The sequence below is a fragment of the Nonlabens sp. genome (assembly GCF_039941875.1).
Taxonomy (GTDB): Bacteria; Bacteroidota; Bacteroidia; order Flavobacteriales; family Flavobacteriaceae; genus Nonlabens.
Map to the genome: position 1 here is coordinate 115,344 of NZ_JBDVDQ010000003.1, position 57,671 is coordinate 173,014.

Annotated in this window: 53 protein-coding genes (2 of these 53 cut by a window edge); 23 read left to right on the forward strand and 30 right to left on the reverse strand. The window is 35.2% G+C overall.

Annotation, left to right across the window (positions count from 1 at the left end; genetic code table 11):
* The 7 genes from alr to ABJF08_RS00955 form a co-directional block, all read left to right on the forward strand.
* Positions 1-489: the 3' portion of an alanine racemase gene (alr, locus tag ABJF08_RS00925; RefSeq protein ID WP_348114172.1), read on the forward strand. The gene continues 621 nt to the left of window position 1, outside the view; the window shows 489 of its 1,110 coding nt (coding positions 622-1,110); its start codon lies off the left edge, out of view; it ends in the stop codon at positions 487-489.
* A gap of 122 nt (positions 490-611) precedes the next feature.
* Positions 612-1,022: a large conductance mechanosensitive channel protein MscL gene (gene mscL, locus ABJF08_RS00930; protein ID WP_348114173.1), complete on the forward strand. Its 411-nt coding sequence runs from the start codon at positions 612-614 to the stop codon at positions 1,020-1,022.
* Positions 1,023-1,210: 188 nt separating this feature from the next.
* Positions 1,211-2,200 (forward strand): aspartate-semialdehyde dehydrogenase, encoded by a 990-nt coding sequence (locus ABJF08_RS00935; protein WP_348114174.1) that lies wholly within the window; start codon positions 1,211-1,213, stop codon positions 2,198-2,200.
* 65 nt (positions 2,201-2,265) lie between these two features.
* Positions 2,266-3,570, forward strand: a complete 1,305-nt coding sequence (locus ABJF08_RS00940; protein ID WP_348114175.1) for a T9SS type A sorting domain-containing protein — start codon at positions 2,266-2,268, stop codon at positions 3,568-3,570.
* Between the two features lie 2 nt (positions 3,571-3,572).
* Positions 3,573-5,735 (forward strand): prolyl oligopeptidase family serine peptidase, encoded by a 2,163-nt coding sequence (locus ABJF08_RS00945; RefSeq protein ID WP_348114176.1) that lies wholly within the window; start codon positions 3,573-3,575, stop codon positions 5,733-5,735.
* A gap of 136 nt (positions 5,736-5,871) precedes the next feature.
* A complete protein-coding gene (locus ABJF08_RS00950; protein WP_348114177.1) occupies positions 5,872-6,822 on the forward strand; it encodes an ABC transporter ATP-binding protein in 951 nt (316 codons plus the stop codon).
* Positions 6,823-6,933: 111 nt separating this feature from the next.
* Positions 6,934-7,407, forward strand: coding sequence for an LEA type 2 family protein (locus ABJF08_RS00955; RefSeq protein ID WP_348114178.1), 474 nt, complete (start codon positions 6,934-6,936; stop codon positions 7,405-7,407).
* On the opposite strand, the gene truB is transcribed toward ABJF08_RS00955, so the two are convergent.
* Positions 7,404-8,111, reverse strand: a complete 708-nt coding sequence (gene truB, locus ABJF08_RS00960; protein ID WP_348114179.1) for a tRNA pseudouridine(55) synthase TruB — start codon at positions 8,109-8,111, stop codon at positions 7,404-7,406. The two genes, ABJF08_RS00955 and truB, sit on opposite strands and share 4 nt — an antisense overlap.
* Before the next feature lie 85 nt (positions 8,112-8,196).
* Here truB and ABJF08_RS00965 point away from each other — a divergent pair, with 85 nt between their 5' ends.
* Positions 8,197-8,955 (forward strand): hypothetical protein, encoded by a 759-nt coding sequence (locus tag ABJF08_RS00965; protein WP_348114180.1) that lies wholly within the window; start codon positions 8,197-8,199, stop codon positions 8,953-8,955.
* A gap of 33 nt (positions 8,956-8,988) precedes the next feature.
* Here ABJF08_RS00965 and ABJF08_RS00970 read toward each other — a convergent pair whose 3' ends face one another.
* The 13 genes from ABJF08_RS00970 to ABJF08_RS01030 all read right to left on the reverse strand — a co-directional run bounded on the left by ABJF08_RS00970 (position 8,989) and on the right by ABJF08_RS01030 (position 18,815).
* Positions 8,989-9,705, reverse strand: coding sequence for a molecular chaperone DjiA (locus tag ABJF08_RS00970; RefSeq protein ID WP_348114181.1), 717 nt, complete (start codon positions 9,703-9,705; stop codon positions 8,989-8,991).
* A gap of 108 nt (positions 9,706-9,813) precedes the next feature.
* Complete coding sequence (locus tag ABJF08_RS00975; protein ID WP_348114182.1) at positions 9,814-10,326, reverse strand: DUF2480 family protein; 513 nt, start codon at positions 10,324-10,326, stop codon at positions 9,814-9,816.
* A gap of 1 nt (position 10,327) precedes the next feature.
* Positions 10,328-10,648 (reverse strand): iron-sulfur cluster assembly protein, encoded by a 321-nt coding sequence (locus ABJF08_RS00980; protein ID WP_104514142.1) that lies wholly within the window; start codon positions 10,646-10,648, stop codon positions 10,328-10,330.
* Position 10,649: 1 nt separating this feature from the next.
* Positions 10,650-11,075, reverse strand: a complete 426-nt coding sequence (locus ABJF08_RS00985) for a SufE family protein (protein ID WP_348114183.1) — start codon at positions 11,073-11,075, stop codon at positions 10,650-10,652.
* Positions 11,075-11,479, reverse strand: coding sequence for an META domain-containing protein (locus ABJF08_RS00990; RefSeq protein ID WP_348114184.1), 405 nt, complete (start codon positions 11,477-11,479; stop codon positions 11,075-11,077). The genes ABJF08_RS00985 and ABJF08_RS00990 overlap by 1 nt, the downstream gene beginning before the upstream one ends.
* A 27-nt stretch (positions 11,480-11,506) precedes the next feature.
* Complete coding sequence (locus ABJF08_RS00995) at positions 11,507-12,754, reverse strand: cysteine desulfurase (RefSeq protein ID WP_348114185.1); 1,248 nt, start codon at positions 12,752-12,754, stop codon at positions 11,507-11,509.
* A 141-nt stretch (positions 12,755-12,895) separates the two neighbouring features.
* Positions 12,896-13,666 carry a hypothetical protein gene (locus tag ABJF08_RS01000; protein ID WP_348114186.1) on the reverse strand — a complete coding sequence of 257 codons (771 nt, stop codon included), beginning with the start codon at positions 13,664-13,666 and terminating at the stop codon, positions 12,896-12,898.
* On the reverse strand, positions 13,653-14,354 hold the full coding sequence (locus ABJF08_RS01005) for a hypothetical protein (protein ID WP_348114187.1): 702 nt from the start codon (positions 14,352-14,354) through the stop codon (positions 13,653-13,655). The genes ABJF08_RS01000 and ABJF08_RS01005 overlap by 14 nt, the downstream gene beginning before the upstream one ends.
* Positions 14,355-14,376: 22 nt before the next feature.
* A complete protein-coding gene (gene sufD / locus ABJF08_RS01010; RefSeq protein WP_348114188.1) occupies positions 14,377-15,690 on the reverse strand; it encodes a Fe-S cluster assembly protein SufD in 1,314 nt (437 codons plus the stop codon).
* Between the two features lie 73 nt (positions 15,691-15,763).
* Complete coding sequence (gene sufC / locus ABJF08_RS01015; protein ID WP_348114189.1) at positions 15,764-16,516, reverse strand: Fe-S cluster assembly ATPase SufC; 753 nt, start codon at positions 16,514-16,516, stop codon at positions 15,764-15,766.
* Between the two features lie 5 nt (positions 16,517-16,521).
* Positions 16,522-16,959 carry a component of SufBCD complex gene (locus ABJF08_RS01020; protein WP_348114190.1) on the reverse strand — a complete coding sequence of 146 codons (438 nt, stop codon included), beginning with the start codon at positions 16,957-16,959 and terminating at the stop codon, positions 16,522-16,524.
* Positions 16,960-16,987: 28 nt separating this feature from the next.
* Positions 16,988-18,436 carry a Fe-S cluster assembly protein SufB gene (gene sufB / locus ABJF08_RS01025; protein WP_348114191.1) on the reverse strand — a complete coding sequence of 483 codons (1,449 nt, stop codon included), beginning with the start codon at positions 18,434-18,436 and terminating at the stop codon, positions 16,988-16,990.
* 49 nt (positions 18,437-18,485) lie between these two features.
* Positions 18,486-18,815 carry an iron-sulfur cluster assembly accessory protein gene (locus tag ABJF08_RS01030; RefSeq protein ID WP_104514713.1) on the reverse strand — a complete coding sequence of 110 codons (330 nt, stop codon included), beginning with the start codon at positions 18,813-18,815 and terminating at the stop codon, positions 18,486-18,488.
* A 169-nt stretch (positions 18,816-18,984) separates the two neighbouring features.
* Between ABJF08_RS01030 and thiL the strand changes: the two genes are divergently transcribed.
* Complete coding sequence (gene thiL / locus ABJF08_RS01035) at positions 18,985-20,028, forward strand: thiamine-phosphate kinase (protein WP_348114192.1); 1,044 nt, start codon at positions 18,985-18,987, stop codon at positions 20,026-20,028.
* Here thiL and ABJF08_RS01040 read toward each other — a convergent pair.
* Both ABJF08_RS01040 and ABJF08_RS01045 read right to left on the reverse strand, forming a co-directional pair.
* Positions 20,019-20,264 carry a hypothetical protein gene (locus ABJF08_RS01040; protein ID WP_348114193.1) on the reverse strand — a complete coding sequence of 82 codons (246 nt, stop codon included), beginning with the start codon at positions 20,262-20,264 and terminating at the stop codon, positions 20,019-20,021. The two genes, thiL and ABJF08_RS01040, sit on opposite strands and share 10 nt — an antisense overlap.
* Positions 20,265-20,355: 91 nt before the next feature.
* Positions 20,356-21,111: an alpha/beta hydrolase gene (locus ABJF08_RS01045; protein ID WP_348114194.1), complete on the reverse strand. Its 756-nt coding sequence runs from the start codon at positions 21,109-21,111 to the stop codon at positions 20,356-20,358.
* Between the two features lie 93 nt (positions 21,112-21,204).
* Here ABJF08_RS01045 and ABJF08_RS01050 point away from each other — a divergent pair, with 93 nt between their 5' ends.
* The 7 genes from ABJF08_RS01050 (at position 21,205) to ABJF08_RS01080 (ending at position 31,159) form a co-directional block, all read left to right on the forward strand.
* Positions 21,205-22,551 (forward strand): cytochrome c peroxidase, encoded by a 1,347-nt coding sequence (locus ABJF08_RS01050; protein WP_348114195.1) that lies wholly within the window; start codon positions 21,205-21,207, stop codon positions 22,549-22,551.
* Between the two features lie 54 nt (positions 22,552-22,605).
* Positions 22,606-23,205 (forward strand): TetR family transcriptional regulator, encoded by a 600-nt coding sequence (locus ABJF08_RS01055; protein WP_348114196.1) that lies wholly within the window; start codon positions 22,606-22,608, stop codon positions 23,203-23,205.
* A 225-nt stretch (positions 23,206-23,430) separates the two neighbouring features.
* Positions 23,431-24,420: an endonuclease/exonuclease/phosphatase gene (locus ABJF08_RS01060; protein WP_348114197.1), complete on the forward strand. Its 990-nt coding sequence runs from the start codon at positions 23,431-23,433 to the stop codon at positions 24,418-24,420.
* 252 nt (positions 24,421-24,672) lie between these two features.
* Positions 24,673-25,587, forward strand: coding sequence for a type IX secretion system membrane protein PorP/SprF (locus ABJF08_RS01065; RefSeq protein WP_348114198.1), 915 nt, complete (start codon positions 24,673-24,675; stop codon positions 25,585-25,587).
* A gap of 23 nt (positions 25,588-25,610) precedes the next feature.
* Complete coding sequence (locus tag ABJF08_RS01070) at positions 25,611-27,479, forward strand: OmpA family protein (protein WP_348114199.1); 1,869 nt, start codon at positions 25,611-25,613, stop codon at positions 27,477-27,479.
* Positions 27,480-27,602: 123 nt separating this feature from the next.
* A complete protein-coding gene (locus tag ABJF08_RS01075; RefSeq protein WP_348114200.1) occupies positions 27,603-30,332 on the forward strand; it encodes a PD-(D/E)XK nuclease family protein in 2,730 nt (909 codons plus the stop codon).
* Entirely contained in the window at positions 30,329-31,159 is an 831-nt protein-coding gene (locus ABJF08_RS01080) for an alpha/beta fold hydrolase (protein WP_348114201.1), read from the forward strand. The genes ABJF08_RS01075 and ABJF08_RS01080 overlap by 4 nt, the downstream gene beginning before the upstream one ends.
* Before the next feature lie 269 nt (positions 31,160-31,428).
* On the opposite strand, the gene ABJF08_RS01085 is transcribed toward ABJF08_RS01080, so the two are convergent.
* The 5 genes from ABJF08_RS01085 to ABJF08_RS01105 are packed head-to-tail and all read right to left on the reverse strand — an operon-like array spanning position 31,429 to position 36,869.
* Entirely contained in the window at positions 31,429-31,782 is a 354-nt protein-coding gene (locus ABJF08_RS01085) for a DUF6686 family protein (RefSeq protein ID WP_348114202.1), read from the reverse strand.
* 11 nt (positions 31,783-31,793) lie between these two features.
* The gene (locus tag ABJF08_RS01090) at positions 31,794-33,971 is read right to left on the reverse strand and encodes a PepSY domain-containing protein (protein ID WP_348114203.1); all 2,178 of its coding nucleotides are present in this window, start codon (positions 33,969-33,971) and stop codon (positions 31,794-31,796) included.
* 10 nt (positions 33,972-33,981) lie between these two features.
* Positions 33,982-34,470, reverse strand: coding sequence for a DUF2271 domain-containing protein (locus tag ABJF08_RS01095; RefSeq protein WP_348114204.1), 489 nt, complete (start codon positions 34,468-34,470; stop codon positions 33,982-33,984).
* Complete coding sequence (locus ABJF08_RS01100) at positions 34,470-35,960, reverse strand: ankyrin repeat domain-containing protein (RefSeq protein ID WP_348114205.1); 1,491 nt, start codon at positions 35,958-35,960, stop codon at positions 34,470-34,472. The genes ABJF08_RS01095 and ABJF08_RS01100 overlap by 1 nt, the downstream gene beginning before the upstream one ends.
* A gap of 6 nt (positions 35,961-35,966) precedes the next feature.
* Positions 35,967-36,869, reverse strand: coding sequence for a DUF6607 family protein (locus ABJF08_RS01105; protein WP_348114206.1), 903 nt, complete (start codon positions 36,867-36,869; stop codon positions 35,967-35,969).
* Between the two features lie 111 nt (positions 36,870-36,980).
* Between ABJF08_RS01105 and ABJF08_RS01110 the strand changes: the two genes are divergently transcribed.
* The 7 genes from ABJF08_RS01110 (at position 36,981) to ABJF08_RS01140 (ending at position 43,146) form a co-directional block, all read left to right on the forward strand.
* Entirely contained in the window at positions 36,981-39,062 is a 2,082-nt protein-coding gene (locus ABJF08_RS01110) for a TonB-dependent receptor (RefSeq protein ID WP_348114207.1), read from the forward strand.
* Between the two features lie 19 nt (positions 39,063-39,081).
* Positions 39,082-39,696 carry an HmuY family protein gene (locus ABJF08_RS01115; protein ID WP_348114208.1) on the forward strand — a complete coding sequence of 205 codons (615 nt, stop codon included), beginning with the start codon at positions 39,082-39,084 and terminating at the stop codon, positions 39,694-39,696.
* A 128-nt stretch (positions 39,697-39,824) separates the two neighbouring features.
* A complete protein-coding gene (locus ABJF08_RS01120) occupies positions 39,825-40,280 on the forward strand; it encodes a transcriptional repressor (RefSeq protein WP_348114209.1) in 456 nt (151 codons plus the stop codon).
* 121 nt (positions 40,281-40,401) lie between these two features.
* Positions 40,402-40,650 (forward strand): hypothetical protein, encoded by a 249-nt coding sequence (locus ABJF08_RS01125; RefSeq protein WP_348114210.1) that lies wholly within the window; start codon positions 40,402-40,404, stop codon positions 40,648-40,650.
* Positions 40,651-40,812: 162 nt separating this feature from the next.
* Positions 40,813-42,147 (forward strand): MATE family efflux transporter, encoded by a 1,335-nt coding sequence (locus tag ABJF08_RS01130; RefSeq protein ID WP_348114211.1) that lies wholly within the window; start codon positions 40,813-40,815, stop codon positions 42,145-42,147.
* Between the two features lie 236 nt (positions 42,148-42,383).
* A complete protein-coding gene (locus ABJF08_RS01135; RefSeq protein WP_348114212.1) occupies positions 42,384-42,833 on the forward strand; it encodes a 6-carboxytetrahydropterin synthase in 450 nt (149 codons plus the stop codon).
* Positions 42,817-43,146, forward strand: coding sequence for a hypothetical protein (locus tag ABJF08_RS01140; protein ID WP_348114213.1), 330 nt, complete (start codon positions 42,817-42,819; stop codon positions 43,144-43,146). Before ABJF08_RS01135 ends, ABJF08_RS01140 begins: the two co-directional genes overlap by 17 nt.
* Positions 43,147-43,411: 265 nt before the next feature.
* Here ABJF08_RS01140 and ABJF08_RS01145 read toward each other — a convergent pair whose 3' ends face one another.
* From ABJF08_RS01145 to ABJF08_RS01185, 9 genes are all read right to left on the reverse strand, one after another.
* Positions 43,412-44,095: a hypothetical protein gene (locus ABJF08_RS01145; protein WP_348114214.1), complete on the reverse strand. Its 684-nt coding sequence runs from the start codon at positions 44,093-44,095 to the stop codon at positions 43,412-43,414.
* 12 nt (positions 44,096-44,107) lie between these two features.
* Positions 44,108-46,015: a CocE/NonD family hydrolase gene (locus tag ABJF08_RS01150; protein WP_348114215.1), complete on the reverse strand. Its 1,908-nt coding sequence runs from the start codon at positions 46,013-46,015 to the stop codon at positions 44,108-44,110.
* Between the two features lie 90 nt (positions 46,016-46,105).
* On the reverse strand, positions 46,106-48,172 hold the full coding sequence (locus ABJF08_RS01155) for a M13 family metallopeptidase (protein ID WP_348114216.1): 2,067 nt from the start codon (positions 48,170-48,172) through the stop codon (positions 46,106-46,108).
* 191 nt (positions 48,173-48,363) lie between these two features.
* The gene (locus tag ABJF08_RS01160) at positions 48,364-51,714 is read right to left on the reverse strand and encodes a T9SS type A sorting domain-containing protein (protein ID WP_348114217.1); all 3,351 of its coding nucleotides are present in this window, start codon (positions 51,712-51,714) and stop codon (positions 48,364-48,366) included.
* A 163-nt stretch (positions 51,715-51,877) separates the two neighbouring features.
* The gene (locus ABJF08_RS01165; protein ID WP_348114218.1) at positions 51,878-52,711 is read right to left on the reverse strand and encodes a hypothetical protein; all 834 of its coding nucleotides are present in this window, start codon (positions 52,709-52,711) and stop codon (positions 51,878-51,880) included.
* Positions 52,712-52,731: 20 nt separating this feature from the next.
* Positions 52,732-53,547 (reverse strand): hypothetical protein, encoded by an 816-nt coding sequence (locus tag ABJF08_RS01170; RefSeq protein ID WP_348114219.1) that lies wholly within the window; start codon positions 53,545-53,547, stop codon positions 52,732-52,734.
* A gap of 4 nt (positions 53,548-53,551) precedes the next feature.
* Complete coding sequence (locus ABJF08_RS01175; RefSeq protein ID WP_348114220.1) at positions 53,552-54,376, reverse strand: hypothetical protein; 825 nt, start codon at positions 54,374-54,376, stop codon at positions 53,552-53,554.
* A 229-nt stretch (positions 54,377-54,605) separates the two neighbouring features.
* Positions 54,606-57,485 carry a prolyl oligopeptidase family serine peptidase gene (locus tag ABJF08_RS01180; RefSeq protein ID WP_348114221.1) on the reverse strand — a complete coding sequence of 960 codons (2,880 nt, stop codon included), beginning with the start codon at positions 57,483-57,485 and terminating at the stop codon, positions 54,606-54,608.
* 37 nt (positions 57,486-57,522) lie between these two features.
* Positions 57,523-57,671, reverse strand: partial view of a nuclear transport factor 2 family protein gene (locus ABJF08_RS01185; RefSeq protein ID WP_348114222.1) — the 3' portion only. Its footprint extends 343 nt past the window's final position; only the last 149 of its 492 coding nucleotides appear in the window; its start codon lies beyond the right edge, outside the window; it ends in the stop codon at positions 57,523-57,525.

Sequence of the window (57,671 nt, forward strand, 5' to 3'; positions counted from 1 at the left end):
GGAATTCTTAATTTTAAGAGTGCACATTTTAGTATGGTACGCTCTGGGATTGGGCTTTATGGTTTTGGTAATGATTTAAAGTTTGATGAGCATTTAAAACCTATAGGTACTTTAATCTCTAATATCTCACAAATTAGAACTATAGAAGCTGGAGAAACGGTAAGTTATAACCGCATGTTTGTAGCTAAGGATCGCACTACTTATGCAGTAGTAGCTATAGGGCATGGTGACGGAATTAACCGTATTTATGGTTATGGCAAATTAAAAGTACAAGTTAATGGACATGCTGCACCTACATTAGGTATTATATGCATGGACATGTTAATGATAGATATTACAGGTATAGAAGCAACCGTAGGTGACGAGGTAATTATATTTGATCCAGTGGTACATACCTCAAGACAAATGGCCGAAGATGCAGGTACTATTTCTTATGAATTACTTACCGGAATCCAGAAACGAGTAAAACGCGTTTATTTAAGTAATTAATCGATAATAGATGTATAACGTCTGATTTTCGTTTCAAAGCGCAACCATTTTTTCTTAAGTTTTTGTTAACACATTTAAATAAATTAAATTTGCAGTATCATTTTAACTAAATAATCAAAAAGATGCTTAAAGAATTTAAAGATTTTATCATGACAGGTAATGTTGTGGACCTTGCCATAGCAGTTATACTTGCAGGTGCAGTTAGTGCTGTAGTAAAAGGATTTGTAAACTTAATCATGATGCCTATTATAGGTCATTTCTCTGGTGGTGTAGACTTCAAAGATATGAAGGTAGTACTAGCTGAGGCAATAGTAGGAGCAGATGGTGTAGTTACTAAACCAGAAAACGCAATATTATATGGTGCATGGATAAACACTATTATTTCTTTAGTAATCGTAGGATTTGTACTTTTCTTAATTGTTAAAGCATACAACAAAGCAAGAAAACCTAAAGAAGCTCCAGCACCAGCAGGACCTTCAGCTGAAGAGAAATTACTTGCAGAGATACGTGATGCTATCAAAACGCAAAAATAATATATAGGTTCTAACCTACTTATTAAACCGCCTTATTGTAAAATAAGGCGGTTTTTTTTGTGCTTAATAAGTATGCTGTTAAGTCACATTTGTTAATTATTAAACAATTTGTGCAAAATTGAAAATATTGGACAATTGTATGGTTAAGAAGGTTTCTGGATATACTTTTACTGCCTAAATCTAAAATAATGAAAATAGCTGTAGTAGGTGTTACCGGTATGGTAGGCCAGGTTATGCTGCGTATCCTTGAAGAACGCAACCTAGGTGTTTCAACTCTTATACCAGTTGCCTCAGAAAAATCTGTAGGTACTGAGGTTACTTTTAAGAATAAACAGCATAAGGTAGTAAGTATGCAACAGGCTATTGAGATGAAACCAGATATAGCTCTGTTTTCTGCCGGTGGTTCTGTGAGTTTAGAATTTGCTCCACAGTTTGCTGCAGTAGGAACTACCGTTATAGATAATTCTAGCGCTTTTAGAATGGATGCAGATAAAAAACTTATCGTTCCAGAAATAAATGCTTCTTCTCTTACTAAGGAAGATAAAATTATAGCAAATCCTAATTGTTCTACTATTCAGATGGTGGCTACTATGGCACCACTTCATAAAAAATATGGAATAAAAAGATTAGTTATCTCTACATATCAATCCATCACTGGTACTGGAGTAAAGGCAGTGGAACAACTAGAAAATGAATTTCAAGGTAAAAAAGGTCCTATGGCTTATCCTTATCAGATTCATAAAAATGCCATTCCTCACTGTGACGTATTTGAAGAAAATGGATACACAAAAGAAGAGATGAAACTGGTTAATGAAACTCAAAAAATTCTAGACGATAGAACCATCGCTGTCACTGCAACTGCGGTACGTATTCCTGTAGTAGGTGGACATTCCGAGAGTGTGAATGTAGAATTTAGAAATGAATTTGATGAGTCTGCAGTAAGAAGATTATTATCCGATACAGAAGGTATTACCGTACAAGATAATATAGATGTAAACGTATATCCTATGCCTTTAATGGCACATGGTAAAGATGACGTCTTTGTAGGCCGTATTAGAAGAGATTATTCTCAAGAAAATACCGTTAATATGTGGATCGTGTCAGATAACCTTAGAAAAGGTGCTGCAACTAACGCTGTTCAAATCGCAGAATACCTTATAACGAACGATTTAGTTTAAAAAGGGTTCCTTTAACAAGCCAGTGAGTATTTTTATCTAACTTTACGTATCTAACGTTAAAAGTTATGTTTAAAAAAATACTCACTGGTTTTTTAGTATTCTTCTGTTTTGTAGTTCATGCACAATTCTGGACAGAAAACTCTTCTGGATTTACGAATAACCTAACTGGTTTAAATAGATTTCATGTAGTTGATGATAATGTGGCATGGGCCATTGCTTATGATGGTGTGAATACTATAAATAATGTACAACAGTTTTCTAAAACAGATGATTCAGGTAGTACCTGGACAGCAGGTTCCTTTGACCTGGGAGATACCGGTTTAGGTATTTCAGATGTGAGTGGTGTAGATGGAAATACAGCTTTTGTAGCAGCTCACCCTAGACAGGCAGGACAACAAGGTGGTATTTGGAAAACTATAGATGCAGGTGTTACATGGACACAACAGACTGGCGCAGCTTTTAATTCGGCTACCAGTTTTCCTAATGTAGTTCATTATTTTGACGCAAATAACGGTCTTGCAATAGGAGATCCAGCAAATGGATATTGGGAGATTTATACCTCTAGTGATGGAGGTGCCACTTATACTAGAATCCCTTCTTCTAGTTTACCGAGTCCTTTGAGTAATGAGACAGGATTTTTAGCACAATTTGCTTATTTAGGAGATAGCATATGGTTTACTACTAGCGCAGGGCGTATCGTTCATTCTGCAGATAGAGGCGTGAGTTGGAATGTGTATCAATCTCCATTAAGCGATTTTGGAGGTACATCTATTTCAGGTGATATTTCTTTTGCAACCGCAACTAGAGGTGTTATTCAGGATAATTCAGGAAATTTATACCGATCTACAGATGCAGGTGCAAACTGGACAACTATAGTTTTATCAGGTACCGGCTCACCTTATGGAGGTGCCATTACCTATATTCCTAACACGATCTATATGGTAAGTACAGGTGGCGAAGTGAGTTTTGCTGGTAGTTCTTACTCTCGTGATGATGGTGTTACATGGATTAATATCGATACAGATCAACATGTGGATAACGCATTTTTTAACACCACAGTAGGTTATAGTGGTAGTTTTAGTAACGCAACGACTGGTCAAGGTGTATTTAAATATATAGGAAACGTTTTAAGTGAAAATTCTATAGAAGATAGATTTGACTTAATTTTAGTTCACAATAACCGCCAGGAACAATTAGAAATAAGTACAGATCAACATATTTTGAATACTAATATATACGATTTACATGGTCGCTTGATAACCACTTCTTCAAGTGCTATCATAAATACTAACCAATTGAAGTCTGGAATCTATTTAGCTCAAGTCACTACAGATTTAGGTAAAAGAACTTCTAAATTTATAAAACAATAGTTATGAAAAAATGGCTTTATGGAGCAGCAGCTCTGGCAATATTAATTTCTTGTGAAGAAGAAAAGAAAGAACAAAAAAGTATGGCAATGACTTATCCGCAAACTAAGAAAGTGGATACCGTAGATGTATATCACGGTACAGAAGTAGCAGACCCTTATAGATGGTTAGAAGATGACCGTAGTGAAGAAACAGGTAACTGGGTAAAAGATCAAAATAAAACTACTCAAGGCTTTTTATCTCAAATCACATATAGAGACGAGATTAAAGAACGACTTACAGAGCTTTGGAATTATGAAAAAGTAGGTGCTCCATTTATAGAAGGAGATTATGCTTATTTCTATAAGAACGATGGTTTACAAAATCAGTACGTTATTTATAGATACATGAAAGACAGCGATCCAGAAACTGCTGAAGTATTTCTAGATCCCAATACATTTAGTGAAAAAGGAACCACTTCTTTAGGTGGTACGAGTTTTACAAAAGACGGTTCTTTATTTGCCTATTCTATAAGTGAAGGTGGTAGCGACTGGAGAAAAGTAATCGTTATGGATGTAAAGTCCATGAAGCAAGTAGGAGACACCATCATAGATGTAAAATTCTCTGGTATGTCATGGAAAGGAAATGACGGTTTCTTCTATTCTAGTTATGATAAACCAGATGGTAGTGAGTTAAGTGCTATGACAGATCAGCATAAATTATACTATCATAAATTAGGAACTTCACAAAGTGAAGACAAAGTCATTTTTGGTGGTACACCAGATCAGAAATATAGATATGTAGGCGGTGGTGTTACTAACGATCAAAAATTCTTAGTTATCTCAGGTAGCACCTCTACTAATGGTGGTAAAATGTGGATGCAAGAATTAAATAAACCTAATGCACCTTTGGTTCCTGTAGTGGATAATTTTGATACTAACACGTATTTACTTCATAATGAAGGGACAAAACTCTGGTTAGTTACCGATTATAACGCACCTAATAAGAGAATAGTAATGACAGATTTTTCAAATCCTGCACAGGACACTTGGAAAGATGTCATTCCAGAAACAGAGCATGTATTATCTCCATCTACAGCAGGTGGTTATATTTTTACCGAGTATATGGTAGATGCTGTTTCTCAAGTAAAACAGTATAATTACGATGGTACTTTAGTAAGAGAAGTAAAATTACCAGGAATAGGTAATGTAGGTGGTTTTGGAGCAAAAGAAAAAGACGCAACTTTATACTATAGCTTTACTAATTACACTACTCCAGGAAGCACTTATCTATATAAGATAAAAGAAGGAACTTCAGAGTTATATCGCAAGCCAGAAATCAAGTTCAATAGCGACGATTTTGAGAGTAAACAAGTTTTCTATGCATCAAAAGATGGTACTAAAATACCTATGATCATATCTTACAAAAAAGGGATGGTTTTAGATGGTAAGAATCCAACGATTCTATATGGTTATGGAGGCTTTAATGTTTCTCTTAATCCAGGTTTTTCAGTTACTAGAGCAGCATGGATGGAAATCGGTGGCGTTTATGCCGTTGCAAACCTACGTGGTGGTGGAGAGTATGGTAAAAAATGGCACGACCAAGGAACTAAAATGCAAAAACAAAACGTATTTGACGATTTTATAGCTGCAGGAGAATGGCTCAAAGAAAATAAATATACAGATACAAAACACCTGGCTATTCAGGGTGGTTCTAACGGTGGTTTATTAGTAGGCGCGACTATGACACAACGTCCAGACCTAGCAGGAGTTGCTTTTCCTGCAGTAGGAGTTCTAGACATGTTACGCTATAATAAATTTACAGCAGGTGCTGGTTGGGCATACGATTATGGAACTGCCGAGGATAATCCAGAAATGTTTGAATACCTTAAAGGATATTCTCCACTTCATAACATTAAAGAAGGCGTTTCTTATCCAGCAACTATGGTAACCACAGGAGATCATGATGATCGTGTAGTGCCAGCACATTCCTTTAAATTTGCGGCAGAGCTGCAATCTAAGCAAGCAGGTGATGCACCTACTTTAATCAGAATAGAAACAGATGCTGGACACGGCGCAGGAAAATCTACCGAGCAACAGATTCAAGAATGGACAGATATCTATGGTTTCGGTCTATTTAATATGGGCTATGAAACATTACCAGAGGTGAAATCTCAAGTGAAAATGTAAACGCTCTTAATTATAGAGTATAGAAAACCCATGTCATAAGACATGGGTTTTTTATGCCTTATGTTTTCATTAAATCGGCCAGTTCTTTTTATAAAATATTAGTAAGATCTCTATTATCGGTAGTTATCTTTGTTAGATGCTGCAATTGATTGATATAAGTTTCGCTTTCGCGAAAGCGGAAACCCTAAAAAACATTTCTCTAGATATAAAACAAGGTACTCATGTGGCCGTGATAGGAGAGAGTGGTTGTGGAAAAAGCACATTGCTAGACATAACCTATGGTTTATTACAGGCAAAAAAAGGACAAATATTGTGGGATAATGAAGAACTTACTGGTCCAGACCATCATCTAGTTCCAGGACATCCCATGATGAAGTATGTGCCACAAGAATTTGACCTCATGCCTTTTACTACTGTATTTGAGAATGTGGGAGAACACCTTTCTTTACAAAAGGATGATCGAGTAAGTCGTATTCTAGAATTGCTCGATGTAGTCGATATGAGCGACCTTAAAGATCGCAAGGTAAAAACTCTTTCTGGAGGGCAAAAACAGCGTGTAGCGATAGCAAAAGCGCTTGCTCAAGAGCCTCAACTATTATTATTAGATGAGCCTTTTTCACATATTGATAATTTTAGAAAAAACGCATTACGCAGGAAGTTGTTTGATTACTTAACTGTTAATAATATCAGCTGTCTAGTAGCTACTCACGATCGTGATGATGTACTATCATTTTGTGATAAAACGGTTATCATGCAAGAAGGTGCCATTATCGATTATAGAACGACCGCACAGGTGTATGAAAAACCATTAAGTGTTTATACGGCATCTTTGTTTGACGAGGTAAATCTAATACCTAAAGAATGGTTGAATTCTGAAAAGGATTTAATTCTATATCCACATCAATTAAAAATATCTGAAACTGGTTTTAAGGTTGAGGTGCAAAAGTCCTTTTTTCAAGGTGCAGATTTTCTCATAATTGCTCAAAAAGATGGGAAACAAGTATTTTTTAAATCAAAACAAGCTATTTCAAGTAAAAAGCAATTGTTCTTAAATGTCTTCCCAGAAAATTTGGCTCTCAGAAATTGAATTTAAACTATTAGCTTGTTCCAAATTTATCAGGGATCGGCTCGTTCTATCTCGATTGATTATTAATTTCAAACTCTTTACATCTTTCTATCTTTGTACAAATATCGCTCCATGAAAAAGCTTTTTATTCTTCTAGTATTTATATTTCTAAGTTCTTGTGGTAATCCATATGAAGACATCGTCTTTGTAGAAATTAAAGATGCTCAGTTAGAAAAAGCAACGGCTAGTCAGTTAGATGTAGTTGCTACTTGTGTCCTTTTTAATCCTAACAGCGTCGGTCTTAATCTTAAAGAGGCAGACTTTGATGTATATATAAATGGCAAGAAAACAGCGACTGTAAATCAGCATGAAGATGTTGTCATGCCAGCAAATGCTGAATTTGAATTCCCTATACGCACTTCTATTAATCCTAAAGAAGTTTATGGAGAGAAAGGGAAAGGATTTCTAGGCGCAGCACTACAAATACTTGCAAGTCAAAAGGTAGACGTAAAGTATCAAGGTAGTATAAAAGTAGGTAAAGGAGCTGTCAACTTTACTGTACCAGTGGTAGACAGTTTAAGTGTTCCAGTAAAATTTAATTTCTAGTCTGCAGCGTCTGTTTTAACCAGATCTTCAAAACCTTCTATAGTCATCGCATTTTCTACTCGATAATTACCTATGGCTGTTCTTCTAAGGGCAGATAAGTGACCACCATTGTTTAATGCGGCACCAAAGTCGTGTGCAATAGATCTGATATAAGTTCCTTTACTACAGGAGATTCTAAAATCTACTTCTGGTAATTCAATTCTTGTAATTTCAAATTCGTGAATGGTAACTGCTCTAGAGGCTATCTCTGTGGTTTCTCCAGCGCGTGCTAGTTCATAAAGACGTTTTCCATCCTTTTTAATCGCAGAGAAAATAGGCGGTTTTTGCTGAATCTCTCCAGTAAATTGTGCGGTAGTTTCTTTAATTAACTCGTCTGTAAGTTGATCTATTGGAAAGGTTTGATCTATCTCAGTTTCCATATCATAACTAGGTCTGGTACTACCTAGTGTTATTGTACCGGTGTATTCTTTTTCTTGCGCCTGGTAAGTGTTTATGTTCTTAGTTTCCTTACCTGTGCAAATAATAAGAAGCCCACTAGCTAGCGGATCTAATGTACCTGCGTGACCTACCTTTATTTTCTTAATCTTATATTCTTTTCTTATCAACCAGCGCAACTTATTGACCACCTGAAAAGAAGACCATTCTAATGGTTTGTCGATTAATAATACTTGGCCTTTTAAATATGGATTATCTAGATCTTGCATAGGTTGCAAAGGAAAGAAATTTGCGAGGAAAGTTTAGTATTTCTTTTAGGAATAATAATTGATAGTATGATTCAAAATTATTTTCATGAAAAATATTGCTTGTTTTTTAATTTTAGTCATTTCTATTCAATTAAGTCGGGCAGATTGTTCGGCTCATGAATTAAATAGTTATCCTGATCAAGGTGAACTATTACTAAATTCAATGTTAATCATGGAAGGCTATGCTATGGATCAAAAGTTAATCATGGGATTGGAAGACTCATATCTTTATCTAAAAGATTCAGAAGGATTTATAATTGATCTTCATCTGCAAGAAATCTTAAAAGGACAATATGGACTTACTCAAGCTATTTTTTACCCTTGTAAAAGCTTGCAATTAAATGAGAATTATAAACTTGTTTACTCTGATCAAAATGATAATAATATTAAAGTGTTAGGAAAAAAAATTGGCTTTAAAAATTTCTCATGGAAAGCAGTTAAAGGTAAATCGAAAAAAATAGGAGATTCAGAACTTGAGATTAAATTTGAATCAAATTCTTTCATGGATCTAGGTTGTGGATCAGCAGAATTTGCATGTTTCAAAATTCTAAAAGACGATCAATATATCAAATGGTATCGAACGGAAGTAGTGAATCTTAAAACAAATGAGAGTTCTTCGTATTATTTAAAATCTAAAGATGCTACATTAATTGTGGGTCACGGAATGTGTGCAGGAGCGTTTTCTTTTGAGGCTAAAACTTGTTACAAAGTACAATTTACACCAGTTACAAATCAAGGTGAGCTTTTAGAATCAGCTGAATGGATTGAATTTGAAAGTCCCAATTATGCAAATAACTTCTTTTGAAAAGTAGCCTAACCTTAAGAAATCCCAAACTTATCAACTCATGCCACGTTCCTTGCGTATAGTTTCATAAGCATCTTGCACCTTGCGGAATTTCTCACCAGCACCTTTGCGGTAAGCCTCATCCATATCCATTAATTTATCTGGATGGTATTTTTTTGCCATAGTTCTGTAGGCTTTTTTCACCTCATGATCTGGTACAGATTTATCTATCTCTAGAATCTTGTAAGCGTTATCTTGATCTTGAACAAACATGGCTTTTATAGAAATAAAATCACGCTCTGTAAGTCTTAAATGACCAGCTATTTGTTGTATGACACGTATCTCGTCTGTGCTTACATGACCATCGGCCTTTGCAATACCGAATAAGAAATGAAGAATTTGCAACCTTGATTCATATCTAGTTCTTGCGTTGAGGTAATTACATATTCTAGCAGCACTTACTTCACGTTTTTTAACAACGTCGTTAAATACTCTAAAAATAGCATTTGCCTTTTCTTTACCATAAGAACTCACAAAGTACTGTCTTACATAATCCAGCTCGGTTTGTGTCACCTTACCATCTGCCTTAATGACTAGTGAGGTTAAAGAAAGTAAGTTCAATTCAAAATCTTGCGGACTTACTGTAGTGCTTCTTTGATATGGATTACCTGAATAAGTTGTTCTTCTTTGTTGAGAGCTTCCATCACTTAAAAAGGTGTTGTAAAGCCATCTGAGAACAAAAAATATAGCGATATAACTTAAAATTTGCATATGGTAGGGTACTGTTGTAATCACGAGAATACTCTCGTTTCTAGGATATTCTTTTCAAGGAATGTGCCATTAACAAATGTCTATTATAGCGTGACAAAATGGCTATCGCTATTTTTTCTTACGTTTAAAAACCGGTACAGAAGAGCAGGCCTCACCATACATTATAGAACGTGCAACGGTCTGTAACTTTTCAGTAATCATACCATAAGCAGCAACAGGAACAGGTTTATTAGAGCAGCCTTTTACTATAACCGGTGCGTCTTTAAACTCACTCACATCTAGGTTTTGAATCACCTCTCTGTAAATTTCAGTTTCTAACTGTTCTAGAGAACCGTAAACTACTTTCTTTGCAATTCCTTGTAAATGACTTTGTACTAACATCCACGCCCATTGTGGTACAATAGCGTCTGTGCTACAGATTATAGCAACGTAATGTTCATTATAAACGGTAAAGTCTGTTGTGTTTAAGCTTTCGCGAAAGCGGGATTCTATCAAAACCATTCCTTCTAATAGCCATTGAGAAATATCAATAACTGTACGAGAACCTGGCGCGTAAAAATCTTCTAAGTCAAAGTTCTTTAACTTAGAGTTTGCTACGCGATTAATGATTTCTTCTTGCATTTTAAAGCATTCCTAATTCAAGTTTTGCCTCTTCACTCATCAATTCTTTGCTCCATGGTGGATCAAAAGTGATCTCTACCTCAGCATCAGTTACCTCTTTAAGTGATTTTACTTTTTCTTCTATTTCTACTGGTAGCGTTTCGGCTACTGGGCAGTTAGGAGATGTTAGAGTCATGAGTATTTTTACTTCGGCATCGCTGCTTACCATAACGTCATAGATCAAACCTAGTTCATAGATATCTACAGGTATTTCTGGATCATATATAGTTTTAAGTACTTTTACTACTTTCTCTCCTAATTCTTGTCCGTTTACTTCTTCCATCTTAATTTACTTGAGTTTGATATGCAACCGCATACATTTTTAATTGTTTAATCATAGACACGAGTCCATTTGCACGTGTTGGAGAAAGGTGTTCTTTAAGGCCTATCTCATCTATGAAATCTGTATTTGCAGCAATAATATCTGCAGGCTTCTGTCCCGACCATGCTCTTATAAGAATGGCGATAATACCCTTTGTGATAATAGCATCACTGTCTGCAGTAAAAGCGATTTTACTGTCTACAAGCTCTGCATTTACCCATACTTTAGACTGGCAACCTTTAATAATGCGATCTTCAGTCTTAAGACTCTCATCTATTAATGGAAGGCTTTTTCCTAAATCGATCATATATTCATAACGCTGCATCCAGTCGTCAAACATAGAAAAGTCTTCTACGATTTCTTCTTGTATTTCTTGAATACTTGCCATTACTTAGTTTCTTTTTTTACTGCAACTATGATTACCTCACCATCTTTGTTAAGTAAGTCTAGTCCAGTCTTAGTTTTATTTACAGCAGTTACTAGAGATAGATGATTTAAATAATCTTTTTCTACGGCCGCAGTTTCTTTACAGTACATTTTTGTGCCTGCCATCATTCCCATTTCTACTTGATTATTTTCAGGGTTTTTAAAAGTACCGAAGTATCCATTACAAGCAGATTTACCAGAAATCTTATTCTCTTTGCCTATTTCTATAGTCATCGTAACATCATGAGCAGAGTAGTCGTTGCTACCTACCACAGTGATATCATAATCACCGTTAATAGCATCTATATCTTTACAGCTGGTAACCATAAGGGTCATTAAAACGAGTATTGCAGTAGTTAGTTTCATATAATTTGTTTTAAATTATCTTAAAAGTTAAGATAACATATTTACAGCACGTTGCAAAGCTTGTACCATAACATCTATTTCTTCTTTGGTATTGTAAAATGCAAAACTAGCTCTTATGGTTCCAGGTATTTGATAACGCTCCATGACTGGTTGCGCACAGTGGTGTCCAGTTCTTACAGCAACACCTAGTTTATCTACGATGGTCCCTATGTCATAAGGATGTAGGCTAGCAACGTTAAAACTTATCACAGCAGCTTTGTCAGTTACATCTCCAAAGATCTTTGCTCCTGGAATGGTTTTAATTTGCTCTGTTCCATAAATAAGCAACTCATTTTCATAGGCAGCGATGTCATCCATACCTATTTCATTTAAGTAATCTATAGCTGCACCTAATGCAATACCACCAGCTATATTAGGTGTTCCTGCTTCAAATTTATGTGGTAAACCAGCATAGGTAGTTTTTTCAAAACTTACCTGGTCTATCATCTCGCCACCGCCTTGATAAGGAGGTAATGCGTTTAATGCTTCTTCTTTACCGTATAAAATCCCTATTCCTGTAGGACCACACATTTTGTGACCAGCCATGGTGTAGAAATCTGCATTGAGAGCTTGTACATCTATCTTCATGTGTCCACAAGATTGTGCACCATCAATAAGTGTCATTGCTCCATGCTCGTGTGCTGCATCTATAATTTCCTTAACCGGATTAGTAACTCCTAACGCATTAGAAATATGATTTACAACTACAAAAGCGGTTTTAGCATTAAGTAATTGATGGTAAGTTGCCATGTCCAGCTCTCCATTATCAAGTACAGGTATCACTTTTATAGTTGCTCCTACACGTTCACACAACATTTGCCATGGGACGATATTAGAATGATGTTCTACAGCACTAAGAATCACTTCATCTCCTTTTTTTACAAAGGCATGAGCACCGTTTGCTACAGCATTAATAGAATGTGTGTTACCTGAAGTAAAGATGACTTGCTTAGTATGAGCGATATTAAAAAAGGCTCTTACTTTCTCACGGCTTTCTTCAAATAAATCTGTTGCTTCCTGACTTAATGCGTGTACACCACGGTGTATGTTTGCGTTATATAATGAATAATACTCAACAATTTTATCAATAACCTGTTGCGGTTTTTGAGAAGTCGCAGCATTATCAAAATAGATTAATGAATATCCATTTACCTTGCGGTTTAGGATAGGAAAGTCAGCTCTTATTTTCTTGATGTCTAGCATACCTGCAAAGGTACGATCTAGTCGTGAAGGCATTGTTAAATTGGAGGAAGATATTCTGTTGTACTCGAGTAAAATCTCTCTATAAAAAATGCCTCATCTTTTGATGAGGCATTTTTTAATATATAAGTAAATAGTTTCTCTTACAAATCAAACCCAATCTCTACGCAGCATTGTTTAGTGATTCTCTGGTTGATCCTTAGTTTGTTTAGAATCAATTAAATTGATTATATCTTCTAGTGATTTTTTGATAGAGTTAGATTCACTTTTTTTCAACATCAATTCAGCTTTATTTTTAATGCGTTTTAAATTTGCGTCTGGATAGGTGTTAATCAACAGTGTGAAGTAAGTATCAATGCCTTTTGCGAGTTTGTCTTTACCTGTAGTGGAAAATGCATCTTCATTATTGATTTCATCTAGGTACAGTAAATAGTTTCCAATTAATACATTTATGTTTTTATTTACTGTGTTTTTTACACTTGAGGAATTAGGATCATCTGCTTGCTCTTTAACTTGATCATTACCTAATTTAAAGTATCGTAATTGAAGTGCTAAACCGAATTGCTCAACGGCAAGCATTTCTATATCATAAAGATAATTATCTTTACGATCTCTTGCGGTATATATTTGGCTCATGCCTCTATATTCTTCAAAGAAATCTTGGCCAATTTCATTTCTGTGTTTTCCGCCTAATTCGGTGTCGTCCAATACTACCTTAAAGTTTTGTTGATCTGTGAGTTTTTCTACTATTAGTCTAGTTGTTGGGTCATCTAATGTAGGTAGTTTTTCATCCTGCTTGTATCCATATCTTAGTTCTAATATAGCTGAATGATAGTCTTTAGTATCCCAATATCTTTTTTCTGTTGGAAACTCATGCTCTATTTTTTCTTCACAACTACTTAATATAAATAATGTAAGTATGAGTAGGACACCTTTAATTTTGAACATCTATTATAATTTTGGGATTGTTGAACGATTGTAAATCTAATAATAAACTATCGATTTGGCGCTCGTATTTCTTTTGCTCACCTAGGACATAACTATGAAAGGTATCATAGTCATATTTTTTTTGAAATTCTCTTTCCTCTAAATAAGTATTTTCTATTATATCAAGCACTTCACTACTGCTTGTGTAAGATAATATTGAGATTTCTTGTTTTGCTTTTCTGGTAAATAGTTCGGTTATTTTAAAATGATATTTTTCATGTCTTAATAACTCTTCACTATAGGTTTGTTGATCGTAAACAAATGATCTAGAAGGGTGGAAAAAGGATTGAATTAAAATATGATCTTCATTTATATCGTAATCAATGGTTGTATATATGTATGCAAACCTTTCATTACCATAAAGAGATTTTTTAAAAAGTTCAATGCCTTTAAAATCTTTAAATGTTATGTCTTCATATTGATCAAAAGTCATTGGTTTTTTATAGTCCAGATAATTTGTATGACTTAAAATAGCTATAAAAATTGCGATTAGGATAATGGATGCTAGACTTATTTTTAAAATAAGTTTAAGCCGTTTAAAGTTAATCCCAGTGCCATTCTTTTTTTCTTTAAGTACCAATACCAATTGATAAATAACAGGTGAAAAAATCACCAAAAAGAATAATACTGGGATTAATATATCAGTCACGCTTTGGGTTGATTAAACTCTCTTACAAATCAAACCCAATCTCTACGCCTAGCTTCATTGCAATAAGCTTAGTAATACGGGATTTAATCTCTGGAATTTTAACGGTTTCTAGAACGCTATTTGCAAAGGCAAACATCAGTAATGCACGAGCTTCCTTTTTAGGAATACCGCGAGCTTGCATGTAGAACAATGCTTCTTCGTCTAGTTGGCCTATAGTACAACCGTGAGAACATCTTACATCGTCTGCAAAGATCTCTAATTGAGGTTTTGCATTAATAGTAGAAGTGTCGCTTACTAGTATGTTATTGTTTTGTTGATAAGCGTTGATCTTTTGAGCGATCTTATCTACAAGAACTTTACCATTAAAAACTCCTACAGCACGCTCATCAAAGATTTGCTTGTACTCTTGGAAACTCTCACAATTAGGCGCTGTGTGGTGTACTAGTGTAGAGTGATCTACATGTTGTTTACCTTCTATAATAGTAACACCGTTAAGTACAGAGTTACAGTGCTCACCACGCTGATAAAAACTCAAGTTATTACGAGTTACTTTACCACCGAATGAGAACGTATGAATACGTACCTCAGAGTTGTCTTTTTGCTCTGCAAATGTGTGATCTATTAAAGATGCACTCAATTTATCATTCTGGATTTTATACCAGTCTACTAGAGCACGCTTTGCAGCATATATTTCTGTAACACAGTTAGTAAGAACAGCGTTATCACTTAGGCTTTGATGTCTCTCTATAACTTGTACTTGAGAATTTTCTCCTACTACTACTAGATTACGAGGTTGCGTCATCATCTCTGCCTCATTACCTGTAGAGAAATAAACGATCTCGATAGGTTTTTCTACCGCTATGTTTTTTCCTATGTGTATGTAAGCACCTTCTTTTGCAAACGCTGCATTTAAAGAGGTAAGTCCGTCTTTAGTCGCTAGTTTGTTATAATAATTCTCAATTACAGATGCGTATTTAGGATTATTTAATGCGCTAGACATTAAACAAACGTCAAATTTATCATGTGTAGTTTGAGAAAGATGCGAACTATAAATACCGTCTATGAATATAATGCGGTAAGCATCAATTTGATGTACCAGGTATTTTTTAATATCTCCATAATCGATAGATGTTTCCTTTTTAGGGAACAGGCTATAGTCTTTATTAAATAAAGATTTTAATGAAGTGTATTTGTATGCTTCTTCTTTACGCTGTGGAATTCCTAGATTTTCAAAATCTTTCAATGCCTCACCACGTAGTTTATGCACGTAGTTATTAGTTTCTACCTCATTTTCTAAGGCGATAAAAGAAGAAAGAATATGGTCTTTAAAACTCATAATTGTTGTTGTTTAAAGAGTTGGATGTTGTTTCCGCTTTCGCGAAAGCGAGATCATCACAATCCTATTAAATTTATGCTTCTACTTCTTCTTTGATCCAGTCATAACCACGCTTCTCTAATTCTAAAGCTAGTTCTTTACCACCAGATTTTACAATACGTCCTTTATATAAAACGTGTACAAAATCAGGAACGATATAGTCTAGAAGTCTCTGGTAGTGTGTGATAACGATAGTTGCGTTATCCTTGTTTTTTAACTTATTCACACCATTTGCCACGATACGTAGAGCATCGATGTCTAGTCCAGAATCCGTCTCATCAAGAATAGCAAGTTTAGGCTCTAACATAGCCATTTGAAAAATCTCGTTACGTTTTTTCTCTCCACCAGAAAATCCTTCATTCAATGAACGAGAAAGGAATTTACGGTCTATTTCTAAAAGCTCTGACTTCTCACGTATCATCTTTAACATGTCCTTTGCGGTCATGTCATCTTTACCTTGAGCCTTGCGAGTCTCGTTGATAGCGGTTTTCATGAAGTTAGTTACAGAAACACCAGGAATCTCTACTGGATACTGAAAAGAAAGAAAAACACCTCTGTGAGCTCTTTCTTCAGGATCTAATTCTGCAATGTCCTCACCTTCTAGAGATATTTCTCCACCAGTAACTTCGTATTCTTCACGACCAGCGATAATATTTGCTAGTGTAGATTTACCAGCACCATTAGGTCCCATTATTGCGTGAACTTCTCCTGCGTTTACCTCTAGGTTGATTCCATTAAGGATTTCTTTTCCCTCTATAGTTGCTTTAAGGTCTTTAATCTTTAACATATCTGTTATTTAACTTCTTTAATATCTAACGTTTTTCCAGTCTTAATCACGTTTGCACTTGTTGCTGGAGTTACTTCTATAATCTTTGTGATGGATACCATTTGATCCCATCCTTCACCTAATTCAGCTTTTACTGGATTAGGTTGTATTGTTCCATGTATAACGACATTTACCATGTCAAATTCCGTTTTCTTCAATGCTTTTGCGACCTCGTTAAGTTCGCGCATTTTATCATTGATCTCTACGGCATAGATCTCGTTTCTTGTAGTAAGAACAGCAGCGTCTTTTAGGTAAATAAATTCACCTCTATAAAGTTGTTCTCCTTCTGGAAGTGCGTTTTCTTTCACTTCTTTTGTTACTACAGTTTCTTCGGTAGACTCACTCTCGTTTTTACAAGAAGCTATACTTAATACTAAAAAACTAAAAACGATTAATCGTTTCATATTCAATAAATTAATTGGTTATCGGTCTTTATCCTACAGATCCTTCTAGACTTATTTCTAGTAGTTTTTGCGCTTCTACTGCAAATTCCATAGGTAACTTATTCAATACTTCTTTAGAAAAACCATTTACGATAAGGGCAATTGCTTTTTCTGTATCGATACCACGCTGGTTACAATAGAAAATCTGGTCTTCACCTATTTTACTTGTTGTTGCCTCGTGTTCTATTTTTGAAGTACTGTTGCTATTTTCTATGTATGGAAATGTATGTGCACCACATTCATTACCCATTAATAAACTATCGCACTGTGAGAAGTTACGAGCGTTAGTCGCACGAGGACCTATTTTAACAAGACCACGATATGAATTTTGAGATTTACCAGCACTAATACCTTTAGAGATAATAGTACTTTTAGTATTCTTACCTAAGTGAATCATCTTAGTACCGGTGTCGGCTTGCTGGTAATTATTAGTTACAGCGATAGAATAAAACTCTCCTACAGAGTTGTCACCTTTAAGAATACAACTTGGGTATTTCCAGGTTACAGCACTACCAGTTTCTACTTGTGTCCATGAGATTTTTGAGTTTTTCTCACAAAGTCCACGTTTAGTTACAAAGTTAAATACACCACCTTTTCCTTCGGCATTACCAGGGTACCAGTTTTGCACTGTAGAATATTTGATCTCTGCATCGTCCATAGCGATTAACTCTACTACAGCAGCGTGTAGCTGATTTTCATCACGTGATGGAGCTGTACAACCTTCTAGGTATGATACAAAACTACCCTCGTCTGCAACAACGAGTGTTCTCTCAAACTGTCCAGTACCACCTTCATTAATACGGAAGTAGGTAGAAAGTTCCATAGGACATTTTACACCTTTAGGAATGTAGCAAAAAGAACCGTCAGAAAACACAGCACTGTTAAGAGCTGCATAGTAGTTGTCTTTTTGTGGGACAACAGTTCCTAGGTGTTTTTTCACTAATTCTGGATGTTCTTGTATTGCTTCTGAAATAGGACAGAAAATAATCCCTTTTTCAGCAAGCGTTTCTTTAAATGTAGTCGCTACAGAAACTGAATCTATTACAATATCCATCGCTACACCAGCAAGTTTCTTTTGCTCGTCGATAGATATTCCTAACTTCTTAAAAGTCTCTAGTAATTCTGGATCTACTTCGTCTAGGCTGTCGTACTTAGGTTTAGAATTAGGAGCAGAGTAATAAGAGATAGCTTGTAAATCTGGTTTTTCATAATTTACATTTGCCCATTCTGGCTCTTCCATCTCGATAAATACACGATAGGCTTGTAATCTCCAGTCCAGCATCCATTGTGGTTCATTTTTCTTTGCAGAAATAATGCGTATCACTTCTTCACTTAAACCTATAGGAATAGTGTCTGATTCCATTTCAGTATAGAAACCGTACTCATATTCCTTATTCTGAAGCTCTTTTTCTAATTGTTCTTCTGTATACTTTGACATATATTTTCTTTTAATTCCGCTTTCGCGAAAGCGTCACTACCTAACGTTTTTATAGAGAAAACGACTCTCCACAACCACAAGTTCTCTGTGCATTTGGGTTGTTAAACACAAAACCTTTACCATTAAGACCACCACTAAATTCTAGTGTAGTACCTACTAAATAAAGAAAACTCTTTTTATCTACTACTATTTTAACATCGTTTGCTTCAAAAACTTTATCAGTTTCTGTCGTTGCCTTATCAAAATTTAAGTCATAAGAAAGTCCACTACATCCACCACTCTTTACGCCTACGCGTACAAAGTCTTGACCTATTGTAAAACCTTCCTCACTCATTAATTGAGTAAGTTTAATCTTTGCAGTTTCTGATACACTTATCATATAAATTGCTTGTTTAAAATGCATACAAATATACGACACTAAGAACGGTAAACATTGGAGAGTCATGATATTCTCATATAGTGATATACAATCTGTTTATTGCTAGGTATATTTTAAAGATTAGGTTCTTTTTATGCTGTCATTGTGGGCTATATCGTAATTTTGCAATATGATAGAAGATAAAAATCCACAACGTACTCCTGTAGAGAACTTAGGCGAGTTTGGCCTTATTGATTTTATAACTAAGAATTTTGAGATTTCTCATTCTTCTACAGTTACAGGTATAGGTGATGATGCCGCTGTATTAAATCACTCTAAATCTACCGTAGTTACCACAGACATGCTGGTAGAAGGTGTTCATTTTGATCTAAGTTATGCTCCTTTAAAGCACTTAGGTTATAAAGCGATTATGGTAAATCTATCTGATGTTTATGCCATGAATGCGGTTGCTACACAGGTAACGGTTTCTATTGCTATTTCTAACAGATTTCCTGTAGAGGCAGTAAAAGAGCTTTATGAAGGTATAGAGATGGCGTGCAAAACTTATAATGTAGATTTAATAGGTGGTGATACAACAGCCTCTAGAAGTGGTCTTGTTATATCTGTAACTGCTATAGGTGAGCAAGATGCAGAAAAAATAGTGCGTAGAAAAGGTGCAAGTGATGGTGATTTACTAGTGGTTTCTGGTGATATAGGTGCTGCTTACATGGGACTTCAAATTCTTGAAAGAGAAAAAGCTGTTTTTAAAGCAAATCCACAAAACCAGCCAGATATAGATGCGTATAGCTATTTATTAGAACGCCAGTTAAAACCAGAGGCGAGAAAGGATATTCCTAAATTACTAGAAGAGCTAGATGTTCTACCTACTAGTATGATAGACCTGTCTGATGGTTTAAGTTCTGAAATTATACATTTATGTAAACACAGTGATGTGGGGATTACTATTTATGAGGATAAAATACCTCTGGACCCTACGGTTATTACTGCTTGTGAAGAGTTTAATCTGGATAGCACAACTATTGCTTTAAGCGGTGGTGAAGACTATGAGTTGCTGTTTACTGTAAAGCAGGAAGATTTTCCTAAAATTAAAGCAAACCCAAGTCTATCCATTATAGGGCACGTAGTAGATGCTTCTCTAGGGACTAATCTAGTGACGCGTGGTGGTGAGCAAATTCCTATAAGAGCTATGGGATGGAATAGTTTTCAAGAATAAGAGACTTGTAACCCTGCCTTTTGTCTTTTACGAGCCATGTCGTTTAATGCTTCATTTATTTGTGAATGTAAGTCGTTAAGCGGCACGACTTCGCCATAAATAGTATTAGTAATTTGTTTACCGCATTTAGTACAACACATTTCTTGAACGCGTTCATTAACTACATGAGAAACCTGGTAGTTGTGCTTTGTAATTGAACATCTTACGGCCTTAATTAGGGAATATTTTTTACGCATCGATAGGGAGAATTAGGGTAGTAGTATTCTGGTTAGAATTAAGCACCCTAATGTAAGTCAAATTGTTAATAAAATTTGTCTAAACGCACAATTATTCGATTAAATGCATTTTTTTAAGGATGTCTTCAGCATTTGTTAACAATGACATGTGCCCACAATTAACCTTTGATGCATTAGAATTAAGATAGTTAGCTTCTTTTTCTATACGATTAGGTTCGATTATCTGGTCTTTTGTGCCGTAGATATAATTTACTACTACCTGAGCCTTTTGTAAATCGGTAAGATGATCTCTTCTATCACGCATGCATACCAGTGCTTGTACTATACTTTTAATAGTAATGGAATAGGCTTGTTCTTTCATGAGTTCGATGCGATTACCATATAATTCTCTTTCTGTAACAGAAAAAAGATTACTTATTGCCATGTTTACATAAGCTTCTTGATGTTTTTCTATTAGGTTAATGGATCTATCTCGCAATAATTTTCTTTCTTTTAAATCTTCTCCAGCTATACTATTTAATAAGGTAAGTGAAGAAACTTTTTGAGGTCTCGCTTTCGCGAAAGCGGAACCTAAATATCCACCCATACTATGACCTAGAATAGCTACTTTTTCAATATCCTCTTCTATAAGTATGCGATCTATCAATAAGGTAAGCGATTCTAGAGAGTACGGAGATGTAAATTCTAGGCTGTTACCGTGACCTGGTAGATCAATTTTTAAAAGTGAATAATGATTAGATAGTCCATTTTCTAGATAATCCCATTGTTCCATACTGCCTAAAAAGCCATGTATTAAAAGTAAAACAGGTTTCTGACTCTTTACGTAATCGAAATGTAATCTATCCATGAGGCAAAGGTAGTCTCTGGATCGATTCTTAAATATCACAAAAATATCACGACTGTGAAATTTTAGTTAAATTAGCGGCAAAACCAGCCTGTTATGAAGCAATTTTATCTTCTAAGTATTGTATTTCTACTTCTTATGTCTTGTGATGACACCGATGATTATGAAATAGCCAGATCAGAATTAGATATACGACTCGATGAATTATTAGAAGAGCGCGCAAATGGGCAGGGAAAAGGATTCTTTATTTTACCAGAGAGTGATGACTTTAATGCCATTCCGCAAGATCCTTTAAATCCATTAAATACGTATAAAGTAGCTCTGGGACAGTTTTTAGTTCATGAAACAGCTGCTGGAGGTGTACCTAAAATGGACCAGATGGAAGGTACTTATTCTTGTGCGTCTTGTCATCCTGTGGCCTCTAGTTTTTATTCAGGTTTAAGACAAGGTGTAGGAGAGTCAGGTGTAGGTTTTGGTTTTGCGGGAGAAGGTAGACGTATAGATCTTACTATGCCGTTAGACTCTGTAGACTTACAACCAGTGCGACCACCTACGTTATTAAATGTAGCTTATCAAGAAACAGCTTTATGGAACGGTATGCTAGGTGCGACAGGACCTAATGTAGGTACAGAATCCAGATGGACAGCTGCAGGTATACCAGAAAATAGTCTAGGATTTCAAGGAGTAGAAATGCAAGGTCTGGTAGGACAGACTACACACAGACTTAAAATAGACGAAGAGTTTATAAATAATAATGGATATAGGTGGTTGTTTAATAAGGCTTTTGAAGATGTCGCCGAGGCAGATAGATATACGCCTCAAAACGCAGCGCTAGCTATTGCAGCATTTAATAGAACTTTATTAGCTAATCGTTCTAGATGGCAATTTTATTTAAAAGGGGATTATACAGCGCTTACTGAAAGAGAAAAAAGAGGTGCGATAGTATTTGCAGATAAAGGACAGTGTATGAACTGCCACACAGGACCTGCTTTAAAAGATCAGGAATTTCATGCATTCGGATTTGGTCATTTTGATGATTCTATCGATGCCGTTGTATTAGATGATGCTGGTTTTGAAGATGTGAAGAAAGGGCGTGGCGGTTTTACAGGAAATAGTGCTGACGATTATAAATTTAAAACCCCAACATTATATAATTTAAAAGACGCAGGGTTTTATGGGCACGGTTCTACTTTTAGTACTATAGAAGAGGTGATACGTTATAAAAATGATATTTCACTTCAAGATAATAATGCAGTTAATAATCTAGCTGTAGAAAAAGGAGCTATAGATTTAACCGAAGAAGAGATTTCTGATCTAGTATTTTTTATAGAAAACAGTCTTTATGATGCCGAGTTATTGCGTTATGTACCAGAGTCTGTTAAGTCTGGGAATTGTTTTCCTAATGCAGACGATCAAAGTAAAATAGATCTAGGCTGCGATTAAACCGTCTAATAAAAGCTAGTTGCATATTAAAATACCAAGCGGTATCTTTATGCCATGAGAGATCCAGAGCATACTAAAGCAACGATTTTAAAAGAAAGTGCCAACCTATTTAATGCACAAGGTTACAAAGCAACGTCTTTAAGTGATATCACCACAGCAACTGGTTTAACTAAAGGTGCTATTTACAAACACTTTAAAAATAAAGAAGACTTAGAACAACAGGCATTGAGAAGCCTAGGTCGTCAAATGTTTGATATTCTTAATAAAGAAATTAAAGACGCGACTAGTTATGAGTCTAAGATAGAGGTGTTTTTTACTTTTTTTAAAAATTATCTAGTGAATCCGCCATACGCTGGTGGCTGTCCTTTACTTAACAGCGCAGTAGAAAGTGATGATGCAAACCCAGTTTTAAGACAGCAATCCTTCGGCATGCTGGTTACTTTTAAATCTACATTGCGTAGGATAATGGAAAGTGCAAAAAAGCGAAATCATATTAAAGAAAATACTGATGTAGATCAAATGGTCCACGTTTATATTGCCACGCTAGAAGGTGCTATGATGATGAGCAAATTAGAGCGCAATAATGATGCAATTACTACAGGTATAGATTTTTTAAGAAATTTAAATCAAAGCATTTTAGTTGCTGTAAAGTAACTAGAGAATAGAATAAACTCAATAATTTAATTAACTCTCAAAGTAATACACTAGCTTAACGATCAGGTAATTGATGAGGTGATATTTATGGTTTTCATTATGTTTTAAGATCTATACATAGTTATCGGTATTGTTTTTTAAGAACATAGTGTCCTTTAAATTACTTTATGAATCATTTTAAAAGCTTGTTAGATAGATTACATTTGAAAACTAAAATATCTTCAGTTGTCCATACCATCACAGTCATTTGAACAGTACACGATTGCTTTTTATAACGTAGAAAATCTATTTGATGTAGTTAATGATCCTTCTATTATGGATCAGGAATTTACAGAATTTGGCCGCAAACAATGGACAGAAAGTAGGTATCAAAAAAAACTAGTTAGAATAAGTGACGCTATTAGTAGAATAGGTCATGAACAAACTGGTAAACTACCTGCGATAATAGGACTGGCAGAGGTGGAGAACAAAAAGGTGCTTAACGATCTAGTCTCGCAACCCAAACTTGCCAACCATAATTACGATTACATCCACTACAACAGTCCAGATGAGCGTGGTATCGATGTTGCGTTTTTATATGACACTACCGTTTTTAAGCCCACACATTCTGAGCCAGTAAATATTCATCTAGAAGATGAGCAGGGTGTGATCGATACTACTAGGGATATACTATATGTAGAAGGTGTTCTAGCTGGTACACCTGTACGTATTTATGTGAATCACTGGCCGTCCAGACGTGACGGTGCAGAAACTACCGATAATAAAAGGATCGAGGTAGCTAGACAATTAATGCATCACATAAAGACTAAAGATATAGAGTCCAAAAGACTTAGAAACGATCTAGAAATAGAGGCGTCTCATCATGTAATTATAATAGGAGATTTTAATGATGACCCAGAAAATAATAGTATTAGAGAAGGAATTTTACCTAACGGTTTTGATAATGTTACTGCACCTTTAAAAAAATTCCATCGTGGTTCTTTAAATCATCAGTTTAAGTGGAACCTTTTTGACCAGATTATGGTAAGTGAGAGTTTACATAATGACGTACCAGATTCACTTTATTTTTATAAAGCAGATATCTTTGATGATATTATGTTAAGGCAGTGGAAAGGAAAATACCGCGGACAGCCAGCAAGAACATTTGTGGGGCGTAATTATAAAGGTGGATATAGTGATCATTTTCCTGTTTTTGCGATATTCAGACGTAACTAAATGTTATTTAACTATGAAATGCAGCTCTTAATCTATTATGAAATTGTTAAATAGATCTAGGCTTAGATTTTTTATATATTCACGATTCTAGATATATGAATAGTATCTTTTAAACAGAATTTTATTGTTAGATTGTAGTTTCGCTTTCGCGAAAGCGAAAATAAGAACAGTAGAAGTCCTTTAATTGGAATAATTCAGACTATATTTAGCCAGACAAAACTATAACACAACCTTAAAACTAACTTTGTGAGAATGAAAAAATTACTTGCAATGGGGCTCTTTTTCTCTATCGCTGCTACTAGCGTAGTGCACGCACAACAGGATCCTCAGTACACACAGTACATGTACAATCAGAATGTTATCAATCCGGCATATGCAGGAACACAAGATGGCTTAAATATAACAGCATTATACAGGCAGCAGTGGTCTGGTGTTAATGGAGCGCCAGAGACTATTACAGTTTCAGGTAGTTCACCTATAGGTGAGCGCACAGGTTTAGGTCTCTCGATCATCTCTGATAATATAGGACCGGTTCACGAGACTAATGCCTATGGTGACTTTTCTTATAGACTTCAAGTTGGTAAAGAAACTACACTTGCTCTAGGTCTTAAAGCTGGACTTACATTTTTTGATGTAAACTTGAATACTGTACAGACTACGGTACCAGGTGATCCACTTTTTTCTGAAGAACTTAATGAGACGTACCTTAACTTAGGTGCAGGTGCATTTTTATATGGATCTAACTGGTATGCTGGTTTTTCTGTTCCTAATATGTTAAAGAGTACTCACTTAGATGAGGACGGTTTAGAATTTGGTAGTGAAACACAACATTACTTTGTAACAGGTGGATACGTATTTGATGTTGCAGATAACATTAAATTAAAGCCACACGTATTAGTAAAAGGTGCATTTGATTCTCCGATAAGTTTTGATTTAAACACAAACGTGTTGTTTAATGAGAAATTTGAAGTAGGTGTTTCTTATCGTCTGGAAGATTCATTTAGTGGTTTAATAGGAATGAATGTTACTGATAACGTAAAAGTAGGATATGCATATGACCGTGTAGTGTCAGATATCTCTGTGGTATCTAACAGTTCTCACGAGGTGTTTGTAACCTTCGGCCTAGCGTTCCCACGTAAAGTGATGCAGTCTCCACGTTTCTTCTAATTCAAACAGCAAAGAATACAACCATGAAAAAACTATATATACTCTTAATTTTATGCGTTGGTTTTGCGATGAGCGCGCAAGCCCAAAGTGATAAAACTGCAAAAGCAGATAAATTATATGAGCAACTACGTTATGTAGATGCTGCCAAAGCTTATGAAAAGCTTTTAAGCAACGGTGTAAGAACACAGCATGTTTATACTAAACTAGCAGATTCTTACTATTTCAATAGTGATTTTAAAAATGCAGAGAAGAACTATGCAAGAGCTATAAAGCGTGATCCTAAAGCAGAATCGCTTTACAGATACGCACAGTCTTTAAAAGCGTCTCAAAAATATGACCTTTCTAATACGATTATGAATCAGTTTGCAAGTCTTGCACCTGGTGATGACCGTGCTAAGGAATACAAGTCTAATCCTAACTATATTCAAGATATACAAGGGATGAAAGATGCTTTTACTACAAAGGCTCATAAATTTAATACAGAAGCAAGTGACTTCTCAGCACTTCAAATAGGTAACAAATTATATTTCTCTAGTGCTCGTAATGAGAGTAGAGGTAAATATGGATGGAACAAAGAACCTTATTTAGATATCTATGAGGCTACTATCGATGACGCTGGCGTTGTTGGTAAACCTGCGCTTTTAGAAGGTGATGTAAATACAAAGTATCATGAAGGTACTATGGATATCACACCAGATGGTAAATACATGTTCTTTACTAGAGTAGATTACCTAAAAGGTGATTATGAAAAAGCTACAGATGGTGAGAGTAAATTAAATATTTACCGTGCTATAAAAGCTGGTGGTGAATGGAGAGATGTTGCAACTACTTCTTTAGAATCACAAGAATATGGAGTAGGTCACCCTTCTATTACTAAAGACGGTTCAACTATTTACTTTGCTAGTGAAGCGCCAGGTGGATTAGGTGGTACTGATATTTACAAAGCAGATCTTAAAAAAGGAAAAATATCTAATCCAGTAAATTTAGGTCCTACAGTGAACACATCTGGAGATGATTCTTTCCCACATGTTGCAGACGATGGTACTCTTTACTTCTCAAGTAATGGACACTTAGGTCTAGGTGGACTAGATGTATTTAAATTTAAAGATGGTAAAGTAACTAACATGGGTGCTCCTATCAATAGTTCTTTAGATGATTTTGGATTTACTTACTCTGAAGAAACAGGTAAAGGTTATGTATCTTCTAACCGCAAAGGTGGTAAAGGTGGTGATGATATCTACGGTGTAGAAAGAATCGAGATCTGTGAAGTTGCTGTAACAGTTAAAGCTGTAGATAAAGAAACAGGAAAAGCTATCCCAGGTGCTATAGTGTCTTTACAAGATGCTGCTGGAAACAGTATGCCAGGGCAGACTACAGATGCTAACGGTGTTGCTGTATTTACTACAGAATGTAATCTAGAGCTTACTGCACGTGGTGCAAAAGATAAATATGAAAGTGGTGAGGCTACTCTAACAGTTGCTGAAGAAGAAACTGCTATGGTAGAAGTAATGATGGCTCCAGAGCCAGAAATTGTTGAAGATAAAATTATCTTGAACAAGATATACTTTGATCTTGCAAAATCTAACATACGTCCAGATGCTGCTCTTGAGTTAGATAGACTAGTAGGTCTTATGAAAAAATACCCTACTCTAGAAGTTCTTGCAGAAACATATGCTGATATCAGAGGTACAGATTCTTATAACCTTGCACTTACTGAAAGACGTGCAAATAGCATTATCAAATATGTAGAGTCTCAAGGAATAGACGGTTCTAGATTAACTGCTGCAGGTCGTGGAGAAGCTAATCCAGTTGTGGATTGTGGATCTAAAAAATGTACGTCAGATGAATATGAATTATCTCGTAGATCTGAATTTACGATCACAAAAAGATAAAAGGTATTACTAACCTACCAATGCTTTTTAAAAGTCCATTTGCAATTGCAAATGGACTTTTTTTATTTCTAAAAGCTATGCAAATTTGTTCTCTAAAATGAGCATATTAATTATCTTAACCAGATGAATTCATTTTTAGAAAAAGTCCTTGCAGACTTAGAGAATAACAATATAGATGTCATAACAACAACTTATGTTGTGCCGTCTAGACGTGTCGGTATTTTTTTGAGTAGGTATCTAGCGCAACGTATAGAAAAGCCTGTTTTTTTACCTAAAATTTATAGCGTTACAGAGTATATTGAACAGCTAGGTCAGGTAGAGATAGTCAATGATCTCGATTTATTACCCCTTTTTTATAAAGCTTATAAAAGTGTAGAAACAGAAGAAAATGTAGATAGCTTTGATGAATTCATAGGCTGGGCAACAACCATACTCAAAGATTTTAATGAAATGGATCGCTATCTAGTAGATCCAGAACAGTTCTTTAACTACCTAGGTAGTGTAAAGGAAATGGACCACTGGGCGTTAAACCAAAACCCAACTTTGATGGTGTCTAAGTATTTGAGGTTTTGGAAAAAACTCCATTTATACTATGACGCTTTCCAGCAATTATGTCTAGAAAATGAAACGGTGTATCAAGGGATGGCTTATAGGTTAGCTTTCGCGAAAGCGGAGCTATTCACCAACGACTCTACCAATAATAGCAAAACCGTTTTTTTAGGACTCAACGCACTCAATACTGCCGAATCTAATATTATACAAAAACTTTTAGAGGAAGATCAGGCCTTAATTTATTGGGATATAGATCAATACCTTATGGAATTGCCTTATCATGAATCTGGTAAATTCATACGCAAGTTTAAAAAAGACTGGAAGTATTATGATAAGAACGAGCTTAACATATATGGTAATGAATACCGGTCCAATAAGAAAATAGATATTCATGGTGCCGCTGGTAATCTTAGTATGATCCAGGTGGCAGTAAAATTAATGGAGCAAATACCTCAAGAAGAGCTAGAAGACACTGCCATTATTCTCGCAGACGAGAGATTGCTTTTACCATTATTAGACGCAATACCAGATAATATCGCACACTTTAATGTGACTATGGGACTGTCTCTAGACCAGTTGCCACTATCTGCTTTTGTGTATGATATTATTAAAATGCATACGGAGGCTACTGAAGATGGTTATTATTACAAAGGAGTGGTAAATATTCTAGAGTCTTCATTTGCCTTTGTTTTAATAGACAGCGACTCTCGCAAATTAGTGAAATACATTAAAGAGAATAATTTAATCTACGTGACTCCATCTAGTTTTGATGAGGTGATAGAAGATTCTATTCTCAATAAAATTATGACACCTGTTCATAATGTAGGTGAGCTTATTAAGTTGATAGAAAGTGTCCTTTTAGAGCTTAAGACTAAGTTATTACAAGAGGAGAATAGACGTCTAGAAATAGAACAATTATTAGGTATTACAGAGGTTGTGCAGAATCTATCTACCATAATAGATAATAATGAAGAGATAAAGGATCTTAAAACGGTGGCTTATTTATACAAGCAACTGGTTCCTTTAAAAAACCTAGATTTTATAGGAGAACCTGTACGCGGTTTGCAAATAATGGGGCTTTTAGAGACTAGAGCATTAGATTATAAAAATACCATTATGTTATCGGTAAACGAGGGGATTTTACCTGCTGGAAAATCTACAGCTTCTTATATCTCTAACGATATGAAATACCAGTTTGCACTGCCTACTTATTCAGAGAAGGATAGTGTCTATGCATATCACTTTTATAGATTGCTACACAGAGTAAATCATGCGGCATTTATTTACAATACTGAAGGTGATACATTAGGCGGTGGCGAGAAAAGTAGGTTCTTAACACAACTAGAAACAGATCCTAATTCTAAACATATAGTATCGCACCAGCATTATATTTTTAAAAATAGCGCTGTAAAAGAAGAATTAATAGTGGTAGAAAAAGAACCATCTTATTTTGAAAGATTACAACAAATAGCGAGTAGCGGTTTCAGCCCGTCTGCCTTAACTAGTTATGTGCGTAATCCTATAGATTTTTATGCTAGTAAGATTTTGCGCATTTCTCAAATGGAAGATGTAGAAGAAAATATAGCAGCAAATACCATGGGTTCTATCATACATGAGGCGCTGGATAAACTCTATCAGCCCTATGTAAATAAGATCTTAATTAAAGAAGATTTTGATAAAATTAAAAAACAGATAAAACAAGAGCTAGACGTGGCTTATCAAGAATGTTATAAGTCAGATTCTACTCCTCTAGGAAAGAATAAGATCATTTATGAAGTGTCACTGCATTATATCAAAATGATGGTGCAAAGCGATCTAGATCTCGTTATAAGCGGTAAGGAATTAATCATTAAAAGTGTAGAGCGCAAACTAGAGGCTGTTATTGATGTGCCCGAAATAGGCAAGGTGAAAATACACGGTATGGTAGACCGTATCGATCAGTTAGATGGTAAGTTGCGTATTATAGACTATAAATCTGGTGCAACGGCTAAGGGTAATGTAGGTATCGATCCAGAGAACTTTGATGTCATAATGGATGATTATGGAAAAGCTAAGGCATTTCAAGTACTCATGTACACATATTTATACAGCCATAATGAGCCTTTTACAGAAGCCAGTGCTGGTATAATAAGTTTTAAGAATTTTGATCAGGGCTATATTCCTTTTGGTTTTAAAGCCGGTAGATCTTATAAAGAAAAAATGATCGATGTTGCAGTACTTCAGGATTTTGAAGAAGTACTTTTTGTATTGATAAAAGAACTATTTAATAAAGATATTCCTCTAACAGAAAAACCTGTATGATAACCAGTAATAACAACATAGTAAAAGGAGAGAACAACCGTGATATACTTTTAGACTATGAATATGTAGAGTCTAGTACGCCTCTGCCAGTGGTAGTTTTTTGTCATGGTTATAAAGGATATAAAGATTGGGGCGCATGGAGTTTAATGGGTTCGGCTTTCGCCAAAGCAGGATTTCTATTCATAAAATTCAATTATTCGCACAATGGTGGTACGGTAGATCAACCTATAGATTTTCCAGATCTCGATGCTTTCGGAAATAATAATTATAGTAAAGAAGTACGCGATACTATTAGAGTATTAGACTGGATCGAGAACTCTCAGTTGCCTGTAGATAGTACTCAAATTAATTTATTAGGACACTCTAGAGCTGGTGGTATCACCACTATAGTCGCTGCAAAAGACAGCAGGGTTTCAAAACTAATTACCCTAGCTGCAGTAGCTAACTATGCAGAGCGTTTCCCAACAGGTAAAGCACTAGAAGACTGGAAGGAAAATGGAGTGATGTACATCAAAAATGGTCGTACCAAACAAGAAATGCCGCTTTTCTATCAGTTTTATGAAGATTTTGTCCAAAATGAGGAATCATTAACCATTTTAAAACAAGCAACAAAAATCAATCAGCCGCACCTTATTTTACATGGTGAGAATGATGAAACTGTTCTGGTAAAAGATGCCCAGGCCATTCATAAAGCGAGTCCCAACTCTCAATTAAAATTAATAAGAGAGGCTAACCATACACTGGGCGCATCACATCCTTGGGAATCTAGTTTATTGCCTACTCATTTAAGAGAAGCAGTGCAGTGTATGATGAATTTTCTGAGATGATTTTTTACCAAAATCTATAAAACAAAAAAGCCAAGGATGGAGCTCCTTAGCTTTTTCTAGTAGTCCAACATAACAATATAAAGGACTCTTTTCTATAATGTCTTTTCTCTCTATCTATTGTTAGAGAAGTGCAGCAAGTAAAAGTTAATTTAACTAGTTTAATATTGCTGGGGCGCAAATATAGTTCTTAAAGTTACTAGTTAAGGCTATTTTATAGAGATATTTAATCAGTTGCTGTAATAATTATAATCACACCTGGCGGTTACTCTTTAATTTAAGAATAGCGTGTAATCTATATCTGTAAGATGTAGAGTCTCCATAGGTTTAACGGTTTCTTCATTAAGGAGTGATTTAAGAAGCACGATTTCATGCTTATCAAACATCATAGTTAGATTTTGTTGAGTAGACGGTATGGGTATTTTACGTTTCATAGGCATGCGATCATGCTTTATCTCCCAATATTCTATCTCTATTTCATTAACATAGGCTCTTAAATTTTTGAACTGTTTTGGATATAATTCAAAATTCAGATTATTAAAGATAAGTTTATAGACCTTACATTCAGTGCAGTATGATAACTGTCCTTGTTTATTTTTGGCAAGTGTTTTTATTTTATTACACATAAGTCTATCGTTTAATAACAGTCTGTGAGCACCTGTCCTTTTTGTTCAAAAACACTTAAAGGTTTACCCAGCTGTTCTGTGGTTATTTTATTAATCGTGGCAAGTACATCATTCATCATGGCTAGCGATCCGCAAATCATGATGGGATTACCTTTAGATAGTAATGTTGCTATTTCTACCTTTTGTTCCCATATTTTGTCTTGTACATATTTTTTATCATTCTCTCTAGAATAAGCTAGCCTCACACTAGATAAGTATGCCAGTTTAAGATATGGCTGGTATAAATTAAAACTAGCTGTACTACGTCCTCCCCAAAATAAATGCTGTTCTATTTTGCGATTTGTTTTCTCGTTGATCATACCTAAAAATGGTGCAATACCTGTACCATTAGAGATCATTAGTACTGAGGAGACTTTTTTAGGTAGATGAAATCTTTCATTTTGCTTTACATAAGCTTCTATTGAATCACCAACGTTTAATTCATTGAGATACGTAGAGCAAGCACCTCGATCGTGTTTTTTAATACTTAATAATATGTAATTATCTATTCTAGCGATAGAATAGGCACGCGGCTTAGTTTCACCTGGCGGCAAAATGTATAATATATCTCCAGACTTATATTTTAATTTTTTATGAGGCTTGATGCGTAATAAAAAGGTATCGTCTTGATTTAATGTAGTGCACTCTAAAACCTTGAATTGGCAATAAGTAGGTTCATTAGAATCGATGTTTTTTAAAGTTATACCGGTTTGCTTTTCATAATTTTCTAACCATTTTTCAATTTCTTTAGAGTCGTTATCATTTATTTTATCTAGTGATAACATGGGTGTAAAACCAGCTCGTTCTTGTAGAGCTGTGTCTACCTCTACAGCATATTTGCAAAAGTGATCATAATCTTTAGAGCCAAATCCTAAGACTGCAAATCGTATAGAATTAGGTTGTTCTATTGCAGTTAATCTTTGTGAAAAATACCTCGCATTAGTAGGTGCATCACCATCGCCATAAGTGGCTGTGAATATGATAATTTGGGTAGCTTTCTCATAGACGCTGTATTCGTTTAGAGAGCTTAGATAAACTTTTTTACCTTGTTGAGATAATTGATTTGATATCGCTTTCGCGAAAGCGAATGTATTACCACTTTCTGATCCTACTAGAATTACTATTTCTGCATCTTCTTTATTTGCTAGAGCTATAGTTTTCACCGATTTTTTGCGTCTTTTTAAGTACATCGCAATACCGGAGAAGATGAAGAATAAAATACTAGCACTAGAGATAAGTAAAATTACAGACCAGATGATGCTACCACTTCCTGTGTGCAATGTCATACTCCACTGTGATAGAATATGTGAAAATGGATGCGGTACCTCACTTATGATCTCACCAGAATATTGATCTACTAAAAGATCACGATCATGTAAGGTAATCTCAAAATAATCCAACTGGTCCTCAGAAAAAGGAAAACTAAGTTGGTCTATTTGCGACATTTTTAAATTTTGAAAAAACGGAATATCGATTAACTCGCCACTAGATAGTTCTATAGAAGGTTCTTTACTCCAGTCATGTTCTATGGAAAAGCTAGGCGTTAGATCAAACTTCTCTGCGCTTAGGTAGACGCCCGTTGCTGCTATAATAAGAATAGGAAATAACAACCACCTACCTAAAATGATATGATAACGCTGGTTAAAATCACGTTCTTTAATCTTTCCATATAATTTAAGAAAACCGCCCTGACGTTGCATTAATAATAAAATACCAGTGAAGGCGATAAAACAAAGAAGTAAAGAGATGATACCTACAAATATGCGCCCTGTACTTTTTAAGAACAAAGATCTATGTAGGTTAGTAGTCCATATATAAATAGCGGCTCTCTCTATTACTGGTCCTAATGCCGCTCCAGTTTCTGGATGTATATAAACATCTTTACTAGTTCCATCTTCTGTAATAACTGACGCTATTACATACGAGTCTGCAGTTACTTTTATGGATAGTACTTCTTCATTAACCTCTTTTAATTGAGTAAGTGTAGTAGCTAGTGAAACCTTTTCTAAATCTACCACATGATAATTTTGTGCAGCATTAGAAATAGGTTCCATAGCGAGTACCACACCAGTAACTGATGCGACTATCAAAAACAAAGAAGAAAATAGCGCGAGTAGTAAGTGACTATATCTCCATAAAGAAAGCGTCATAAAATATAGGTTACTGTGGCATTAATCGTACATAACGTATAAAGCCAGTTCCTTCTTTTTTACCTTTTAAATTTGATGTAGTAAGTTCAAATTGAAGATCTTGAGCATAGTATTCTTGATCTTCTACCGCAGTTTCAAAACGAATGCTGTAACCCTTATCTATTTTATCTTTAGGCAAGTTTATAACACTTACAGTACGCTCTCCACCACTTATGGTAGCACCAGATATAGCATCTATATTGGGACGGTGTTTACCGTAGAATTTCCACCATTGTCCTAGCTCGCTGTACCACTCATTATCTTTACCTTGTACATAGATAGTCTCTTCATATTCTCCTGCAGGATTAAGAAGAGAGATAACTACATAAGCACCTTCTCCTGTATAATTCTTTAACTGGATCATGCATTTATAGCTGGATTTTTCTACTGGTGAGATAAAACTGATTAGTAAAAAAGAGCTTAATATAAAAACTGGAAATACTTTGAAAAGTGTCTTCATTATTTAAGGAAATTTAAAGAGGTGTTATTCTTTTGAAGAATTTCATTTTCCATTGCTAGATCATAAACAGATTCTTCAAAATCTGTAGTAAGTTTTGTGTCTGCGCCTTTATCGATAAGGTATTTAATGACCTTATCATCTTTTGCTTTCATTGCTGCGATGTGTAAGGCAGTTAGACCTTCTTCATTCTTTTTATTAATGTCTATTTTAAGATTTTCTAGCAATTGTATAAGCTTTAAATCATTCTCACCTGCAGCAATATGATATAAAGTATTACCGCCAGATTGCGTTGCAGTCATAGACACTTTTTTACTTTGTAACAATTTCATTTTTGTTGTAAAGTCTTCTACATTTCTAGAATTATAAGAATGAACTAAATAATAAGCCAAGGTATTGCCTTTATTATCTTTTACCTGAGCGTTTGCTTTATGAGCTAATAAAAACTCAACAACTGCTGCTTTATTCCTACTTACCGCCATAGTAAGTGCCGTGTTACCAGCACTATTATGTGCATTTATGTCGGTTACTTTTTTAGATAAAAACTGTACTACCTTTAAGTCATTACTAGATGCAGCATTCATAAAAGGAGAATTTCCGTTATCATCTTTTAGGTTTACATCTACACCGTGGTCTAAGAAATAAGTAAAAAGATCTAGATCTTTGTTTCTATAGGAGATGCTGTGTAACGGATTACGTCCATTATCACCTGTTACGTTTACTTCTATCCCTAGATTTTCTAAAAACGTATATACTTCTTGAGTGTTTTGATAGTTACGCGCACCACTACTAGCCATAAGAATAGCATTACCACCTTTCTTATTAGTTGCTTTAAAGTCTACACCTTTGTCTATAAGTAATTTTAAGAAAGAAAGATTTCCTTTTTTTGCAGCATAATGAAAGATGTTGTTACCATGATTATCTACTGTTTCTAGCTTTAAACCGTATGATAAAAAAGTAGATAGTTCTTTTTCGTTTTCTAAATGTGGTGCAAGAGCTAGTAAGATAGTTGCTCCTTCTTCATTTTTCTCATTTACTATATCAACACCGTGATTTTTAAAAGCGTCATAAATAGCTGGGTCCTTAGTGCCAGCATTTGCAGCAAACATAAGAGGTGTGTTTCCATGACTATCAGGTTGTGTAACAGAAGAGCCTAGCTTTAATAATTGCTTTACGATAGTTACATTACCAGAATAGGCAGCCCAGTGTAAATAATTACGACTGTCATGAGTTTTCTTATTAGGTATATTTCCTTCTATAGATAGAAGGTGTTCTATAACATCATTATTTGCATGACGTATAATTGCACATACCGTTGCGTCAAAACCGTTCTGATTCATCGACACTGGGTCGTTTCCTTTTTCTATTAATGATTTGACCTCATCGAGACTGGGATTTGTTTTCCAGAAATCACCAGAATGGAAAGTATTTTGTTGAGCAATAGCGCAATAACCTATTAGTAAGAATGCCAGTTGTACTAGAATATTTTTCATGGGGTTTTATTTTTTTACAAATGATTCAATAATTGGGTCGATTTGTTCTTTCTCTGTTATGTCATCATCAAAAAGATGCTTGTAAAGAACTTTGTTATCCACTTTTTCTTCTAGAGTTAGGTCTTTATTACGAGCGTATACATTATCCCATTTTGCTCTTACTAGTTCCCACTTTGCTGTGTTTTCTTTCCACCAGTTTGCAGCAGCTTTACAGCGGCTGTCATCCACTTTTACATAAGTGTTATAACCTTTTTCTTTGGCTAGAAGTACATCTTCTTTTCCTTCTTCTCTAATTATCTTATGATTATCCTGGTCGTGTAACCAGCCATACTCTGTAATTTCTTGCCTGTTACCTCTTAGTAAAACATTATAATCACTACGTGTAGTGTATTCTCTTCTTGCCAGTGGCGCTGGAGTAGTGTTTTCCCAATAACTCTTACCATCTACATGCACCCATGTAGAACTTCCTTCATATCTAGGGCTGTCATCTACCTGATATACTTTTTGTGTCCACTGTCCTGCAACATCGCTTTTTGATTTATGCTCATAAACCCATTTGTTGTTTGCATCAAATGTGTATAAATCTTGATTTTCAAACAGCCAGTCCTGTCTCCAGTGTTTGATAATCATAGGCTCTGCAGGGTTACCTACTTGTAATAAGTGCTGTATTTGAATTTTATCCTCTTCATCAGTTACTAACTGTGCCCATTCTAGTGCTTTATCCACTTTAGTTGCAGACGGTTTATAAAGAGAGTCGTTAGAATAATTAAAAGTTTCTGTAAAATTAAAGGTCACTTCATAACAACCACACATGTCTTTAATGGCTGTAAGATCTTTTTGTTTTTTGTCTTGCGCAGTGGCAAATAGGACAGTGAATAGGGTTAGTAATGTAAGATAGCTAGTTTTCATTTTGGATTTTTTGTGAATATTATTCTTTCGCAAAAATACTTATATTAATTCATTCTAAATAATAATAAGCTATATATTTGCGCTTTATTAAGAATGATTCTAAGTAGTGATATGTGTAAATATTTGTTTATAAGTGTATTGAGTTTTCTCGCTTTCGCGAAAGCGGTAGCCCAACAAACTGTAATCGACTCTACAGCAACAGAGAAGCTAGAAGAAATAGTCCTTACAGCAACACGTACAGAGAGACAATTATCTTCTTTACCGTTACCAGTGACTCTTATTTCTAAAAAGAACATTTTACAATCGGGAACCATACGTCTAGATGAAATTCTTAACGAGCAAACAGGTATCATAACCGTGTCTGATGAGAGTGGTTTTGAAGGTGTACAAATACAAGGAATATCTTCAGACTATATCCTTATACTAGTAGATGGTGTGCCGCTAGTAGGGCGCAGCGCAGGTAATTTTGATCTTAGTAGAATTACAGTAGGTAACATCAAACAAATAGAAGTGGTTAAAGGTCCGGCGAGTAGTCTTTATGGTAGTGAAGCGCTAGGTGGAGTGATTAACATTATTACTGAAAAGCTTAAAACTGAAAAATTAAATGGAAATGTTTCTTATAGATTGGGCAGTTTTACACAACAGGATATTAATCTTGACGTAAAAAAACGTTTTGATAAACTGAGAGTAGGCTTTTTTGCAAATCGTTTTTCTAGCGAGGGTTATGACTTGAATTCAGAAACCGTCGGACAAACGGTTAATCCTTTTGAGAATTACACCTTTAATACTCGGCTATATTATGACTTTAATGAAAATCTATCTCTGTTTACCTCTGCTAGATACTATGATCAGACCCAAGATGCTGGATTTACTTTTGAAGATATAGAATATCAAGGCGATAGCAAAGAAAAGGAATGGAATGCGCACGCACGATTAGATCATAAATGGGATGAGAAGCTCTCCACATCTTATGAGTTTTATTATACTAATTATCGTGCAAATGAGCAACTAGAAGATCCTATAGAAGAAGATACTTTTACCGAAAGTGATTTTAATCAGACTTTAATACGTCCTGAAATAAGAGCAAATTATAAGTTAGAATCGGCTGGCAACATAACAGCTGGTGTAGGGTACCAACTAGAATCGCTGGATAGAACATATTTTGACGAGCGTGTAGATTTTAACTCGCAATACGTTTATGGACAGTATGATGTAAATCCTACAGAAAAATTAAATGTTATAGCAGGTGCTAGATTTGATAACCATTCAGAGTACAGTAATCAATTTAGTCCTAAGCTGGCTGCGAGATACCAACTGAGTGAATCTATAGCAGTAAAAGCATCTGTAGGTTATGGATTTAAAGCTCCTGATTTTAGACAGTTGTATTTTGATTTTACAAACTCGGCGGTAGGATATACGGTTTTAGGGTATAATGTTGCGATAGATAAATTAAATGACTTGCAAGCGCAAGGTCAGATTCTAGATGTGGTTGTGCCACTTAGTGAATTAGATGATCCACTGGAGGCAGAAAGTAGTGTAGGTTATAATCTAGGCATGACCTTTAAAAAAGGAAAGTGGAATTCAGAGCTTAATTTTTTCCGTAATGATTTTGAAAATTTAATTGATACTAGAATTATAGCACGTAAGAATAATGGTCAAAATGTCTTTAGTTACGTAAATTTTGATGAGATATATACTACTGGCTTAGAGGTAAATACTAGCTATAAAGTTTCAGAAGCTATTAAATTAAGCGCTGGTTATCAATTACTCTACGCATTTGATAAAACTCAAGAAAAAGCTATTGAAGATGGTAATGTATTTGTGCGCGATGCACAGACTAATCAGACCGTAGCGATTGATCGATCAGAGTATTTCGGTCTTGTTAATCGCTCGAGACACAACGGTAATTTTAAAATCTTTTATGACATTAAGAAGTATAAGGCAAACATTAACCTGCGATTGCTATACCGTAGTAAATATGCCCAATTTGATACCAATGGAAATGGACTCATAGACAGCTATGATACTAGTTTTATAGACGGTTATGTAACTACTAACATTTCTGCAAACAAGACCTTTTTCAATGATTTTAATCTTCAAGTAGGAGCAAATAACCTACTGGATTATAGAGATAACAACATCCCTACACAACCAGGGATTCAAGGATACATAAAACTTAATTATCAATTTTAACTATAAACAATTACCCAAAATGAAAACAGTCAACACACTTAAAACTATTGCTATCGCCATTCTTTTTTTAGGATTTGCATCTTGTAGCAGCGATGATGATGTAGCACCGGCAGCTATAGAATCTAATACGGTTTCTAATTTACCAGCACCACAAACTGGTGGTCAGGGACAAGAAATAGGAGGTGACTTTACCAAATTTGATTTTTCAACAGGATTAGAAACTACTAGTGATACAGAATGGGATATCGCTTTTAGAGGTACTACCATAGCTATCAATGGTGGAGTATCTACCGGTACTGCAGACGAGCCTGAAAGAAATGGGGACGCAGCAGCAGCTATTGCTACAGGAACATTTGCAAGTGTTGTCACAGCAGAAGGGTTGGTTTTTACTCAAGACACCAGTGCGGGCTACGCGATTCCAGCAGGTAGTGATAATGGATGGTATAATTATAACTTCATGACTAACGTAATCTCTGCTATTCCAGGAAAAGTATTAGTTATCAGAACTAGAGATGGTAGGTATGCTAAAGTAGAGATCTTAAGTTATTATGAAAATCAAGACACCACGGCTAGCAGTCGTTTTTACACTTTTAATTATGTGTACAATCCTAACTTAGGAGATACCTCTTTATAGATTTTAGTTTGATTAGTTCTTTAAAAGGCTCTTCTCGTAATGTAGAAGAGTCTTTTAATTATACCTGATCATTTCTATTATTCAAATATCAATTAGCTTCTAATAATTACATTTTTTAAACAATTACAATGGCGTGTATCAGCAGTTTTAAAATTATTAAAGATAGATTTACCGTCTTTTTAGAAGAAAACGGTCATCGTAAAACACCAGAACGATATGCTATTCTAGAACAGATATATAAATCTGAAGAGCACTTAAATGTGGATACACTTTTCTCAAAAATGATAGAGGAGAATTATAGAGTAAGTAGAGCAACTCTTTATAATACTCTAGATATCTTAATAGAATCACGATTAGTACGCAGGCACCAGTTCGGTGATAATGTGGCCTATTATGAAAAATCTTTTTTTGATGGAAAACATGATCATATTATCATGACAGATACCGGTGAGGTATTAGAATTTTCTGACCCTATGGTTCAAGAGATTAAAAAAACCATAGAAGAGGTTTTTGATGTATCGATAGATACTCACTCTTTATATTTCTATGCTACTAAAAATGAGAAATCTGATAATGAGGAGTAACTAAGAGTACATAATTCACTTTATTTTTAAATAGTCTAAATATAAACTTCTTGAAGTCAGGTATTTATATTGTTTCTAAATCTACTTGAGGCTATATTTGGTTAACTTAAAATCGAATATTATGTCTATAAGAATAGGAAACAGCTGTGTGAATTGTGAGAATTTAATGGAGAATGAAAATTGTAAAGTCCACGGTGTTAAGGTAAGTACGAGTTACACTTGCGATAGTTTTGAAATGAAAGCGGCATTAAAAGACGATCCTAATTGTACATCTTGTGCTAGATATGAGGGGCCTACTTGTGCAAATCCACAGAAGGCAGCTCCAGGAATGCTATGTTCTCACTGGGCTCCACAAAATGCGCAAGCATAAAAATAAAATTTAATATTTATAAAACAGCAGCTGGTTCATTCAGTTGCTGTTTTTATTTATTTTCGTTTTTTAAGTTTTTAAGAAGTTTACCAGTTTAGGACGGTAACTAGATAAATTTAAAGAGCATCTAGTCATATTTAAGAGATTATCTTTGCTGTCTCGATGGCTATTCAAATCAACACTTCTCAAATACTTAAACTAGCAATACCGGCTATAATCGCAGGTATAGCAGAGCCTCTCATAAGTATTACCGATCTTGCAATAATCGGTAAGATGGATGGCGATACAACTAATGCACTAGCTGCCATAGGTCTGGTAGGTACATTTTTAAGTGCCATAATCTGGACACTTGCACAAACTAAAACGTCTATCTCTTCTATAGTATCTAATACGCTAGGAGCAAATCAGCTAGAAAAAATTAATGATTTGATACCGCAAGTGGTGTGGGTAAATATCATTCTTGGGATTTTTATTTATTTAGTCACCGCACCTATAGCTAGTTATATATTCACACTTTATAAAGCTCAGGGCGAGGTGCTTTCTATAGCTGCTAGTTATTATCAAATAAGAGCAATAGGTTTCCCCATGACGTTGTGCGCATTTGCAATTTTCGGAATATTTAGAGGGCTTCAAAATACCTCTTGGGCCATGATAGCAAGTCTGTCTGGCGCAGTAGTAAACATAGGTTTAAATCTTATACTGGTTTATGGTATTAAGGGTTTTGTCCCAGCTTATGGTATTATGGGTGCTGCATATGCTAGTCTCGCCGCACAGTTAGTCATGTTGTTAATAGCTATCTTCTTTTTGTATAAAAAGACCATTTTCAGCATGAAGTTAACGCTATGGCAACCTCATGAAAAACTGAAAAAACACATAGGTCTTACTGCAAATTTCTTTTTGCGTACCGTAGCCATTAATGTAGCAATCTACTTTTCTTATCGATTTGCAAATAGTTATGGGGTAGAAGAGGTGGCAACACACGCAGTTCTTATGAATGTATGGTTGTTCTTTTCATTTCTAGTAGATGGTTTTGCAAATGCTGGTAACGCTATAGGAGGTAAGTTATTTGGTTCAAAAGATGCCGATTCTCTCAAATATCTAGCAAATAAAACCACTCTTTATGGTGTTGTTATGGCGGCTATTCTAGCTGTTATTTGCACCATATTATATCCTTATTTAGGAACACGTTTTACAGATGACCCTGAGGTGCTAGAGATTATTGCAAATTCCTTTTGGATCGTGCTACTCATGCAGCCTATAAATGCAGTTGCTTTTGTTTACGATGGTATATTTAAAGGTTGGGGAGAAGCTTCTTACCTGCGCAATCTATTGTGGATTCTTACGGCATTAGTATTTTTACCTGTTTTATTTATTCTAGACTATTTTAATAATAACCTTCATGCCGTATGGTTTGCTTTCTTTGCATGGATGATAGGTCGCGCCGCTGTCTTGTACTTTAAATTTAAAAGTAAGGTGGCTGCGATGGTAATGGAATAGTTTCTTATTTAATGAAATATAGTTGGTGTTAATTCCGCTTTCGCGAAAGCGTACACCACTTAATCCTCATTTAAACTCATTATCTTTGCGCCATAATTATAGCATATGCAAGCGTTATTAATAGAGGACAATACATTCTTAGATATCATAGGGTTTTTAGGTGGCTCAGGACTTTTTTTAGTATTGGGTTTACTTCTCATTATCATAGTGATTTACAATAAATACAAACGTAAAGGATGAGAAAAGTACGTATTACAAAAGAATTTACATTTGAAACTGGTCATGCACTTTATGGTTATGACGGTAAATGTCGCAATGTACACGGCCATAGTTATAAACTAGCTGTGACGGTAATCGGTACACCTATTGCAGAAGAAGGTCATGTTAAACGTGGTATGGTAATCGATTTTGGTGATTTAAAAACGATCGTGAAAGAAGAAATCGTAGATCCATTTGATCACGCTACTGTATTTAATAAAAACACGCCACACGTAGAACTAGCTAAAGAATTTTCTGATCGTGGGATGAGTATTATTTTAGTAGATTATCAACCTACCAGTGAAATGATGATCCTTGATTTTGCTGATAAAATTAAAACGCGTCTTCCAGAAAATCTAGAGTTACATTCTTTAAAATTAAGAGAAACAGAAACGGCATATGCAGAGTGGCATGCCGCAGATCAGTAGGTTTGAATTGAGAATATTAAAACATATAAACCTACTCACACTTGGTATATCTTTGATATTATCTGTAGTTGGTGCTTTATTTATTCTAATGATCATGGTAATAGTAATGCCATTAAATTATCAAGATGTATTGATAACAGAAGGAGCTAATAATTCTAATCTTTTAGATGATTTATTAATATTCTTACCTCTTGTAATAGTGGATATTACATTGATTTGTTTTATCGTTCAGACAGATAGTGCCAAAAAATTACAACAAAGAAACTCTCTTATATTAACCCTAGTGGTATTTACAATCACATATGTCCTTTAAAAATAAAAGAAAGTCTTAGCAACTAATTTGATCAATCCAGTGATTAATCTATACGTTGCAACGATGGTATTAGGCTTTTTTTCTTCTAAGTAATTTGCTTCCATAATACTGTTTTTTAAGGGGATTGCGAATATGTAAATTATTCTCCTAAAACAGCTAAAAAGCAATAATTATTCGATAAAATACAATGTTTGATATATTTTACTATATGTTGAGTATAAAAAAAGCTCCTTAAATCTAATTGATTTAAGGAGCTTTTTATTGATCAGATTTTTATTAACCAATTGATATTTGATCTTGACATTTCACATATTCCAATACCAACTTTAGAATCGGAATAGCTCAGCACAAATTTTGGAGGTTTTGAATTAGTGAACTTTTCAAATACGTTAGTTAAACCTATCCAATGCAGATATAGGTTCTTAACTTCTTGTATTTCCATTAATGCAGATTCCTTCGTTATATTACCTAAATCTAAAGCTCTACTAAATCCGGTAATAATAAGCTGATCTTTTGATCTAATAGATATTTTTACTCCTTGAATTAGTAATACACCACCGGTAGTAGCTAGATTAACGGCAGATGTTATTCTCTTCTTCAAGTTTTTAATTTCTTCTGATGTATAAGTATTTTGTAGTTTTTTATTATAAAATTCAATGATCTTCCCATGTCCTATAACATTTTTACCTTCACAGAATTTAAAAGTATCATCTATATTAAGGTTTCTTAGTATACCATAATAAGTTGCTAAAGCTATTTCTGCAACAACTGTCTCTCCAGGCTCAACAGATTCTTGATTAATGAATTTTTGAGCTCCAGAAGCTAAAAAGCCAGGTATGTTATCAAACTCAATGTGTGGTCTATAACCACTAACAGCGTTTGTTGACCTTCCACCTTGTTCAGATGTCTTATAAGTAAGTAAAGCCTTAAAATCTGTTAGTTTGGTCATAGTAAATTGAGGTTACTTCTTCATTTTAGGTAACATTTTTTCAATACCGTCATTTTCTCCTACAGTTACCTTACTGCTTCCTAGAATAGTTACTTGACCTACGGTAAAATCACTTTCTGTTGCTTCAAAGATGTTATCTACGTATTTCTGTGGGTTGCGATCTATGTATGGAAACCAGGTGCTGTGAATTTGTATCATTACTCTATGTCCTTTTTTAAACGTATGTAAGATGTCTTGTAAAGGGAAATTCACTTTGGTCTTCTTTCCTTCTTTAAAAGGTTCTGGTTTAGAAAAATCATTTCTAAATCTACCTCTGAAGGTTTCTGCACGCACGAGTTGCTGGTAACCTGCTAGAGATATGCCTTTAGGAGTATGCGCACCATTAGGCTCGTCATCTGGATATACGTCTATTACTTTTACTATAAAATCTGCGTCTGTAATATTATTTAAGATCACTTCGAGATTTGCCTCTATCTCTCCAGCAAGTCGCATGTCGTTATCTAACACTTCTGTCTGGAAGGTAAGTACATCTGGTCTTCTAGATGCATGACGCTGGTCGTCTGTCATGTAAGCTCTAGGTGTAAATGTAACTGGTGTAATCTCGCTTCTAAAAGGTACTGGTTTCATAGGGTCACTGGTATAAGTGAATTCCTGTTTTTTATCGCCAGCCTTGTTGATTAATAACTCACCATTATTTCCAAAACCAAAAGAAATTTGTTCTTGTTGTGGTGGCCATTGTGTAAATTGATCCCATTTTTTTGCACCAGTATCAAACATGTATGCTTCTGGTAACTGTGGGTTTTTCTTTCCTTTTAAATGATGCTCAAAGAAAGGAGTTTCAATGTTTTTCTGGTAAAAAGTAGAAATACTATCACCGAAGTGAATGTGATTCACCATTTGCTTACCACGTTCTCTAGCCCAGTTACCATGACTCCATGGTCCCATAACTATCATGTTGTTTTTGTTACTAGGGTTCTTACTTTCTACACTTTTATAAATGTTAAGTGGTCCATAAAGATCCTCTGCATCAAACCATCCACCTACAGTCATTACGGCATGGTTAACATCATCAAAATGATTGATTATAGCACGCTTTTGCCAGAATTCGTCATAATTAGGGTGCTCGGCAACTTGTTTCCAGAAAAAGTTATCTGGAAATATGTTTTCAGTGACATTTTTAAGTGGTCCTATTTTCATGTTGAAATCATAACCATCTTTCATGTTTCCTGCTGCACGTAATTTATCCCATTTATCACTATACCAGCTCTCTGAGGTAGGCTCTGACTGATAACCGAATAATGGGTAAGCCATTAAATAACTTTGCAATGTTGCTCCCATGTGGTGAAAGTCGTCAAAGAAAAAGTCTGCAATAGGTGCTTGTGGTGAAGATGCCGCTAGTGATGGGTGAGCTTCTGGTAATGCAGCTGCAGTGTAATGTCCTGGATAAGAAATACCCCACTGACCTACTTTTTTATTATTGTTAGGTAGGTTATTTACGAGCCAGTCTATAGTATCATAAGTATCACTACTCTCGTCTATATCTTTTTTATTAGTTACATCATTACCAGGTATGTGTGGTCTCATGTTATCATAATCTCCTTCACTCATCCATCTACCTCGTACGTCTTGATATACAAAGATGTAACCTTCTTCCATCATGAATTTGTTAGGCCCTAGAGATGCTTTATACTTGCCTTCTCCATAAGGTCCTACACTATATGGTGTACGTTGCATCATGATGGGATATTCCTTTGAGGTATCCTTAGGTGCGTAGATGACGGTATATAACTTAACACCATCTCTCATAGAGATATGTTGCACCGTTTTTGTGTAATTTTCTTTTACGTAGTTGGATCTAGATTGCGCTTTCGCGAAAGCGAAACTAAAAACAGCTACTACAACGAGAATGTAATTTTTCATGTTTTATATTTATGAGATGCTAAATATAGCAGTTAGGTATAAAAAAAGGCTTTTTGTTAAGAAAGCCTTAATATAATTTATGTGTTTATTTTACCAGATCAATACACGATCTTCTGGTGCGATATACATTCCATCTTCTTCTTTGATATCAAAAGCATCGTAAAAAGCCTGAATGTTTTGAAGTGGTACATAGCCACGGTACATACCTGGCGAGTGTGTGTCACCTTTAATACGCTGCTTTAAAGCTTCATCTCTCATCTTAGTACGCCATACAGTTGCCCAACTCAAAAAGAAACGTTGTTGTTGCGTGTAACCATCGATATCTGCAACTTCTCCTTTATCTTCTAGCCACATGTTAAGACCGTCATAAGCTGCGTTTACACCACCTAAATCTCCTATATTCTCTCCTAGTGTATAAGCACCATTTATGTTTACCCCAGGAAGAACCTCGATAGCACTATACTGTGCAGCAAGCTCACCACCTAATTCTTCAAATTGCTTAATGTCGTCTTCTGTCCACCAGTTTACCATGTTACCGTTAGCTGCAAATTTTGCACCGCTATCATCAAAACCATGAGAGATCTCATGACCTATAACAGCTCCCATACCACCAAAGTTTACAGCAGCGTCTGCCTCATAATTATAGAATGGAGGTTGTAAAATAGCCGCAGGAAAAACGATCTCGTTATAATAAGGATTATAATAAGCATTTACAGTTTGTGGAGACATGAACCATTCTGACTTATCTACCTTTTCACCCAACTTACTCATGTTATCCATGTAATTGTATTCTTGAACAGCTAGCATATTGTCAAATAAAGTACCACCATCTTTAGGGCTTTTTATTTGCATTTCAGAATAGTCTTTCCATGTATCTGGATAACCGATTTTAATGGTCATACCGTTTAACTTTTCGATAGCTTTGGCTTTAGTTTCTGGGCTCATCCATTCTAGTCCATTGATACGTACTTCATAAGCTTTCTTCACGTATTCTATCATTTCCTTTGCCTTAGCTTTTGCAGCAGGAGGAAACTTCTCATCTACATACAGTTGACCTAGTGCTTCTCCTAATGTACCGTTTACAGTAGCTAGTGCACGTTCATTTTGTGCTTTTTGTTCTTTAGCACCACGCATTGTTTTGCTATAGAAATCAAAGTTTGCATCTTCTAAGTCTGTAGAAAGCATGTTAGAAGCGTCGTTAATCATGCTCCACTTCATGTACTTTTTCATGATCTCTAGGTTAGAAGTTTTCCACATAGAGTTCAATGCTTTGATATAATCTGGCTGACTTACAATAAGGTTATCAAAGTCTTTCATTCCAGCTTCTTTGAAGTAAGTTCTCCACTTTATAGCAGGGGCAATTTTCTGAAGACCACTTACTGCCATAGGATTGTAAGTTTTTTTAGGGTCTCTTCTAGTTACCTTATCTAATCTCGGTACTGCCATAGATTTTTCAAAAGCAACTATTTCACTTGCAGTAGCAGTAGCTTTTTCTTGCTCCATACCAGTCATGGCTAGCATTCTAGCGATGTGCATCTCATATTTAGAAAGCTTTTCTTTACTGTCTGCATCTTCTCCTACATAATACTCACGGGCCATACCTAGAGAACCATTACCTAGTTGAGCTACATTCATATCAGTATCCATAGCATCTGCTCCTACACCTACAGAGAAAAATGCATTCAGTCCTTTTTTACCTAATTCTGCTTTTACAGTAAGTAACTCTTCTAATGATTTAATACCTTCTATTTTTTCTAAATAAGGTACTATAGGCTGGTAACCTGCTTTATTACGAGAGTCATTATCCATAATACTCTGAAAAACATAAACCGCCTTTGCCTGGTCAGATGTAGGATCTAAATCCTTGTTATTCATTGCTCTATCTAGTATAGCAAGCACGTCTGCATCTGTGTCTTTTCTCAATTTATTAAAACCACCCCATACGGTCTGGTCTGCTGGGATTTCTGTAGAATCTATCCATACACCGTTTACAAAACGATAAAAATCATCTTTAGGAGATACGTTTTTATCCATGTAACCTAACTCTAGGCCAGGTTGTTCTTTTGCTTCGACGGCAGTAGTTGTAGGCGTGTCTTTACACGATACCATGGTTACCATAGCTGTTGCAGCTATTAGTAAAGAGGATTTAATTTTCATTTTTTTAAGTTTAGTTATTTTAATTCCTTGGAATGAAATTAGTAAAGCAAAATATCAAAATTATTTCTTCTATTTGTTAAGTATTTGGTAATGGATTAAGATGGTTGTTGTTCTCGCTTTCGCGAAAGCGGAAACAAAAAAAAGACTCTTCTATGTAGAAAAGTCTTTTTAAATGGAAGTGATGTAATTCTTTATTTTACCATGAGTTTTTTAGTTACTGTACCTGATGTGGTGGTTATTTTAATAAAGTACATACCTATCGCAACACCTGATAAATCTACATCATGAGATGTACCAGTATTGTTTTTACGAGAGGTTATTCTTTTACCACTTACATCGTATACATCATAATCAAAATCTTGTGCATCATTCCAGCTGATGTTGAACATGCCTGAAGACGGATTAGGATATATGGAGAACATGTCTTCTATAGATGTAGTGTCGTTACTCAAAATCCCATTGATTACAAAATTATCAACTACTGCACCTTCACCAGTTACTGACTGGTCTGTTCTAAGGACATATCTAAATACTACTTGAGGAAAACGGCGTAAGAAGTTAAGCGATATGTCATAATTATTTAAGGTCGCTGAGGTGCCAGTCCATTGTGCACCTATACAGTTGAAACAGTCATTTCTATTAGGTAATCTACTAGAGTTATACCAGTTAGGGTCGGTTGGGCTACCTAGAGTATTCCAGTTATTACCACCATCTGTAGAGTATTCCATATAAAGTAAATCCCAATTATTTTCTAGATCGTATGCCATGTCAAAGGATAACACAGGATTTTGAATACCAGTTAGATCATAACATCCAGAATATAAATAACTAGTAGAATTGTTACCATATTGCCCAGAAAGATTAGTTCCATAAACATTTGAGGATCCAGCTGTTGTACTACCTAAAACTGGACCACTTGCGGTACCACGTTCCCATAAGGAAGAAGTACTACCAGAATTAGAAACTAGAAATTCTCTATTTTCAAACTGATGAAGGTCGTTTATTACACCACTAGAGTTACTTAAAATCTCAATAGATTGATTATTGTTATTGATAAAAAAGTCGTTAGGTGTATTTATAGTAATATTAATAGCATGCGTGCCTGGACTTAGGTTAATACCTGATAAGGCTATAGAAGTTTGTCCTTGAGGAGCAATAGAAACCGTCATTTGTTGTGTAACAGTAGTCCCACGATCTATTATATAACTTATGTCTATGGAGTTAATATCATTGAGACCTGTGTTTTTTACAACCACCATAAGGTCATCTATACCACAAGAAATGTCACCTCCATTATTTTGAATTTCTACTAGCTGTATGTCAGAATTAGGTGCCGCTTGTTGTACTGAAGACTGCCATATACCTCTACCATAGGTAGCTGCTGTAAGCGTGTTGTCATTAATATTAACCTCTAGATCTCTTATGTTTACGTTAGGTAGGTTATTTGAATACAGCTCCCAAGAGTCTAAGGATTCATCATATTTATAAACACCTACTGTAGTACCTACATATAAAGGCTCATCTATACTTGACCCTTGATGTGCTAGTGTGTTTTTACCTAGATTAGGAAGGTTACCAGTAATATCTATAAAATTACGACCTTGATTATTGCTTTTAAATACACCACCGTTAGAAAAACTAGTGGCTACATATATTATAGAGCCGTCGTTAGCATTTACCTCTATAGCAGTAATATTATTATTAAAACTAGATACTAACGTAAAACTAACACCTGCATTAGTACTCAAATATAGATTTTGATCTATGCCTATAAGAATGTTGTTATCATTATTAGGATCTATCTCTAACACATCAATATTGTTACCGAATGATGGAGAAACTGCAGTAAAAGCTCCACCTGATACTTTGTATAAACTAGTATAGCCAGCATAAATAGTTCCTCTACTATCTGTTTTTAAAGGAGTAATCCAGTTACCTTGTTCTGGGCCGTTTACACTACTTGTTAGACTTGCACCGCCGTTAGTAGAAATGTATAAACCACCACCACGTTGTGTAAAACCATATCGTATTTGAGGGTTGTTAGGATCTATACCTGCCTCCATACCGTCTGCGCCATAATAATTAGTCCACGCATTTGAGCTTCTAGTAAAACCACCATTATCTTGTAATCCACCAGCGATGTCAGCACTAGATTGATTACCTACTGCAACTCTATAAAACTGTCCTATTTGAGCACCAGAAGTTAAATCACTAAAGCTACCGCCATCATTTGTACTTCTATAAATACCTCCATCAGATAGTACAAATAACTCATTGTTAAATTGTCTTATCTGGTGTATGTCTGCGTGGGTGTAACTTGCCTGGGCGCTATTGTTCCAGCTATTTACTTTAGAAAAGGAAGAACCTCCTGAGGTAGATTTCCATACATTTAAACATCCTGTGTAAATAGTTTCTGCATTAGTAGGAGAAACTTCTAGTGCTAGATCGTACCATCCTTGACTGTTTTCTAAGATATCTATATTGCTTGTATCTCTTCTAGTAAATGTGTTACCACTATTACCAGATCTGTAGACGCCTACCAAGTTTGCATTATTGTCTATAATGAGTAGGTATACATAATTAGGATTTGCTGGTGTAACACCTATAACAGATCTACCTTGATTAAAAGGAAGTCCAGAGGTTATCTGTGTCCAGGTATCACCACCGTTTGTAGATTTATAAAATGAACTTGTTGTAGAAAGGTAAATAGTATCCGGACTACCAGGTTTAAGTTTGATATCCTTTACATTTTCATTTAAGGTTCTAGTAAAATTTGTTCCAGCATCTGTAGATTTATAAAATCCATTACTAGAAGAGACGTAAATAGTGTTACTGTTAGTAGGGTCTATATAAACCTCGCTTATATTACCACCTCTAGTAAATACTAAATCTGTTGGGTTAAAAGTAGCACCTGCATCTGTAGATTTGATAAGTCCTATACTTTCTGTATCACCACCATCATCATCTCCAGTTCCTACATAAACTATATTAGAATTGTTAGGATCTATGGCAATTGCACTGGCACCTATTTCAGTTAAAAAGTCTGTAATAGGATTCCAAGTAGCCCCAGCATCTATAGATTTCCAAGCACCACCACCAGGTGCACCTAGATAATAAACATCAGGATTATTAGGATCTACAGCAACGGTATTTACACGACCCTGACCAGGTGACCATGAGCCAGCTTCTGTATAAGTAAATGGACCAGCAGGTACCCAATTTGAATTATCTACTAGACTATTTTTAAGTACATTACTGTTGATCTCGTTCTGTAAATCTATAGGTGTTTGTAGCGTTCCATCTGCTTTTACAAAAGCTTCAGATTTATTTACCCAACGCATGAAGGGTTTATAACCGCTACCTTTTGCATCTTTATCATGTATGGACCAGTAAGCATCTCCTGCAGCTTTTATTTCTTGATACGTAGGTTGTGATCCATTTTTACGCAATATTAGATCTTGCATCCATGGAGCATCTGTTCCTAATTGAGCAGCAGTAAATGATCCAATAGTAAGCACTAAAAAGGCAATGAAATATTTCATAGGGGTAACATTATAGATAATGCAATATAATGCTCGAATATCACGATTTCATAACCTTTTGGGTCAAAACCCTTAAATTATAAAGTTTTATAGTCTTTTATGGTCATTATAGTCAACAAAACATGTTTTTTATCGATGTCACCAATAGAAACAGAGTACTATTTTAGTACTGTTGTACAAGGTTAATTGTGAGTTTAGTACGAGAAGCATCGTCGGTTAGTCCTGGATTACGAGCATAAAGTGACGTGTTCAAGCCAAAATAAGTAAAACCGCCTACTGCTGGATTTACGTTAGACCAATCCCATAACCTACCTATAACATTAAAATTATAACTCTGGCCTGCAATAAGTTCTACATCTTTATGAAATACAGCCTGTCTAGATAAAGCAAAGAAGTTTATAGATCCATTGCCTCCAGTAGCTGTATCGTCTACAAATTTTGAAAACGTAGGAATAAGCTTTTCGGCAATGGTCGTACCGTCTATATCTAGACGTATAGAAGCTGTTGCAACATTTTCATCAAATTGATTTGTATTTCGAACTTGGGCAGCGCCAAAATAAGAAGTGACAGAAACTCTATATATACCTGTAGAAGGAACAATGATATTCTGGTCTAGTCCGTTAATGGGTATATCTCCTAGTGTATTAACCACATTTTGTGAAGTTTGGGTAAACTGTCTGCTCCATCCTTGTGTAAATATGCGAGTCCATTTATTGCCATCCCAATAGTAAAGGCCTGGAGTTACTGATGTATCATTACCGTTTATTGTTACGGTACTGGTATTATATATCATAAGCCCTATAGCTGGATTTGTTATAGTGACTTGGTCTATTGTAGAAGTTAAATTAATGCGTGGAATTAAAACCCCTTTATCATTGCTTTCCACCTGAAAAATAGCTCCTGCATCTAACGTGGACGTAGCTATGCCTACTTGTGCCTTAGATGTAAATGAGAATAAAATAATAAGAACACAAGAGTATATATAACTTGATTTCATAATTTAATTTTTTGAGATGATTACTTTTGTTCTACTAAAGAAATGGTTAGCTCTCCATACTGACCTTCACTAACTCCATTTGAACCTTCATAATTACTTGTGTCTTTTCCAAAATAACTCACATTTGTATTGTGACATAACCACTGACTGCCGGCCACTAAAAATTGATAACTAGTATTTGCCTCCAGATCAATATTATGAATTAATGTAAATTGATTACCTAGATTATTGAATTCTCCAGGTGCTTGAGGAATAAATTTAGATTCTGACATGGAATATGCCATTTCTAAAAAAGTACGGCTATTATCATCTTCTACTTGGTAGAGTCTAAAATCTCCTTGACAGGCCGCGTCAGAATTATTTATAGGATCACCTGCTGTATAATAACAAGTAACACTAATTTGATAGGTTCCTTTAAATGGTACTGTAAATCTTCCAGTATCGAGACCAGGAACAGGTAGCGCTTGTGAACTTACTAAGCCCATAAGCTCTGCTGTTTGTTTAAATTCTAGAGTAAATCCATTATTAAAAATACGTTTCCATCTAATACCATTAAAATAATAATATCCAGGAGAAACACTGTTTGAACTAGGTGTACTAGAGGTCGCAGTATTAAAAACAAAAAGTCCAGCTGCTGGATTAGTTATTGGGGTGACAACATTATCTGAGGCGACTAATGCTACTCGAGGTATAAGAATACCCTTATCAGTTGAGGTAACTTCTAATACAGCACTAGGATCTACACTATTTGTATTTACTCCTACTTGAGCATTTAAGTAGGTACCATTTATAAGGATAGAGATAAGACAGGAGATAATAAGTAATAGTTTATTCATAACTTTAAAATTGTTCAATTAAGGTAATTATTAAAGAGCCTCTGAATGCTTCATTCTGTTGATTGGATCTTGTAAATCCATCAGAATCTCTACCAAAATAACCTGTTGTAGATGTGTTGTGAGCATTCCATTCTCTACCTTTTGCAGTGAATCGATAACTATCAGAAGTATTTGCTTCAAAATTAAAAGTGTACGAGACTTGTTGCCCTAAAGTGTCAAAACGAGTATTGTTTCCTAAATCAAGTGATACAGCAGAAACAAAACGTTCCTTAACTATAGTAGGTGTTCCATTTACTTCCATTTCTAATGCAAGTGAGCCTATAGAAACTCCATCTCCATTACCAGTTTGTGGACCTGCAGAATAATATCCATTACCTGAAATCTTATAAATGCCTGCATAAGGAAATGTAATAGTTCCTGTATCTAGACCTGGTAATGCAATAAAAGTGTTCGGATTATTGTCGGTAAGAACCTCGGCAGTTTGTTTAAATTCTAGACGGTAGCCCTCGTCGTGTAATCGAGCCCATTTTGTGCCTTCATAGTAATAAAAACCTGGAGAGACTCTATTTAGACCGTTGATGGTAGTAGCAGTATTGTAAATTAATAAGCCAGTTGCGGGCTTAGTTTCACCTACTTTGAGAGTAATAGTACTAAGATCTTGAGAGCCAGTGAGAGAAATCCTAGGAATAAGGACTCCTTTATTTAAAGAGGTAATATCTAGTATAGAACTTTCGTCAGGGGTATTTGTGTTGATACCCACTTGAGCATGGAGTGTGGAAATAGAAGTATATGAAATAAACAGAAATAATATAAAATAGATACGCTGCATAAAGTTATGTTTTAGATTCATGTCTGTGACATAATCTTATTTTTCTTCATGACAAGTAGGTTTTTATTAGGTTAATAATATAGACCACCTTAATCATGGCAATTCAAATTGCTGTTAGCGCAATGTAATTACCATGTATCACGATTTCATAACTAAACATTCAAAACACATGACATAAGTATCACGTATAATGAATGTTCAAATGCAATATTTATTTTTTATTCATCTATTAATATCCAGTCTGCTTACCTTTTTTATCTCTAGATAAGCCTTCTTGCATCCATGTAGGTTCTGTAACACCTTTAAGATAATGATCAAAGAACTGCATCATTCTAACAGACAGATCCCTTTTGTTTTTCATCTTACGTAGATTGTGAGCCTCGTTATTATAAACTAGTAACCATGACGGTTTTCCTAATCTGCGCATACCCATAAACATTTCTATACCTTGATAATACGGTACAGCACCATCTGCATCATTGTGCATCATTAATAAAGGAGTCTCTATTTTAGGGATTTGAAATAATGGAGAGTTTTCTATATAGAGGTCTAATCCGTCCCAAAGGTTTTTTCCTATTCTGGTTTGTGTTTTTTCATATTGAAATGCTCTACTTAAACCGCTGCCCCATCGTATACCTCCATAAGCACTAGTCATATTTGATACAGGTGCGCCAGCCATGGCTGCAGCATATTTGTTAGTTCTAGTAACTAGATATGCCGTTTGATAACCACCCCAGCTTTGCCCTTGTAAAGCCATTTTGTTAGAATCTACATAGCCTAATTTTTCTACAGCTTCAGTTCCAGAAATGATACAATTATATGCACTTTGCCCTGGGTGTCCATCTTTGTAAACTATGTCTGGCACAAAAACTATATAATCATTACTAGTGAGGTAAGAAAAATTAACGGTGCTTGCACTAGGTAATGGAGATTTATAATCGTGCAATCTTTCAGAATATTTCTCGTAGAAATAAACGATCATAGGATATTTCTTCTTTGGGTCAAAATCTTCTGGCTTATAGATCAACCCTTCTAACGGCACGCCATTATATGCATTCCATTCAAATAATTCTACGGTTCCCCATTTAAAGTCCTTCTGTTGCGGATTTATATCTGTGAGTGTTTTTTTAACTTGAGTATTTACGTATTCCACATCTGGATAATCTGTAAAATTACCAGATCTTATTAATAAGGTGTTTGAGTTTTCCGCTTTCGCGAAAGCGGTAACATTACGATCACTTACCTCATAAAGAGGCTCGATACCATTTGCACCTAGTGTCATTATAGAATTTGCTTTTGTGCGATGGTCAAAGGCAGCAAGGATCAATTGATCATTTAAGTAAGTCGCCTGGTCGCGATGTTCTCTGTCTAGGTTTTCTGTTCGGTAAGTAATTTTATTTTGACGACCTGTTTTAGTTAGGTTTTCTGGTGGTAAAACACCATTTACATCGAGTCTCCATACGTCATATTTATCATATACTAGTGCAAAACCGTCTTTATCAAAACCTCCAAAGCCATGAGCATTTGCTAGTGCAGGGTGGTCATCATCTTCATTTGCAAAGCTTACTTCTAGAAACTTAGTGAGGTTTTTACCTATTTGCGTTTCTAGATTCATCATGTGCCAGTCTTGCGTGTCAAAATTAAAGTAGATGACATGCGTGTTTTCTGGGTTTCTAATAGGATAACTACCAGAGTTATTGATGATAAATTTTTTACTACGTGTTTTTAAATTCTCTACGAGGTAGTCAGATCTCCAGGGGTATTCCCAAGATCTAGATACATCATATTTATCATTATTTGCATAAATAATATAGTTTCCATCTAGGTCATTATCCCAGTCTGTATCACTCATTTCATAATCATTAAGAAACTGAATAGATCCTTTTTCAGTATCCCATACCACCGTTGCAGATTTGTTTTCTAAACTAGAAAAACGTGTTTTTTGCTCTGGTTGTGTCATGCGGTCCTTATAATTCCATACATCTACCTGTGCGATCTCTTCTTCCATGAGAGTGGTGTCTATGGTATATTCTATTTTAGGTTGAACATAAAATAAAAGACGTTTTCCACTTTCTGAGAATACAGCTTTTCTTTTTTCAGTTAATTTCCAGCCTTTTTTAATGTTACCGTCACCATATCCTAACTGCCTAGTATAAGATTTAAAGTCTTTATGATAATATAATTCGAACTTTAAAGAGTCTGTAGAGGCGCTATCTAGTGCAACTTTATAAGCCAGTTGCTTTCCATATTTATCTATAGCGAGATCTTTATATCTCCATGCATTTTCTATAAGTGGTGTAGATGTTCTAGTAGAGAGGTTATAGTAATAAACTCCATGGTCTTTTTTCTTTTTGCCTTGTTCTCGTGAATAGATAAAACCAGTACCTTCTCTCGGCATTTCATAATCTTTAAAACTGTCGATACTATCTTTTGCTTTAGAAAAAGGCTGGTAGACGATTAGATAATCCTCTTTAGTAAAGTCTATTTTTTCCTCCTTAGGTTCTTCTTTTTTAAGTTCCTTAAGCCTTTTTGATAATTCTTCTTGTTCTTTTTTTAAGCGGCGTCTTTTCTCTCTTTTAGTTTCTTTTAAAGGTGCTTTTTCTTCTTTTACTGCGACTGTGTCCTTTTTCTTTTTTGGTTTGAGATCTTTAAATTTCTCTAAAATTAAAAAGTCATTACGTTTATCACTAGCTTCATAACTTTTCACCCTTTGTATAGAGTCTACTATAGTTCCTGCAGCAACGTCATAAACCATAAAGGTGTTTTTTGATTGCTCATTTTTACTAACTTCTTTTTTCTTTTCTTTTCTCAGTTTTTGGTATGCTGGTTTTTGAAGGAAATAAATAAATTTTTCATCGGCACTTATTTGTGGGGCTATACCGTTAAAAAAAGTATGCTTCGTGTTTTTTGCGATGTTGTGTATTTCTAGATAACCATCACCAGCTCCTGTTGCAGTAACAACACTTATAGCAACGAGATTACCGTTAGGCGAGATTTCAGTTTTAGAAGCGCGTTTCCACAGGTCATAATCGGCATGAGTAAGGGCTTTTTTTTGAGCTATTGCAGTAATAGAAATAATAAAAGCTAGTAGTAGGAGTAGGTTTTTCATAATAAGAGACTAGTAATAGTAAAGAAGAGTAAGTGTTTTATTGAGCGCGCAGTTTTTTCATATACTCTGCATCCCATTCTTTTTTTAGTTGAGTAAGTGAGGATACATTTTCATTAGGCACAGCGATAGATAGTACGTAGTGAGCGATTTTCCACTTACCATCTTCCATTTTCATAACACCGCTAC

Excerpts from the sequence above, each read along its gene's own strand:
- ABJF08_RS01110 (WP_348114207.1), top strand. The coding sequence starts at position 36,981 with ATGTGTAAATATTTGTTTATAAGTGTATTGAGTTTTCTCGCTTTCGCG.
- ABJF08_RS01145 (WP_348114214.1), bottom strand. The coding sequence starts at position 44,095 with ATGACCAAACTAACAGATTTTAAGGCTTTACTTACTTATAAGACATCT.
- ABJF08_RS01115 (WP_348114208.1), top strand. The coding sequence starts at position 39,082 with ATGAAAACAGTCAACACACTTAAAACTATTGCTATCGCCATTCTTTTT.
- ABJF08_RS01120 (WP_348114209.1), top strand. The coding sequence starts at position 39,825 with ATGGCGTGTATCAGCAGTTTTAAAATTATTAAAGATAGATTTACCGTC.
- ABJF08_RS01075 (WP_348114200.1), top strand. The coding sequence starts at position 27,603 with ATGAATTCATTTTTAGAAAAAGTCCTTGCAGACTTAGAGAATAACAAT.
- ABJF08_RS01030 (WP_104514713.1), bottom strand. The coding sequence starts at position 18,815 with ATGATAAGTGTATCAGAAACTGCAAAGATTAAACTTACTCAATTAATG.
- sufC (WP_348114189.1), bottom strand. The coding sequence starts at position 16,516 with ATGTTAAAGATTAAAGACCTTAAAGCAACTATAGAGGGAAAAGAAATC.
- ABJF08_RS01125 (WP_348114210.1), top strand. The coding sequence starts at position 40,402 with ATGTCTATAAGAATAGGAAACAGCTGTGTGAATTGTGAGAATTTAATG.
- ABJF08_RS00990 (WP_348114184.1), bottom strand. The coding sequence starts at position 11,479 with ATGAAACTAACTACTGCAATACTCGTTTTAATGACCCTTATGGTTACC.
- ABJF08_RS01040 (WP_348114193.1), bottom strand. The coding sequence starts at position 20,264 with ATGCGTAAAAAATATTCCCTAATTAAGGCCGTAAGATGTTCAATTACA.
- sufD (WP_348114188.1), bottom strand. The coding sequence starts at position 15,690 with ATGAGTTTTAAAGACCATATTCTTTCTTCTTTTATCGCCTTAGAAAAT.
- ABJF08_RS01170 (WP_348114219.1), bottom strand. The coding sequence starts at position 53,547 with ATGAATAAACTATTACTTATTATCTCCTGTCTTATCTCTATCCTTATA.
- ABJF08_RS01045 (WP_348114194.1), bottom strand. The coding sequence starts at position 21,111 with ATGGATAGATTACATTTCGATTACGTAAAGAGTCAGAAACCTGTTTTA.
- ABJF08_RS00955 (WP_348114178.1), top strand. The coding sequence starts at position 6,934 with ATGAAAAAGCTTTTTATTCTTCTAGTATTTATATTTCTAAGTTCTTGT.
- ABJF08_RS00975 (WP_348114182.1), bottom strand. The coding sequence starts at position 10,326 with ATGCAAGAAGAAATCATTAATCGCGTAGCAAACTCTAAGTTAAAGAAC.
- ABJF08_RS01000 (WP_348114186.1), bottom strand. The coding sequence starts at position 13,666 with ATGTTCAAAATTAAAGGTGTCCTACTCATACTTACATTATTTATATTA.
- mscL (WP_348114173.1), top strand. The coding sequence starts at position 612 with ATGCTTAAAGAATTTAAAGATTTTATCATGACAGGTAATGTTGTGGAC.
- ABJF08_RS01150 (WP_348114215.1), bottom strand. The coding sequence starts at position 46,015 with ATGAAAAATTACATTCTCGTTGTAGTAGCTGTTTTTAGTTTCGCTTTC.
- ABJF08_RS01105 (WP_348114206.1), bottom strand. The coding sequence starts at position 36,869 with ATGAAAACTAGCTATCTTACATTACTAACCCTATTCACTGTCCTATTT.
- ABJF08_RS01180 (WP_348114221.1), bottom strand. The coding sequence starts at position 57,485 with ATGAAAAACCTACTCCTACTACTAGCTTTTATTATTTCTATTACTGCA.
- ABJF08_RS01080 (WP_348114201.1), top strand. The coding sequence starts at position 30,329 with ATGATAACCAGTAATAACAACATAGTAAAAGGAGAGAACAACCGTGAT.
- ABJF08_RS00965 (WP_348114180.1), top strand. The coding sequence starts at position 8,197 with ATGAAAAATATTGCTTGTTTTTTAATTTTAGTCATTTCTATTCAATTA.
- ABJF08_RS01055 (WP_348114196.1), top strand. The coding sequence starts at position 22,606 with ATGAGAGATCCAGAGCATACTAAAGCAACGATTTTAAAAGAAAGTGCC.
- ABJF08_RS00980 (WP_104514142.1), bottom strand. The coding sequence starts at position 10,648 with ATGGAAGAAGTAAACGGACAAGAATTAGGAGAGAAAGTAGTAAAAGTA.
- ABJF08_RS01155 (WP_348114216.1), bottom strand. The coding sequence starts at position 48,172 with ATGAAAATTAAATCCTCTTTACTAATAGCTGCAACAGCTATGGTAACC.
- ABJF08_RS01100 (WP_348114205.1), bottom strand. The coding sequence starts at position 35,960 with ATGAAAAATATTCTAGTACAACTGGCATTCTTACTAATAGGTTATTGC.
- ABJF08_RS01085 (WP_348114202.1), bottom strand. The coding sequence starts at position 31,782 with ATGTGTAATAAAATAAAAACACTTGCCAAAAATAAACAAGGACAGTTA.
- ABJF08_RS01090 (WP_348114203.1), bottom strand. The coding sequence starts at position 33,971 with ATGACGCTTTCTTTATGGAGATATAGTCACTTACTACTCGCGCTATTT.
- sufB (WP_348114191.1), bottom strand. The coding sequence starts at position 18,436 with ATGTCAAAGTATACAGAAGAACAATTAGAAAAAGAGCTTCAGAATAAG.
- ABJF08_RS01140 (WP_348114213.1), top strand. The coding sequence starts at position 42,817 with ATGCCGCAGATCAGTAGGTTTGAATTGAGAATATTAAAACATATAAAC.
- ABJF08_RS00935 (WP_348114174.1), top strand. The coding sequence starts at position 1,211 with ATGAAAATAGCTGTAGTAGGTGTTACCGGTATGGTAGGCCAGGTTATG.
- ABJF08_RS01160 (WP_348114217.1), bottom strand. The coding sequence starts at position 51,714 with ATGAAATATTTCATTGCCTTTTTAGTGCTTACTATTGGATCATTTACT.
- thiL (WP_348114192.1), top strand. The coding sequence starts at position 18,985 with ATGATAGAAGATAAAAATCCACAACGTACTCCTGTAGAGAACTTAGGC.
- truB (WP_348114179.1), bottom strand. The coding sequence starts at position 8,111 with ATGCAAGATCTAGATAATCCATATTTAAAAGGCCAAGTATTATTAATC.
- ABJF08_RS01065 (WP_348114198.1), top strand. The coding sequence starts at position 24,673 with ATGAAAAAATTACTTGCAATGGGGCTCTTTTTCTCTATCGCTGCTACT.
- ABJF08_RS01020 (WP_348114190.1), bottom strand. The coding sequence starts at position 16,959 with ATGAAACGATTAATCGTTTTTAGTTTTTTAGTATTAAGTATAGCTTCT.
- ABJF08_RS01095 (WP_348114204.1), bottom strand. The coding sequence starts at position 34,470 with ATGAAGACACTTTTCAAAGTATTTCCAGTTTTTATATTAAGCTCTTTT.
- ABJF08_RS01165 (WP_348114218.1), bottom strand. The coding sequence starts at position 52,711 with ATGAAATCAAGTTATATATACTCTTGTGTTCTTATTATTTTATTCTCA.
- ABJF08_RS01175 (WP_348114220.1), bottom strand. The coding sequence starts at position 54,376 with ATGCAGCGTATCTATTTTATATTATTTCTGTTTATTTCATATACTTCT.
- ABJF08_RS01070 (WP_348114199.1), top strand. The coding sequence starts at position 25,611 with ATGAAAAAACTATATATACTCTTAATTTTATGCGTTGGTTTTGCGATG.
- ABJF08_RS00940 (WP_348114175.1), top strand. The coding sequence starts at position 2,266 with ATGTTTAAAAAAATACTCACTGGTTTTTTAGTATTCTTCTGTTTTGTA.
- ABJF08_RS01050 (WP_348114195.1), top strand. The coding sequence starts at position 21,205 with ATGAAGCAATTTTATCTTCTAAGTATTGTATTTCTACTTCTTATGTCT.
- ABJF08_RS00995 (WP_348114185.1), bottom strand. The coding sequence starts at position 12,754 with ATGCCTTCACGACTAGATCGTACCTTTGCAGGTATGCTAGACATCAAG.
- ABJF08_RS00985 (WP_348114183.1), bottom strand. The coding sequence starts at position 11,075 with ATGGCAAGTATTCAAGAAATACAAGAAGAAATCGTAGAAGACTTTTCT.
- ABJF08_RS00945 (WP_348114176.1), top strand. The coding sequence starts at position 3,573 with ATGAAAAAATGGCTTTATGGAGCAGCAGCTCTGGCAATATTAATTTCT.
- ABJF08_RS01135 (WP_348114212.1), top strand. The coding sequence starts at position 42,384 with ATGAGAAAAGTACGTATTACAAAAGAATTTACATTTGAAACTGGTCAT.
- ABJF08_RS01130 (WP_348114211.1), top strand. The coding sequence starts at position 40,813 with ATGGCTATTCAAATCAACACTTCTCAAATACTTAAACTAGCAATACCG.
- ABJF08_RS00950 (WP_348114177.1), top strand. The coding sequence starts at position 5,872 with ATGCTGCAATTGATTGATATAAGTTTCGCTTTCGCGAAAGCGGAAACC.
- ABJF08_RS00970 (WP_348114181.1), bottom strand. The coding sequence starts at position 9,705 with ATGCAAATTTTAAGTTATATCGCTATATTTTTTGTTCTCAGATGGCTT.